The 50,957-nt window shown below is 63.3% G+C and carries 47 protein-coding genes and 1 pseudogene (1 of these 48 cut by a window edge); 17 read left to right on the top strand and 31 right to left on the bottom strand.

The window, feature by feature from the left end; all coding sequences use genetic code 11:
* From ACFPWW_RS18955 to ACFPWW_RS18930, 6 genes are all read right to left on the bottom strand, one after another.
* A partial coding sequence (locus tag ACFPWW_RS18955; protein WP_377312929.1) for an FAD-dependent oxidoreductase occupies positions 1-530 on the bottom strand: 530 nt, incomplete at its 3' end.
* 262 nt (positions 531-792) lie between these two features.
* Positions 793-1,578 (bottom strand): aldo/keto reductase, encoded by a 786-nt coding sequence (locus ACFPWW_RS18950; protein ID WP_377312928.1) that lies wholly within the window; start codon positions 1,576-1,578, stop codon positions 793-795.
* A gap of 158 nt (positions 1,579-1,736) precedes the next feature.
* Positions 1,737-2,636, bottom strand: coding sequence for a carboxylating nicotinate-nucleotide diphosphorylase (gene nadC, locus ACFPWW_RS18945; RefSeq protein WP_377312927.1), 900 nt, complete (start codon positions 2,634-2,636; stop codon positions 1,737-1,739).
* 1 nt (position 2,637) lies between these two features.
* Positions 2,638-4,182, bottom strand: coding sequence for an L-aspartate oxidase (locus tag ACFPWW_RS18940; RefSeq protein ID WP_377313040.1), 1,545 nt, complete (start codon positions 4,180-4,182; stop codon positions 2,638-2,640).
* A gap of 11 nt (positions 4,183-4,193) precedes the next feature.
* Complete coding sequence (gene nadA, locus ACFPWW_RS18935; RefSeq protein WP_377312926.1) at positions 4,194-5,165, bottom strand: quinolinate synthase NadA; 972 nt, start codon at positions 5,163-5,165, stop codon at positions 4,194-4,196.
* Between the two features lie 71 nt (positions 5,166-5,236).
* Positions 5,237-6,133, bottom strand: a complete 897-nt coding sequence (locus tag ACFPWW_RS18930; RefSeq protein ID WP_377312925.1) for an NUDIX hydrolase — start codon at positions 6,131-6,133, stop codon at positions 5,237-5,239.
* 155 nt (positions 6,134-6,288) lie between these two features.
* On the opposite strand from ACFPWW_RS18930, the gene ACFPWW_RS18925 reads away from it, so the two are divergent.
* Together ACFPWW_RS18925 and ACFPWW_RS18920 are read left to right on the top strand one after the other, a co-directional pair.
* Positions 6,289-6,534, top strand: a complete 246-nt coding sequence (locus ACFPWW_RS18925; RefSeq protein WP_377312924.1) for a type II toxin-antitoxin system ParD family antitoxin — start codon at positions 6,289-6,291, stop codon at positions 6,532-6,534.
* On the top strand, positions 6,531-6,842 hold the full coding sequence (locus tag ACFPWW_RS18920; RefSeq protein ID WP_377312923.1) for a type II toxin-antitoxin system RelE/ParE family toxin: 312 nt from the start codon (positions 6,531-6,533) through the stop codon (positions 6,840-6,842). The genes ACFPWW_RS18925 and ACFPWW_RS18920 overlap by 4 nt, the downstream gene beginning before the upstream one ends.
* Positions 6,843-6,851: 9 nt before the next feature.
* Here ACFPWW_RS18920 and ACFPWW_RS18915 read toward each other — a convergent pair whose 3' ends face one another.
* From ACFPWW_RS18915 to ACFPWW_RS18900, 4 genes are read right to left on the bottom strand one after another with little or no spacing between them, the layout of a single operon-like run.
* On the bottom strand, positions 6,852-7,655 hold the full coding sequence (locus tag ACFPWW_RS18915) for a 3-methyl-2-oxobutanoate hydroxymethyltransferase (RefSeq protein WP_377312922.1): 804 nt from the start codon (positions 7,653-7,655) through the stop codon (positions 6,852-6,854).
* A gap of 22 nt (positions 7,656-7,677) precedes the next feature.
* The gene (locus ACFPWW_RS18910; RefSeq protein ID WP_377312921.1) at positions 7,678-8,904 is read right to left on the bottom strand and encodes an NAD(P)/FAD-dependent oxidoreductase; all 1,227 of its coding nucleotides are present in this window, start codon (positions 8,902-8,904) and stop codon (positions 7,678-7,680) included.
* A gap of 8 nt (positions 8,905-8,912) precedes the next feature.
* Positions 8,913-9,227, bottom strand: coding sequence for a MocE family 2Fe-2S type ferredoxin (locus ACFPWW_RS18905; RefSeq protein ID WP_112572043.1), 315 nt, complete (start codon positions 9,225-9,227; stop codon positions 8,913-8,915).
* 22 nt (positions 9,228-9,249) lie between these two features.
* Complete coding sequence (locus tag ACFPWW_RS18900) at positions 9,250-10,338, bottom strand: fatty acid desaturase family protein (RefSeq protein ID WP_377312920.1); 1,089 nt, start codon at positions 10,336-10,338, stop codon at positions 9,250-9,252.
* Positions 10,339-10,472: 134 nt separating this feature from the next.
* On the opposite strand from ACFPWW_RS18900, the gene ACFPWW_RS18895 reads away from it, so the two are divergent.
* Both ACFPWW_RS18895 and ACFPWW_RS18890 read left to right on the top strand, forming a co-directional pair.
* Entirely contained in the window at positions 10,473-11,501 is a 1,029-nt protein-coding gene (locus ACFPWW_RS18895) for a LacI family DNA-binding transcriptional regulator (RefSeq protein WP_112704337.1), read from the top strand.
* A 153-nt stretch (positions 11,502-11,654) separates the two neighbouring features.
* Positions 11,655-12,467, top strand: a complete 813-nt coding sequence (locus ACFPWW_RS18890; protein WP_377312919.1) for a TIM barrel protein — start codon at positions 11,655-11,657, stop codon at positions 12,465-12,467.
* A 6-nt stretch (positions 12,468-12,473) separates the two neighbouring features.
* Here the strand turns inward: ACFPWW_RS18890 and cobM are convergent, their stop codons facing one another.
* Both cobM and cbiE read right to left on the bottom strand, forming a co-directional pair.
* On the bottom strand, positions 12,474-13,232 hold the full coding sequence (gene cobM, locus ACFPWW_RS18885) for a precorrin-4 C(11)-methyltransferase (protein ID WP_377312918.1): 759 nt from the start codon (positions 13,230-13,232) through the stop codon (positions 12,474-12,476).
* Between the two features lie 4 nt (positions 13,233-13,236).
* The gene (gene cbiE, locus ACFPWW_RS18880; protein WP_377312917.1) at positions 13,237-14,466 is read right to left on the bottom strand and encodes a precorrin-6y C5,15-methyltransferase (decarboxylating) subunit CbiE; all 1,230 of its coding nucleotides are present in this window, start codon (positions 14,464-14,466) and stop codon (positions 13,237-13,239) included.
* Between cbiE and ACFPWW_RS18875 the strand changes: the two genes are divergently transcribed.
* The gene (locus tag ACFPWW_RS18875; RefSeq protein ID WP_377312916.1) at positions 14,465-15,235 is read left to right on the top strand and encodes a cobalt-precorrin-6A reductase; all 771 of its coding nucleotides are present in this window, start codon (positions 14,465-14,467) and stop codon (positions 15,233-15,235) included. The two genes, cbiE and ACFPWW_RS18875, sit on opposite strands and share 2 nt — an antisense overlap.
* On the opposite strand, the gene ACFPWW_RS18870 is transcribed toward ACFPWW_RS18875, so the two are convergent.
* From ACFPWW_RS18870 to cobF, 5 genes are all read right to left on the bottom strand, one after another.
* Complete coding sequence (locus ACFPWW_RS18870; protein WP_377312915.1) at positions 15,199-15,963, bottom strand: precorrin-3B C(17)-methyltransferase; 765 nt, start codon at positions 15,961-15,963, stop codon at positions 15,199-15,201. The genes ACFPWW_RS18875 and ACFPWW_RS18870 overlap by 37 nt on opposite strands.
* A complete protein-coding gene (locus tag ACFPWW_RS18865; protein WP_377312914.1) occupies positions 15,960-16,685 on the bottom strand; it encodes a precorrin-2 C(20)-methyltransferase in 726 nt (241 codons plus the stop codon). The genes ACFPWW_RS18870 and ACFPWW_RS18865 overlap by 4 nt, the downstream gene beginning before the upstream one ends.
* On the bottom strand, positions 16,682-17,314 hold the full coding sequence (locus tag ACFPWW_RS18860; protein WP_112704344.1) for a precorrin-8X methylmutase: 633 nt from the start codon (positions 17,312-17,314) through the stop codon (positions 16,682-16,684). Before ACFPWW_RS18860 ends, ACFPWW_RS18865 begins: the two co-directional genes overlap by 4 nt.
* 2 nt (positions 17,315-17,316) lie before the next feature.
* Positions 17,317-18,678 carry a precorrin-3B synthase gene (cobG, locus tag ACFPWW_RS18855; protein WP_377312913.1) on the bottom strand — a complete coding sequence of 454 codons (1,362 nt, stop codon included), beginning with the start codon at positions 18,676-18,678 and terminating at the stop codon, positions 17,317-17,319.
* Positions 18,679-18,753: 75 nt separating this feature from the next.
* Positions 18,754-19,518 carry a precorrin-6A synthase (deacetylating) gene (gene cobF, locus ACFPWW_RS18850; RefSeq protein ID WP_377312912.1) on the bottom strand — a complete coding sequence of 255 codons (765 nt, stop codon included), beginning with the start codon at positions 19,516-19,518 and terminating at the stop codon, positions 18,754-18,756.
* Positions 19,519-19,721: 203 nt separating this feature from the next.
* Here cobF and repA point away from each other — a divergent pair, with 203 nt between their 5' ends.
* From repA to ACFPWW_RS18830, 4 genes and pseudogenes are all read left to right on the top strand, one after another.
* Complete coding sequence (repA, locus tag ACFPWW_RS18845; RefSeq protein ID WP_113413983.1) at positions 19,722-20,918, top strand: plasmid partitioning protein RepA; 1,197 nt, start codon at positions 19,722-19,724, stop codon at positions 20,916-20,918.
* Complete coding sequence (repB, locus tag ACFPWW_RS18840) at positions 20,915-21,898, top strand: plasmid partitioning protein RepB (RefSeq protein ID WP_377312911.1); 984 nt, start codon at positions 20,915-20,917, stop codon at positions 21,896-21,898. Before repA ends, repB begins: the two co-directional genes overlap by 4 nt.
* Positions 21,899-22,155: 257 nt before the next feature.
* Complete coding sequence (locus ACFPWW_RS18835) at positions 22,156-23,286, top strand: RHE_PE00001 family protein (RefSeq protein WP_113413984.1); 1,131 nt, start codon at positions 22,156-22,158, stop codon at positions 23,284-23,286.
* 109 nt (positions 23,287-23,395) lie between these two features.
* Positions 23,396-23,620, top strand: a pseudogene (locus ACFPWW_RS18830) (IS6 family transposase); the annotation flags it as partial.
* 135 nt (positions 23,621-23,755) lie between these two features.
* On the opposite strand, the gene ACFPWW_RS18825 reads toward ACFPWW_RS18830, so the two are convergent.
* Positions 23,756-24,028: an usg protein gene (locus ACFPWW_RS18825; protein WP_377312910.1), complete on the bottom strand. Its 273-nt coding sequence runs from the start codon at positions 24,026-24,028 to the stop codon at positions 23,756-23,758.
* A gap of 280 nt (positions 24,029-24,308) precedes the next feature.
* Between ACFPWW_RS18825 and groES the strand changes: the two genes are divergently transcribed.
* From groES to ACFPWW_RS18800, 5 genes are all read left to right on the top strand, one after another.
* Complete coding sequence (gene groES, locus ACFPWW_RS18820) at positions 24,309-24,623, top strand: co-chaperone GroES (RefSeq protein WP_112572073.1); 315 nt, start codon at positions 24,309-24,311, stop codon at positions 24,621-24,623.
* Between the two features lie 59 nt (positions 24,624-24,682).
* Positions 24,683-26,311: a chaperonin GroEL gene (gene groL, locus ACFPWW_RS18815; RefSeq protein WP_377312909.1), complete on the top strand. Its 1,629-nt coding sequence runs from the start codon at positions 24,683-24,685 to the stop codon at positions 26,309-26,311.
* 90 nt (positions 26,312-26,401) lie between these two features.
* Positions 26,402-26,824, top strand: a complete 423-nt coding sequence (locus ACFPWW_RS18810) for a hypothetical protein (RefSeq protein WP_377312908.1) — start codon at positions 26,402-26,404, stop codon at positions 26,822-26,824.
* A gap of 89 nt (positions 26,825-26,913) precedes the next feature.
* Entirely contained in the window at positions 26,914-28,008 is a 1,095-nt protein-coding gene (locus ACFPWW_RS18805) for a glycosyltransferase family 4 protein (RefSeq protein ID WP_377312907.1), read from the top strand.
* A gap of 16 nt (positions 28,009-28,024) precedes the next feature.
* A complete protein-coding gene (locus tag ACFPWW_RS18800; protein WP_377312906.1) occupies positions 28,025-30,238 on the top strand; it encodes a glycogen debranching N-terminal domain-containing protein in 2,214 nt (737 codons plus the stop codon).
* Between the two features lie 283 nt (positions 30,239-30,521).
* Here the strand turns inward: ACFPWW_RS18800 and ACFPWW_RS18795 are convergent, their stop codons facing one another.
* From ACFPWW_RS18795 to ACFPWW_RS18755, 9 genes are all read right to left on the bottom strand, one after another.
* Positions 30,522-31,238, bottom strand: coding sequence for a Bax inhibitor-1/YccA family protein (locus tag ACFPWW_RS18795; RefSeq protein WP_112572084.1), 717 nt, complete (start codon positions 31,236-31,238; stop codon positions 30,522-30,524).
* A 20-nt stretch (positions 31,239-31,258) separates the two neighbouring features.
* On the bottom strand, positions 31,259-32,026 hold the full coding sequence (locus ACFPWW_RS18790; protein WP_113413987.1) for an anti-sigma factor family protein: 768 nt from the start codon (positions 32,024-32,026) through the stop codon (positions 31,259-31,261).
* Positions 32,013-32,552 (bottom strand): sigma-70 family RNA polymerase sigma factor, encoded by a 540-nt coding sequence (locus tag ACFPWW_RS18785; RefSeq protein ID WP_377312905.1) that lies wholly within the window; start codon positions 32,550-32,552, stop codon positions 32,013-32,015. The genes ACFPWW_RS18790 and ACFPWW_RS18785 overlap by 14 nt, the downstream gene beginning before the upstream one ends.
* Positions 32,553-32,734: 182 nt before the next feature.
* The gene (locus ACFPWW_RS18780) at positions 32,735-33,985 is read right to left on the bottom strand and encodes an oxalate decarboxylase family bicupin (RefSeq protein WP_377312904.1); all 1,251 of its coding nucleotides are present in this window, start codon (positions 33,983-33,985) and stop codon (positions 32,735-32,737) included.
* 27 nt (positions 33,986-34,012) lie between these two features.
* Positions 34,013-37,135 carry an efflux RND transporter permease subunit gene (locus tag ACFPWW_RS18775; protein ID WP_377312903.1) on the bottom strand — a complete coding sequence of 1,041 codons (3,123 nt, stop codon included), beginning with the start codon at positions 37,133-37,135 and terminating at the stop codon, positions 34,013-34,015.
* Positions 37,136-37,138: 3 nt separating this feature from the next.
* Positions 37,139-38,326 (bottom strand): efflux RND transporter periplasmic adaptor subunit, encoded by a 1,188-nt coding sequence (locus ACFPWW_RS18770; RefSeq protein ID WP_377312902.1) that lies wholly within the window; start codon positions 38,324-38,326, stop codon positions 37,139-37,141.
* Positions 38,327-38,588: 262 nt separating this feature from the next.
* Positions 38,589-40,208, bottom strand: coding sequence for an MFS transporter (locus tag ACFPWW_RS18765; protein ID WP_377312901.1), 1,620 nt, complete (start codon positions 40,206-40,208; stop codon positions 38,589-38,591).
* Positions 40,205-41,347, bottom strand: coding sequence for an HlyD family secretion protein (locus tag ACFPWW_RS18760; protein WP_377312900.1), 1,143 nt, complete (start codon positions 41,345-41,347; stop codon positions 40,205-40,207). Before ACFPWW_RS18760 ends, ACFPWW_RS18765 begins: the two co-directional genes overlap by 4 nt.
* Before the next feature lie 7 nt (positions 41,348-41,354).
* Positions 41,355-42,188 (bottom strand): formate/nitrite transporter family protein, encoded by an 834-nt coding sequence (locus ACFPWW_RS18755; RefSeq protein WP_377312899.1) that lies wholly within the window; start codon positions 42,186-42,188, stop codon positions 41,355-41,357.
* Here ACFPWW_RS18755 and ACFPWW_RS18750 point away from each other — a divergent pair.
* The 3 genes from ACFPWW_RS18750 to ACFPWW_RS18740 all read left to right on the top strand — a co-directional run bounded on the left by ACFPWW_RS18750 (position 42,120) and on the right by ACFPWW_RS18740 (position 45,005).
* Positions 42,120-42,287: a hypothetical protein gene (locus ACFPWW_RS18750; RefSeq protein ID WP_377313044.1), complete on the top strand. Its 168-nt coding sequence runs from the start codon at positions 42,120-42,122 to the stop codon at positions 42,285-42,287. The genes ACFPWW_RS18755 and ACFPWW_RS18750 overlap by 69 nt on opposite strands.
* A 676-nt stretch (positions 42,288-42,963) precedes the next feature.
* Positions 42,964-44,454, top strand: coding sequence for a glycosyltransferase family 39 protein (locus tag ACFPWW_RS18745; RefSeq protein WP_377313039.1), 1,491 nt, complete (start codon positions 42,964-42,966; stop codon positions 44,452-44,454).
* A gap of 245 nt (positions 44,455-44,699) precedes the next feature.
* Entirely contained in the window at positions 44,700-45,005 is a 306-nt protein-coding gene (locus tag ACFPWW_RS18740) for a hypothetical protein (protein WP_112704355.1), read from the top strand.
* 26 nt (positions 45,006-45,031) lie between these two features.
* On the opposite strand, the gene cueR is transcribed toward ACFPWW_RS18740, so the two are convergent.
* From cueR to pbpC, 4 genes are all read right to left on the bottom strand, one after another.
* Positions 45,032-45,424, bottom strand: a complete 393-nt coding sequence (gene cueR / locus ACFPWW_RS18735) for a Cu(I)-responsive transcriptional regulator (RefSeq protein WP_112756833.1) — start codon at positions 45,422-45,424, stop codon at positions 45,032-45,034.
* An 11-nt stretch (positions 45,425-45,435) separates the two neighbouring features.
* Positions 45,436-47,955 carry a heavy metal translocating P-type ATPase gene (locus ACFPWW_RS18730; RefSeq protein WP_377312898.1) on the bottom strand — a complete coding sequence of 840 codons (2,520 nt, stop codon included), beginning with the start codon at positions 47,953-47,955 and terminating at the stop codon, positions 45,436-45,438.
* A 106-nt stretch (positions 47,956-48,061) separates the two neighbouring features.
* Positions 48,062-50,671 carry a malto-oligosyltrehalose synthase gene (gene treY, locus ACFPWW_RS18725; RefSeq protein ID WP_377312897.1) on the bottom strand — a complete coding sequence of 870 codons (2,610 nt, stop codon included), beginning with the start codon at positions 50,669-50,671 and terminating at the stop codon, positions 48,062-48,064.
* A gap of 63 nt (positions 50,672-50,734) precedes the next feature.
* A protein-coding gene (gene pbpC / locus ACFPWW_RS18720; RefSeq protein WP_377312896.1) for a penicillin-binding protein 1C crosses the window boundary here: on the bottom strand, positions 50,735-50,957 show its final stretch. Its footprint extends 1,859 nt past the window's final position; the window shows 223 of its 2,082 coding nt (coding positions 1,860-2,082); its start codon lies beyond the right edge, outside the window; the stop codon is at positions 50,735-50,737.

Here is a 50,957-nt window from a genome sequence, read left to right as displayed (position 1 = left end):
TTGGTGCGCGGCATGACCAGCGCCCCCTTGTCGGCGGCGTCGCGGGCGTTCAGCACCACCATGCGGGCATCGTCGACCCAGCCGTCGGAATATTCGAAGGCCTTGGTGAACAGCGCCTTCAGCGGCTTTGCCGCCGCATCGCTGCGCATGTCGAGCACGGCCGTCGGCGGCAGAAGCCTGCGGCCGCCGAGATGGTCGTAGAGGAACAGGCCAAGCCGGATCATCCAGGCCGGGCGGATGCCGCCCTTGTGATAGGGCAGGACGAAGCGCAGCGGCCAGATGATGTGCGGGGCCATGGCCCAGAGGATCTCGCGCTCCATCAGCGATTCGCGCACCAGGCGGAACTCGTAATATTCGAGGTAGCGCAAGCCGCCATGGATCAGCTTGGTGGCGCCGGACGACGTACCCGAAGCGAAATCGTTCATCTCGGCAAGCGCAACCGCATAACCGCGCCCGACCGCATCGCGCGCGATCCCGCAGCCGTTGATCCCTCCGCCGATGACGAAAATATCGTGAATACGATCGCTCACACCCAATCTCCAAACCGTCGCCCACAATCAGGGCATTGCGCGTTCCGGTACCGGGGAGGCACCGGGCGTTCCGTATCGCCCCGAAGCCTCAAGCAACCGCAATTGCGCCGCTGCGGGAGCAGCGGTTCATTACTCTGTCAGACTGACGATCGTGCACGTTACGACGGCAAACTACGACGCGATTGAGACAATGATGTAAAGGGGCGTTCGCAGGCAGAGCGCGCCCTGAAAGTTCGCAAGACATGTCATTCGCGGAGAAACCTCAGTCCCAGTCCGGCCCCCAGTCCGGATCGACGACGCGGTGGTTGCGGTCGATGGTCTCGATGCGGCCGATCTCCTCAGGCGAAAGCGTGATCGCGCTTGCCCTGAAGTTCGAGCGGATGCGCTCCGGCCGGCCCGAAGTCGGGATGGTGCAATAGCCCTTGGCAAGCTCGAAGGCGATCGCCACCTGCTCCGGCGTCGCGTCGTATTTTTCGCCGATCGAGCGCAGGACCGGCTCGTCGGACAACATGCCGCGGGCGATCGGCAGGTAGCAGGTGACGAGGATCCCCTTTTCCTGGCAATGGTTTGCGAGCTTCTTGTTCTGCAGGATCGGGTTCAGCTCGAACTGGTTGTTGGCGATCTTTCCCTTGCCGAGCAGCGCTTCGGTCTGTTCCAGCAGCGCGATCGTGAAGTTCGAGACGCCGATCAGCTTCGTCAGGCCGCGCGCCTGTGCCTCGGCGATCTGGGTGATGTAGACCTCGAGCGGAACGCGGCCGTTGGGTGAGGGCCAGTGGATCAGCGTCAGGTCCACCCGATCGACCTTGAGCGCTTCCAGGCTCTTTTCCAGCGAGGGCACGAGCGCGCCCGGACCGAAATTATCGGTCGAAATCTTCGTCGTCAGGAAGACGTCGTTTCGGTCAAGGCCCGAGCGGCTGAGCGCTTCGCCGACTTCGAATTCGGTATCATAGGTTTGGGCAGTATCGAGATGCCGGTAGCCGGTTTCGAGGGCGCACAGGATCGCATCGATGCCTGTGGTGCCGTTGCGCCCGTAAGTGCCAAACCCCATCAACGGAATAACATCATGTTTTTGCAAATCTATTTCCTCCAATTCGCCTCGCTCCTCAGCGCGCGTCCAGAGATTTGCAATAGCTTGGGGCCGTGTCCAGCGAAAAACGCCTGCGGAACATGACGCGAAACCGGATCGCGGCCGGGTTTGAACGGCGCCTAGAACGCCTGCGCAACCCGGCGCAATGGCGCAGCGCTTGCGGCAGCGGCTTCGACGAAATCGAGGCCGATATCGAGAACCGGGGCGCTGTGCGTCAGCCAGCCGACCGAGATCAGGTCGATGCCGGAGGCTGCGATGGCCGGCGCCGTTGCCGGGGTGACGCGGCCCGACGCCTCCGTGATCGCCCGGCCGGCGACGATGCCGACCGCCTCGCGCAGCTGGTCGGGCGTCATATTGTCGAGGAGAACGGCATCGACCCCCTCCGCCATCGCCTCGTGCAGCTGGTCGAGCGTGTCGACCTCCACTTCGATCTTGACCATATGGCCGACAGAGGCTTTGGCGCGGCGGATGGCTTGCGAAACGCTGCCGGCAATGGCGACGTGATTGTCCTTGATCAGCACGGCATCGTGTAGCGCGAAGCGGTGGTTCATGCCGCCGCCGGCGCGCACGGCATATTTTTCGAGCGCCCGCAGGCCCGGCGTCGTCTTGCGGGTGCAGACGACGGAGGCCTTCGTGCCGCGGATCGCCGCCACGATGCCGGCCGTCACCGTGGCGATGCCGGAAAGATGGCCGAGAAAATTCAGCGCCGTGCGTTCGCCCGTCAAAAGCCCGCGCGACGGGCCTTCGATGGTGGCGATCACGCTGCCCGGCTGAACGGCAGTCCCATCAGGCAGATGTTGCCGCATCGTGATGGCGGGATCGACAAGCTGGAAGGCAAGCTCCGCCGCGTCGAGACCGGCAACCACGCCCGGCTGGCGGGCGGCCATAACGACCGTCGAGCGATGGTCCGGGGGGATGACGGCAGCGGAGGTGATATCGCCGGCAAGGCCGAGATCCTCGGCCAAGGCTGCGCGCACCAGTGGCTCGACAATGACGCGCGGAAGGGAAGCGAGGTTCATCTCAGGCACTCCTTGCAAGGGGATGGGAAGCCGTTGTCCGGGCGATTTCGAAGGCTTCGGCCAGGGTCATCCGCCGCCGCGCGGCTTCCGCACGCTTCAGCGGATAATCGGTACGCGCATGCGCCCCGCGCGATTCCGCCCGAAGGCTGGCGAAGACGGCGATCAGAAGCGCAACGATCGCCGGATCGGCAGCCGGTCCTTCGCCTTCGGCGAGCGGCAGCAGGTTAGCGACGGCGTCGTGGATGGCGCCCGCGTTGCGCAGCACGCCGAGATGGCGTGAAACGATCGGCCGGACAAGCGAAGGATCGGCTGCCGGCGGCAGCGCCCGGATGGACGCGGGCATGGGCGGTTTTGCCGACGGCGCGGCGAGAATGGCGCGCGCGGCGCGCATGCCCATGACGGCGGCCTCCAGCAGGGAATTGCTGGCGAGCCGGTTTGCGCCGTGCAGGCCGGTGGCGGCCGCCTCGCCGGCCACCCAGAGCCCGGCGACGGAGCTGCGGCCGGCGGCATCGGTCGCCACTCCGCCCATGTGGTAGTGGACGGCGGGCCGCACCGGGATCAGCTGGGAGGCGGCATCGATGCCGGCTTCCCGGCAGAGTGCGTCGATGACCGGGAAACGGGTTGCGAAACGATTGCCAAGCGCTGCGCGCGCGTCGAGGAACACCCTGCCCCCACGCGACAGTTCGGCGCTGATGGCGCGGGCGACGACATCGCGCGGCGCCAGTTCGGCTGCAGCCACGCCGGCCATGAAACGCTCGCCATGCTCGTTGACGAGCACCGCACCCTCGCCGCGCACGGCTTCGCTGACGAGCGCCAGCGGCCGGCGGCGGGAATCGAGCGCGGTCGGGTGGAACTGAACGAATTCCATATCGGCAAGCTCGGCTCCGGCCCGCGCCGCGAGCATGATGCCCTGGCCGAAATTGCCGGTCGGGTTGGTGGTTGCCTCATAGAGCCCGCCGATGCCGCCGGTTGCCAGCACGATGCGCCGCGTCGGCAGCATGACGGCGCCGTTCCTGCCGGCGCAGACGAGGCCGGTGACGCCGCTCTCATCCGTCAGGAGGCGGCGGGCCTCCAGCCCTTCGAGCACGGTGATGGAAGGCGTGGCGCCAACCGCTTCGACCAGCGCGCGGATGACAGCCGCTCCCGAACCGTCGCCTTGCGCATGCACGATGCGGCGCCGGCTATGGGCCGCTTCCAGGCCGAGGGCAAAGCGGCCGTCCGCCGTCCTGTCGAAGCGCACCCCTGCCTGCTCCAGCGCGGCAATGGCGGCCGGCGCCTCGGCGACGATGCCGGCGGCGATGACGGGATCGCAAAGCCCGTCGCCGGCAGCAAGCGTGTCGGCCAGATGCAGTTCGGCGCTGTCATCGGCTCCGAGGGCGGCGGCCATGCCGCCCTGCGCCCAGGCGCTCGACGTCTCTGCGCCAAGGCCCGCGCGGGTGACGATGACAACGGGCTCGGGCGCCAGCGTCAGCGTCGTCATCAGTCCGGCAAGGCCGCTGCCGACGATGACGGTGCGGCCGGCAAGCTGGTCGGATATCCCGCTCATGTCGCTCCCGTTCATACCGAAAGCATCCTCTCGACGGCGCGCCGGGCAGCAGCGGCAATCGCGGGATCGACCGTCACTTCATGGCGGTTTTCTTCGAGAGCCGTGCGGATATTGGACAGCGTGATGCGCTTCATATGCGGGCAGAGATTACAGGGGCGGATGAATTCGACGTCCGGGTGATGCACGGCGACATTGTCGCTCATCGAGCATTCCGTCAGCAGCACGACGCGGGCCGGCTTCTTCTGACCGACATAATCGGACATGACGGCCGTGGAGCCGGCAAAATCGGCCTCGGCAACGACATCGGGCGGGCATTCGGGATGGGCAAGGACCGTCACGCCCGGATGGTTTTCGCGCAATTGCCTGATGTCGTCGGCAGTGAAAAGCTCGTGCACCTCGCAATGGCCATGCCAGGCGATGATCTCGACATCGGTTTCCTTGGCGACATTGCGGGCAAGATATTCGTCGGGGATCATCAGCACGCGCGGCACGCCGAGCGATTCGACCACCTGTTTGGCATTGCCCGAGGTGCAGCAGATGTCCGAGGCGGCTTTGACGACCGCCGAGGTGTTGACATAGGTGACGACGGGCACGCCCGGATGGGCCTGGCGCAGCAGCGCGATATCCTCGGGCGTGATCGAATCCGCCAGCGAACAGCCGGCACCCATGTCGGGGATCAGCACGGTCTTTTCCGGGTTGAGGAGCTTTGCCGTCTCGGCCATGAAATGCACGCCGGCAAGCACGATGACATCGGCATCGACCTCGATTGCCTTGCGCGCCAGCGCCAGGCTGTCGCCGACAATATCGGCCACGCCATGGAAGATCTCCGGCGTCTGGTAGTTATGCGCGAGGATGACGGCATTGCGCCTGCGCTTCAGCTCCAGGATCGCATCGACATCGTCCTGGAACATCATCCATTCGGCTTTGGGAATGACGCGGCTGACGCGATCATAGAGGGACGACGCGGATACAAGGTGGTTCATGGCCGGCTCCATCGATTATGCTCGATTTGAGCATATTATGCGCAAAGAGATATTCTCACGATGAGCATATGTCAATTGCGGGAGAGCGGTAATTTCGTTCCGGCGAGCGCGCGCTCTTCGAGAATGGTCTGGCGGAAGCGGAAAAGCTTGGCCGGCCGGCCGCCGGTCTCGCTTGTCGCCTCACCGGTTGCCTCCACCAGTTCCTGCTGTTCGATCAGGCGGCGGAAATTCTGCTTGTGCAGGGTCAGGCCGGCCAGCGCTTCGACGGCGCGCTGCAATTGCAGCAGCGTGAAGCTTTCCGGCATGAGTTCGAAGACGACGGGGCGGTATTTGATCTTGGCGCGCAGCCGCGCAATGCCGGTCGCTAAAATCCGCCGGTGATCGGCAAACATTGCCCGGCCGAGATTGTCGTCCTTGCTGGCGCCGGCTTCGGAGACGAGACCGGCCTCATAGAGCAGCTCATAACGCTGCAGCGTCAGATCCTCGTTCCAGCCGCCGCCATCGAGCCCGAAGGTGAAATCGGCGCGGCGATGACGGTATTCGCGTCTTGCCGGATCGGCATCGGCCCAGAGGCGCAGGCGCGCGATCAGGTCGTCGAGAATGGCCGGCCGCCCGTCGCGATGGTCTTCCCAGGGGAAATATTCGTACCAGCCATGCCAGCCCGGCCGCCCGGCGCCCGACTGTTCGTTGACGAGGCCGAGATAGCTGATCGAGATGGTGCGCCCGCCCTGGATATCGTTGTTCCGGTCGCGGTCGGCAAAGGTGTAGAGCTGCTCGAGAAAACCGACGGGATGGGCGGTCTGCTCCTGGATCCATTCACGCAGGCCCGATTGCAGCGTGCGATGGCCCATTTCGAAAGGGCCTGATGGCAACGCATCGCCATTGCGGATCGTCATGACGCGCGGTTCATCGCCCGTCACTGCGACGAGAACCGCGATCAGTTCCGCATGTGCAAAGCCTATCGTCACCGGCGCCTGAGAATCTGTTTCTGATGGTTCTATTCTCTGGCATAGGGCATGTCCGATGCCAATGACGGGCGCGCGCGCTCCCCAGTAAAGACGCATAGGTCGCGTTGAGAGCTACCAAATTTTGGTATATATTGGTAACAACGCAGGAGGCTTCCTTGTCCAAGAATACATCCATCGCCTTGGGCGATCATTTCGCGGGTTTCATCGAGCGGCAGGTCGTCGAAGGCCGCTACGGCTCGGCAAGCGAGGTCATCCGCGCCGGCCTGCGGCTTCTCGAGGAGCACGAGGCAAAGGTCAAAGCGCTGCGTGATGCGATCAGCGCCGGCATCGATAGTGGCGAGGCTGAAGACTTCGATTTCGACGCCTTCCTCAGGGACAAGCGTCGGACTCGGATGAAATGAAAGCCTATGTCCTTTCCAGGGCAGCTGTCGCCGATCTCGACGCGATCTGGGATTACACATTTGACAACTGGGGTCAGGCACAGGCGGATCGTTATATCGACGATATCCGCCGGGCTTGTGAAGCTATAGGGACGGGCAGTCGGACCGGACGGCCTGTTGACGATATCTGGCCCGGCATCCTCAAGCTCGCCATCAATTCGCACTTCCTGTTCCATCGCAGCCTTGAGGACGGTCGGATTGGTGTTGTCCGTATCCTGCACAAGCGGATGGATGTGGATGCGCGACTTCGAGATATGCCTCTGAATTGAAGCAGACGCCTACCCCTCCGCCTCCAGCCGGTGCAGGAAATTGCGCAATTCGGCCTCTTCGATGCCGACGAGATGACGCTTTTCCGGATAGGCGCCGGAACTGACATCCTCGGCGAATTCGCTGAAGGCGGCGATGCGTTCGCGTTGCAGCCGGTTATGTTCGGCGGCGAAGTTGCGATAGACCTTGGCGTGGCGCGGCGTGTGGTCTCGGGTCGTGCCGAGCACGTCGTCGGCGAAGAGATATTGCGCGTCGCAGCCCCGTCCGGCGCCCATGGAGATCATCAGCATCGAGGTGCGGTTGGAGATCGCCGCCGCGACATCGGCGGGAACGACCTCGATTTCGGCTGCGAAGGCGCCGGCATCCTGGAGCGCCTTCGTCTGGCGCCAGACATCGAAGGCGCTGGCCGCGGTCTTGCCGACGGCGCGAAAGCCGCCGGTCCAGGTCGCTTTGGAGGGGATGAGCCCGACATGGCCGCAGACGGGAAGGCCTTCGTCGCGCATGCGCCTGATGGTCTGCAGGCTTGCCGCGCAATAGACGGCGTCGCCTCCGGCTTTGAGCGCCTTGAAGGCCTCGCGCATATAGTCCTCGGCCGAGACATGGTCGCCATATTCGAGGCCCGGAATGGCGAAGGGCGTGGGAGCCGCCTCGCGAAAGGCCGGGCCGAGCAGGGCCGGCGGCACGGAGACCATGTCGATGCCGGCCTTTTCCGCCGCTTCCGCCTCTTCGAGCGAGGTGACGCGCAGCATGGTGAGCTGCCGTTTCCCCTTGAGTGCCAGCAGGTCGGCGACCGTGGCGCGATTGTGTTTTTTCATCGCAATATCCTTTGGACCGGTATCAGGCGGCGAGAAGCGTCTTCAGCTTGACATTGCTGGCCGTCAGCGCGGCCGGATCGGGATGGGCGCGTGCGGCAATCAGCATTTCCGCCAGCCGGATATCGCGGGCGACCGCATTGCCAAGGCCGATGCCGCTTGCGGCGAGCAGCCGGCCCTCTGCGTCGAGATGGAAGAGGATGAAGGCGCCCTCGGCGAGATCGCGGCGCAGATGCGTGACCGCGCCGTCGGCCAACCCTGATATCTGCAAGGTCATGTCATACTGATCCGACCAGAACCACGGCACGGCGGAGACCGGCTCATCGGCGCCGAGCATGTTGGCAGCGGCAAGCACGCCCTGTTCCTGCGCGTTGCGCCAGGATTCCAGCCGCACGCGCCGGCCGCCATAGAGTGCGAGCGGGAAGGAGCAGCAGTCGCCGGCGGCGAAAATATCGGGGGCGGAGGTGCGCAGCCGGTCGTCGACGGCAATGCCGTTGTCGATGACAATCCCGGCCGCTTCGGCAAGCGCGGTATTCGGCCTGGCGCCGATGCCGACAAGCGCCAGATCGGCCTCGATTACTTCGTCGCAGGAAAGCCGGATCACGGCCTTGCCGTCTTGCTCGGCCAGGGATTCGATGGAGACGCCGCAGCGCAGATCGACGCCCTCTGCGCGGTGGCGTTCGGCGATGTGGCGGGCGATGTCTTCGGGAACGGCGCGTTTCAGCACCCGTTCCAGCCCTTCGACGATGATGACATCGGCACCGAGTTGGCGCGCGGTCGCCGCGACCTCCAGGCCGATGAAGCCGCCGCCGATCACGGCGAGCCGCTTGCCGGGCTGCAGGGCGGCACGCAGCGTCACCGCATCATGATAGGTGCGCAGCGATCGGATACGGCTGCTTGCACCCGCTGCATTGGGAAAGGCGCGCGCACTGGCGCCTGTCGCAAGCAGCAGCCGGTCGTAAGCGAGTTCGCTGCCGTCGGAGAGAGCGACGGTATGGGCCGCGGTATCGAGGCCGCTTGCCGTCATGCCGGTCAGCAGGCGGATCCTGCCGGCCTCGTAGGCATCCTTTGCGGCGACGAATTTCGGATCGGCCTTGCCGGCAAGGCCTGCCTTGGAGAGCGGCGGGCGCTCATAGGGCGCATGCGGCTCGGATCCGACAAGCGTGATGTCGCCGTCAAAGCCCTTTTGCCGGAGCGCGAAGACGGCACGCGCTCCGCATTCCCCTGCCCCGATGATGACGAAATGGGCCATGGCGCGCCTCAGATGGCGATGAAGACGGCGCCGTCTTCGATCTTGACGGGATAGGTCTTCAGGTTGACGCAGACCGGAGCCCCCTTGGCTTCGCCTGTCCTGTAGTTGAAGCGGCCGTTATGCTTGGGACATTCGATGATCTCGTCCATGACGAGCCCGTCGGCGAGATGGACCTGCTCGTGCGTGCAGAGCCCGTCGGTGGCGAAGAATTCGTCGTCCGGGCTGCGATAGACGGCAAAGGTGCGCCCGCCATGGTCGAAGCGAATGACATCCTCCTCGTCGATCTCGTCCCTGCCGCAAACCTCGATCCAGTTTCCGCTCATGTCTTTTCCTCCCTCGATCTTGTTATTGAGCTGCGGGCGCCAGTTCGGCGTGGAATTCCTCGCGATAGGGCCGCGCCGTTGCCGGCAGTTCCCGCTTGAGGAAATAGTCTTCGTTGCGAAGCTGGCGCAGGAAGGCCGGGATCATTTCCCTGTAGCCGGACCAGATCGACGGATTGGGGGCCGGCAGGTCGTGTTTGATCATCGCATGCAGTTTCGGCAGCGCATGGTAGGGCACCATCGGGAACATGTGGTGTTCGACGTGGTAGTTCATGTTCCAGTAGATGAAGCGGCTGATCGGGTTCATGTACACCGTGCGGCTGTTCAGCCGGTGGTCGATGACATTGTCGGCAAGCCCGCCATGCTGCAGCAGGCCGGTCAGCACATGGTGCCAGGCGCCATAGAGGCGCGGCAGGCCGATCAGCATCAGCGGCAGGACAGAGCCCATATAGACGGCGAGTGCGATGGTGACGACGTAGATCGCAAGCCAGATACGGGCAATGCGGATCGCCTTCGGCTGCTCCATCTCGGGAATGAAGGTCTTTTCCTCGGGGCTGATGACGCCGGCCGAATTTCTGACCATGTCGATGATCGCATGCCAGGCATCGAGAATGCCGAAGACGTTGAGCACCAGACGGAAGAGGTCCGGCGGGCGCATGACGGCGATCTCGGGGTCGCGGCCGACGATGACGGTGTCGGTATGGTGGCGCGCATGGCTCCAGCGCCATGTCACCGGATTTCGCATGATCATGAAGCAGGCAATCTGGTAGACGACATCGTTCATCCAGCGCGTCTTGAAGGCTGTGCCGTGGCCGCATTCGTGCCAGCGGCTGTCGGAGGCCGAGCCGTAGAGAACGCCATAGGCCAGAAAGAAGGGTACGGCGATCCAGGAGCCCCAGAAAGAGATGCCAAGTGCTGCGGATATCGCCATGCCGCCGAGCCAGAGTGCCGTGTCGCGGATCGCCGGCGTGTCGGAGCGCTGCATCAACGCCTTCATCTCCTTGCGCGGAATATCCGTGTGATACCATTCCGCAGCCGCCAGCCCGGTTTCGACCGCCGTGCGCCCGCTCTCTCCCAAGAGGCTGTAATCGCGCTTGCCCGCCTCGCCTGCCATGCCTTCCTCCCTCGTCAGCTCCTGGCCCGGAGAATAGGTTGACTTCGAAAGGCGCTCAATGCAGGCTTGATATATTCTATCAAAAGCCATCAAAATTGGCTTTCATTTATGATTGAAAACTATCAGGAACAACCATGCGCCGCCCCACCATCTCCGATCTCGCCCAGGCTTCCGGTGTCAGCGTCGCCACCGTCGATCGCGTGTTGAACGGCCGCCATCGGGTGCGGGAGGAAACGGCGCGGCGCGTCTACGATGCGGCCCAGTCGATCGGCTATCATGCCGTCGGCCTGATCCGGCAGCGCGTCTTCGAGGATCTGCCGCAATATCGGCTGGCCTTCCTCCTGCAGAAGCCGGCACAACCTTTCTATCAGGCCTTTGCCCGGGAGATCGAAACGGCAGCCCGCAATGTTACCAGCGCGCGCATCCAGACGCAGGTGGAATATCCGTCAACCGCAACGCCGGCGGCAATCGTCGAGAAGATCAGGCTGCTTGGCGCCAGAAACCAGGCCGTCGCCCTTGTCGGGCCGGATTATCCGGCGGTGACGGCAGCGGTCGAGGAGCTGAAGGAGCGCGGCATCCCCGTCTTCTCGCTGCTATCGGATCTGGCGACCGGCGTCAGGGACGCCTATGTCGGCGTCAACAACCGCAAGGCCGGCCGCACCGCCGCCTGGATGATCGCGAAAGCTGCGCGCCGGCCCGGCAAGGTCGCCTGCTTCGTCGGCAGCCACCGCTTTCACGGTCATGAGCTGCGGGAAATGGGCTTCCGCTCCTATTTCCGTGAGGAGGCACCCGATTTCGAGGTGGTCGAAACGCTGATCAATCTCGAAACGCCCGAGATCACCCATGAGGCGACGCTGACGCTCCTGCAGAAACATCCCGATCTCGCCGGCCTCTATGTCTGCGGCGGCGGTATGGAAGGGGCGATCTCGGCATTCCGCGAGGAGGGGATCGGCGGCCGCACCATACTTATCGTCAATGAGTTGACGTCGGACAGCAAGGCCGGCCTTGCCGACGGCATCGTCACCATGGCGATCGGCACGCCGCTGCCGGCGCTTTGCCAGGAGGTGATGTCGCTGATGATGGGGGCGCTGGAACAGGGCGAGATTGCCGTCCCCGGTCAATCCTTCCTGCCCTTCGAGATTTTTCTGCCGGAGAATATCTAAAAATGATGGAATTCCATCATCCATCTGGAAAGTCTAGCAGCAATGATAGAGTTTGATGCGGTACGGCGGATGGATCGGCCGGGAAATTCCAGTAGAGATCGGCCGAACATTCACAATGCTTCTCACGCATGAGGGGCGAGGAGGAGATTTCGCATGGCATCCATCCGTTTCGCGCTGAACCATATGGCCGCACCGTCGCTGCCGGTCGAGGATTTCTTTGCCCTTGCCGCCTCGCTCGGCATCGATGCGGTGGAGATCCGCAACGATCTCGCCGGCAATGCCATTCTCGATGGCACGGGGGCAGAGGTCATCAAGCAAGCGGCGGCCCGCCACGGCGTCGCGATCATTTCCATCAACGCCTTGCAGCGCTTCAACGAATGGAACGCGACGCGCGCAAGAGAAGCCCGCGAACTGATCGATTATGCCAAGGCGGTCGGCTCGCAGGCGCTGGTGCTGGTTCCGAAGAATGACGGCACGGGCTGCGCCGACGGCGAACGCCAGGCAAATCTCCGCCGCTCGCTCAAGGAACTCCGTCCGATGCTGGATGCCGCCGGCATTGTCGGGCTCGTGGAGCCGCTCGGCTTTGCAATCTCTTCGCTGCGCTCCAAGGCGGAGGCAGCCGACGCGATCGAGACGCTGAATGCGCAGCCGACCTTCCGGCTGGTGCACGATACGTTTCACCATCACCTTGCCGGCGAAACGCCCTTCTTCCCGCATCTGACGGGGCTGGTGCATATTTCCGGCGTCAGCGATCCCGCCGTTTCGGTCTCCGACATGCGCGATCCGCACCGCGTCCTCGTCGATGCCAACGACAGGCTCGGTAACGCCGCCCAGATCAGCGCGTTGCTGCAGGCAAGCTACAAGGGGCCGTTTTCTTTCGAGCCCTTCGCATCCGAAGTCCATGCCTTGAAGGACCCCGGCGCGGCCTTGAAGGCGAGCATGGATTATATCCTCGCGAAGGTCTGAGAAGCCCTATTCCCGACCGCGGAAGCGGCGCTGGTAGGCAGGGTCGTAAAGAGAGCTTTCGCGGAAATCCTCCGTCGAAAGCGAGCGGCCGACGAAGATGATGGCCGTGCGCTCGATCGGCTCGGCCGCCACTTTCTTTTCGATATCGGCGAGCGTGCCGCGCAGGATGCGCTCGTCGGGCCAGCTGGCCTTGACGACGATGGCGACGGGGCAATCGGCACCGTAAAGCGGGGTCAGTTGCGTCACGACGTCAGTCAGCGCATGGATGGCGAGATGGATTGCGAGCGTCGCGCCGGTTGCGCCGAATTTTTCGAGCGTCTCCTCGTTCGGCATCGGCGAGGCGCGGCCCGATACGCGGGTGAGCACGAGGCTTTGCGCCACGGCCGGGATCGTCAGTTCGCGTCCGAGCGCGGAAGCTGCGGCCGCGAAGGCCGGAACGCCCGGCGTCATCGTATAGGCGATGCCGTGTTTTTCCAGCCGGCGGATCTGCTCGGCGACAGCGCTCCAGACGGAGAGATCGCCCGAATGCAGCCGCGCCACATCCTGGCCGGCATTGGCGGCCTTCAGATATTCGGCCTCGATCTCGTCAAGCGACATGGGCGCGGTATCGATGACGCGTGCGTCCGGCGGGCAATATTGCAGGAGTTCGGGCGAGACGATGGAGCCGGCATAGAGGCAGACCGGGCATTTGCCGATCAGGTCGCGTCCGCGCACCGTGATGAGATCCGCCGCGCCCGGTCCGGCGCCGATGAAATGAACCACCATTCGTCTATTCCTTGATCCAGCGCCATTGCGTGACGGGCATGGCCGGCCGCCAGCCGCTCATGCCGCCGACGGGGGCGGGGCGGGCGATTTCGATTTTGGTGAGCAGGCCGCCGCGTGCGGCATATTCGGCCAGGAGCAGCGCTTCCATCTCCAAGGTCACGGCATTGGCGACGAGCCGCCCTCCCCGCTTCAGAGCCGCGGTCGCGGCCTGCATGACACCGGCCTCGCTGCCGCCGCCGCCGATGAAGATAGCGTCCGGTGCCGGCAGGCCGGCAAGCGCTGCGGGTGCCGTTCCCTCGACAAGCGCCAGATCCGGCACGCCGAAGGCCGCGGCATTGCGGGCAATGCGGGCCGCCCGTTCCGGCGCCTGTTCGATGGCGATTGCTCTGAGCGACGGATCGGCCAGCATCCATTCGATACCGACAGAACCGGATCCGGCGCCGATATCCCAGAGGAGTTCGCCATGACGCGGCGAAAGCGCCGAAAGGGTCATGGCGCGGACTTCCCGCTTGGTGATCTGTCCGTCATGTTCGAAGAGCGCGTCGTCGAGGCCCGGAGCATAGGGCAGGGCGCGCGCCGCCCTGCCCGCCACGACCTCGAGAGCGCAGACATTCAGCGGATCGATCGCGTCGAAATCGAAACGAGCCGCCGTCGTGCTGCGGACGCGCTCCCGCCCGCCGCCAAGCGCTTCCAGAACCGTCAGCCGTGTCTCGGCAAAGCCGTTGGCCACGAGCAGGTCGGCAAGCGCCTGCGGCCCCGTCTCGTCCGAGGTCAGCGCCAGAATGTGCCTGCCGGCATGGAGATGCGGGCGGATGAGGTCGAGCGGGCGTCCATGCAGGGATATGCAGGCCGTCTCCTGCAGCGGCCAGCCGAGCCGCGCCGCCGCAAGGCTGAACGCGGAAGGTGCCGGGATCGTGCGCATCTCGTGCGCCGCGATCCGGCGCGACAGCGTCGCGCCGACGCCGTAGAGGAACGGATCGCCCGAGGCCAGAACGACGACGGGCGTGCCGCGGCGAGCCACGATCGCCTCCACCGATTTCTCGAAGGGGCTCTGCCATGCAAGGCGTTCGCCCGTTATCAACGTATCGGCAAGTTCAAGATGGCGCGCGCCGCCGAAGACGGCAGGTGCCGCAGCGATCAGGCGCCTTGCCTCTGCGCCGAGCCCGTCTGGACCATCTTCGCCGATGCCGATAAGAGTGAGCCAGCGCGGGCCGGAAGGGGAGGTATCAGACATGGAGAAGACCCGTATCCTGATCCTCGGCGGCACCGGCGAGGCGCGCAGGCTGGCCGCGGAACTTGCCGCGCGCGAAGAGTTCGACATCCTGTTGTCGCTTGCCGGCCGCACGGAGACCCCTGCCCGACAACCGGTTCCCGTCCGTATCGGCGGTTTCGGCGGGGCCGCCGGCCTGGCGACTTTCCTGACGGAAGGCGGCTATGGCCTGCTGATCGATGCCACCCATCCCTTCGCCGAACGCATTTCTGCCAATGCCGCCATGGCCGCCGGACGCACGGGTATCCCGGCCCTTGCGCTCGTCCGCCCCGAATGGCTGCCGGAACCTGGCGACCACTGGCATATCGTGGCCGATATTCCGGCGGCGATTGCATCGCTTGGGCCGGCTCCGCGCCGCGTGTTCCTGGCGACCGGCCGGCAGGGCGCCCATCATGCCGAGGTTGCGCCGCAGCATTTCTACCTTGTGCGCAGCGTCGATCCCGTCGATCCGCCGCTCGCCCTTGCCGATGTCGAATATATTCTCGACCGTGGCCCCTTCACGCTCGAGGGCGAAATCGAACTGATGCGGCAGTACCGCATCGACGCCGTCGTCACCAAGAACAGCGGCGGCACGGCGGCCTACGCCAAGATCGAGGCAGCGCGCCTGCTTGGGCTCAAGGTCGTGGTGATCGCCCGCGTGCCCGCTGCCGGCCTGACGTCGGTCGAAACGGTGGAAGCGGCGCTCGAAGCGATCGGTCATCTCATCTCTCCGGTCATGAAGCGCGGCGTATAGATCAGGTCCGGCTGGCCCTCGCGGGCAATCACCCGCGTCTGCGGCGAACCGATGATCACGCAGGTCGCCATATCGGCAATGGAGGCATCGGCCGTGTCCAGCGGCTGCACCGTGATCCGCTCGTCCGGCCGGCCGGCCGCGCGGCCGAAGATGACGGGGGTCGCGCCCGGCAGATGCCGCCGCAGCAGTTCGAAGGCGGTGCCGAGCTGCCAGGGGCGGGCCTTGCTGATCGGATTGTAGAGGGCGATGACGAAGCCGGCTTGTGCGGCAAGCGCCAGGCGGTTTTCGATGACGGGCCAGGGTTTCAGATTGTCCGACAGCGAGAGCGCGCAGAAATCATGGCCGAGCGGTGCGCCGACACGGGCGGCGACCGCCAGCATCGCGGTGATACCGGGCAGAACGGTGAGATGGATATCTCGCCATTCCGACGGTCCCTTGTCGATCGCTTCGCAGACGGCGGCAGCCATGGCAAAGACGCCCGGATCGCCGCCCGAGACGACGCAGACATCGCCACCCTCGGCGGCAAGCGCCAGGGCGGCCCCTGCCCGGTCTAGTTCCTCCCTGTTGTCGGAGGCATGGCGGCGCTGGTCGGCGCGCAGCCTCAGGCGATCGAGATAGGGACCGTAGCCGAAGAAATCGCTCGCGGCTTCAACGGCGGCCAGCGCTTCCGGCGTCATCTGCTCCGGATTGCCGGGACCGGTGCCGATTACGAACAGCCGCCCGCTCATCGGCGGGCCTCCCAGCCGGGCACCAGCACCAGCGAGAAATAGGGCGCGTCACCCTCGCCCCGTTCGGCAAGCTTCACCATCGCCGCATTCGCCATCGTGCCGCGCTCGACATAAAGCGCATCTTCGAGCCGGCCTGCCGCCTTGAGCGCACGGCGGATCTTCGGCAGGTTGCGGCCGACCTTCATGATGACGGCGGCCTCCGTATCGGCGAGACGACGGGTAAGCTCCTGTTCGCCCATCGTGCCCGGCAGGACGGAGAGCACGTCGTCGCCCTGAACGATCGGGATGCCTGCCAGCGACCAGCAGCCCGACATGGCGCTGATACCGGGAATGACCTCGGTCGGGTAGCGCTGCGACAGCCGCACATGCAGATGCATGTAGGAGCCGTAGAAGAGCGGGTCGCCTTCGCTCAGCACCGCAACCGTGCGTCCCGCTTCGAGCTGGCTGGCAACGGCATCGGCCGAGGCATTGTAGAAATCGGTGATGCGGCTCTGGTAGAGCGGATCGTCCTTGTCGAGTTCGGTCGTGACGGGATAGTAGAGCGGCAGCAGGGTCGTGCCGGGTTTCAGCAGATGCTCGACAATCGCCTTGCCGTTGCCGCCCCTGCCCTGCTTGGCGAAATAGGCAATGACGTCGGCGCCTTCGATGGCGCGGACGGCCTTGACGGTGAGAAGCTCGGGATCGCCGGGTCCGGTGCCGACGCCGATCAGACGGGCGCTCATAGGCCGGCCCTCGAAAGCGCATTGATGGCGGCCGCCGTCATGGCGCTGCCGCCGAGCCGGCCACGCACGATCGCATAGGGAACGCCGTAGGAATTTTCGGCAAGCGCGTCCTTGGATTCGGCAGCCCCGACGAAGCCGACCGGCATGCCGATGATCGCTGCCGGCTTCGGCGCGCCGTCGCGCAGCAGTTCGAGAAGATGGAAAAGCGCCGTCGGTGCATTGCCGATCGCAACCACGCTGCCGGCGAGCCGGTCGAGCCAGAGATGCAGGGCGGCGGCCGAGCGGGTGTTTCCGGTCTCACGCGCAAGCTCGTGGGTGCGGGGATCGTGCAGGGTGCAGATCACCTCGTTGCCGGCAGGCAGGCGGGCGCGCGTCACGCCATGCGAGACCATTTCCGCATCGCAGAGGATCGGTGCCCCATCCTGCAGGGCAATGCGCGCCGCATGGACGAAATCGGGCGAGAAGACGAAATTCTGAGCCGCCTCGACCAGCCCGCAGGCGTGGATCATGCGCACGGCGATATCGGCCTCCTCGGGCGAAAAACGCGACAGATCGGCTTCGCTGCGAATGATCGCGAAGGAGCGTTCGTAGATCGCGTCTCCGCTGCGGATATAATCGTAGTCTGGCATTGCTATTCCTGTTGCAGCGCTTCGGCGAGACCGGAGGCTCCAAGCCTTTGCAGGCAATCGGCACTCGACTCGCCGGCACCTCTATTGTCTTCGATCAGCCGGGCGAGCCTCTCTATAGCGAAATCGATCCGTTCGCCAGCAATCCTTGCAGCCGGCGGGTCGGCCGCAAGCCCGCCGACGATAAAGCCGTACCCTTCGGCTGACCCCACGATCGCCAGATCGGCGCGCCGATGCGCGCAGCCTTTTGCGCAGCCGGAAAGGTGAAGCTTCATCGAGCCGTCGAAGAGCGCGGGAGCGCGATCCATCAGCCGACCGGCCAGGACCCGCGTTTCGTAAAAGCCCGAAGCGCAGGCGCTAGCCCCGGCGCAGGCGGCGACCTGCTCGGCCGGCTCGTTTGCCCGCACACTGAAGCCGTGATCGACGGCCGCCTTCCGGATCGCCGGCATTGCCGTTTCGGGCAGACCGATCACGAAGAAGCCACGATCCGGAGCCAGCCGGATTTCTTCCGCGCCGGCGCTCTCGGCCGAAGTCAGGAAGGAGATCAGATCGGCGGTTCTTGCCTGACCGAATGTCAGGCGCACGCCAAGTGCGGCGCGGCCATTGCCCAAGGCCGTGATGCCGACGAAGGAGGATTTTTTCGGAACGGGACGGGTCGATCGAATGCTATCGATATCCGGAAAACGGGCCGTCAGCGCTGCCGCATCGATATCGCGGGCGCGCGCACTCCTGCCATGGGCGGCCAGCATCTGCAGCAGATCGCTCGCCGCATCGGCAGCGGCATCGGCGTTTCCAAGGGCAAGCGGCGTCGCGCCCTCTTCATCGCCTGCTATCGAAACCAGCCATTGTCCCGATGGCTGCGCGACGATGCGGATATCGGCCGTGAGAGCGGAAAGCGAAAAGCGGCCGCCTCCGTCGATCAGGATGGAGAGTTTGGGAGCAAGATGTGCGGAGTTCAGGACGTCGCCGAGCTTGTGGCGCAGCACGGCCTCCATCTCTGCCGCATCGGCGATCTCTTCGGCGTCGATACCGTGCAGCGGCGAAATCTCGATCGCCACGCCACCGGGCACAATGATCCCTGCATTGTCGACCGCCGCCGTCAGCGGCCCGACGGTATCGCTACGGAGCCCCCGGATCTGTAGATTGCCGCGCGCGGTGATCTCGAGAATGCCGTTGCCATGCAGCGCTGCCGCGCGGGCCAGGCGTTGGAACTGGGAAACCGTGAGTGCGCCGCCCGCAGGCCGCAGCCGCACCAACAGGCCGTCGCCGGTTTGCATGGGTGCGGCAAGCGCCGGGCAGGCACCACGCTGCATGCCCGCGATATCGGGTCTCCCCGCGTTCAAGATCTTGCCGGCAGCGCTGCGCATTCACCCATCCTTTGGTCCATCTCTTACATGATCGCGCCGGATGCAGCAAAGTAAGATCGGTCCGGTGATCGGCGTTCAGTCCTCGAAATCCCGTCCCTTTCGCAGGAGATAGATGTCCATGATCCAGCCGTGCCGCGCGCGTTCCTCGACGCGCAGACGGGCTATATCCCCGGCAATATCGCCAAGGCGGCCGGAGCGGATGACCTCGTCTTTGGTGCCGAGATAGGCACCCCAGAATATCTCGGCATCGGGATCATCGATCTTCGAAAAGGCCTGTTCGCCATCCAGCATCACGACCGTCGTCTCGTGCGTCAGCCCCGTTTGCGCCAGCCGCCGGCCGGTGGTGATCTCGACCGGCTTGCCGACGAGGTTGACCGGGATGCGATGGCTTGCCGCCAGCGCCTGGATGCTGGTAATGCCCGGCACGACGCTGTAGGCAAAAGCGCATGTCCCGGCATCGCGCACCCGTTCAATGATGCGGATCGTGCTGTCATAGAGGCTCGGATCGCCCCAGACGAGGAAGGCGCCGCTTCCTGCTTCCGGCAGGCCTCCGATCAGGCCCTCGTAGATGCGGGCGATTGCCGCGTGCCAGTCGTTCACGCTCTCCATGTAGCTGCGGTTCTGGTCCGCCCGTTTCGGTACCTCGAATTCGACGATGCGGACGTCTTTGCGGCTCAAATATTGCTCGCAGATGTCCCGCCTGATGTCGGCCAGGTTCGCCTTGTCGGCGCCCTTGGTCGGGATGAAGATGACGTCAGCACCGTTCATGGCATTGATCGCCTGCACGGTCAGATGCTCGGGATTGCCCGTGCCGATGCCGATGATATGGATATACCGCACGCTTCCTGCCTCGCAATTTATGGGCGGTTTGTGCCGCTAAAGCCGGCCCTTGGCAAGAGCGGACCCAGAAGTTGGCCGCGGCCAACTTTCTATCTGTGTGGTTAGCGGAGCGTTGATTGTCGCCATCCCCCGAATCATGTCATCTACGATACGCTTTTTGAAGCTATGTTGACGGAAAAGCGCTTTGAGAAAGGGCAAGTGTTTTGGACAACATTAGCGTATCGACGACAGACATTCGCATCGAGCGGCACGCCACGCAGCTCTCGCGCCAGCTGAAGCTGCTGCGCGAAAGGCTTTTTCCGCCGCTTTCGCAAAAGACGCTGCGCACCTTCAGCTCGGGTGAAGCGGCGCAGATGATCGGCGTTTCCGATGGTTATCTGCGCCAGCTCTCCCTGGACGGCAAGGGGCCGCAGCCGGACGTCTCGCAGAATGGCCGCCGCTCCTACACGCTCGGCCAGATCAACGAGTTGCGCCAGCATATGGCGAAGATCAAGCCCAAGGATGCGCTCTCCTACCTTCCCTGGCGGCGCGACGGCGAAAAGCTGCAGACGATCGCGATCACCAATTTCAAGGGCGGTTCGGCCAAGACGACGACCACGCTCTATCTGGCGCAGCATCTGGCGCTGGAAGGCTATCGTGTCCTGGCGATCGATCTCGATCCGCAGGCCTCGCTTTCCTCCCTGCTTGGCGTCCAGCCGGAATTCGACCTTTTGGATGGCGATACGCTCTATGGTGCGATCCGCTACGATGCACATCGGCGCCCGTTGAAGGATATTGTCCGCAAGACCTATTTCGACGGTCTCGATCTGGTCCCCGGCAATCTCGAGCTGATGGAGTTCGAGCACGAGACGCCGCGAGCGCTCAGTGATCGCCAGAGGCCGGAAGAGCTGTTCTTCCGTCGTGTCGGCAATGCGATTGCCGAAGTCGAGGCCGACTACGATATCGTCGTCATCGACTGCCCGCCGCAACTCGGTTATCTCACCCTCGGTGCCGTCTGCGCCGCCACGTCGCTTCTCATCACCATTCATCCGCAGATGGTCGATGTCGCCTCCATGTCGCAGTTCCTGCTGATGACGTCGGATCTTCTGTCTGTCGTGCGCAAGGCCGGCGGCGACCTGCAGCATGATTTCATCAAATATGTCGTCACCCGGCATGAGCCCTTCGATGCTCCGCAGTCGCAGATCGTGGCGCTCCTGCGCGGCCTCTTCGGCGATGACGTGCTGACGGCAACCATCCTGAAATCGACGGCAATCGCCGATGCGGGCCTCACCAAGCAGACCCTCTACGAGATTGAAAAGGGGCAGGTTCGCCGCTCCACCTATGACCGGGCTCTGGAATCGGTGAACGCCGCCAATGGCGAAATTCTTGCCAGCATCCATAAAGCATGGGGCCGCACATGAGCAGACGCGATCGACTGAAGGGACTGTTTACCGATACGGCGCAGGAGTTGGCCGCGGCCAACTTCGAGGGTGCATCCGCGCGCGGCGCGGCCGGCCCGGTGCGCACCATGGCGCTGACGCTCGGACGCATGGAGGAAGAGAGCAGGGCGATGGAGGAAGCCCTGCTGTCCGGCGAACATGTCGTCGAACTCGATCCGGAGTTGATCGATTCCTCTTTCATTCGCGATCGTCTCGGCGACGAGCCGCTCGACATGGAAGACGAACTCGTGCAGTCGATTGCGCAGAACGGCCAGGAGGTGCCGATCCTCGTGCGACGCAACCCGCATCATGACGGGCGCTATCAGGTCGCCTATGGCCATCGCCGCCTCCAGGCGGTGAAACTGCTCGGCCGCAAGGTGCAGGCGGTCATCCGCAAGCTCGACGATACCGATCTCGTCATCGCGCAGGGCATCGAAAACTCGGCACGGCGGAATCTGTCCTATATCGAACGGGCCGTCTTCGCGCTCAATCTCGAACTGAAGAAGTTCGACCGACCCGTCATCATGAAGGCACTTTCGACCGACAAGACGGAATTGTCGAAGCTCATTTCCGTGGCGAAAGCCATTCCCGCCGACATTATCCAGGCGGTGGGTGCCGCGCCCGGCATCGGTCGCAGACGCTGGATGGCACTTGCCCAGGATTGGACGGATGCTGCCGCCTCGCGGCTGACGAAGCTGATCGGATCGTCCACCTTCAATGCGGTGGAGAGCGACCGTCGCTTCGAGCTTCTCGTCGCCGAGCTTTCCAGGAAGGAAGAGGCGAAGCCCGAAACGGTCGAGTATGACTGGAAACCTGCGAGCGGCGGCAAGATCGCCGGCCGTATCAAGAGTTCCGGCACCTCCTTCACGATTGCCCTGAAGACCGGCGACGCGCCGGAATTCGGCGCCTATCTTTCGAGCCGCCTCGACGAACTCTACGAAGCCTACAAGGCCGGGAAGTAGACAGCGGGGCAGGGACGGCAAACCGCGGCGGGATTGCTGCCGCGCGCTGGTCGATAGTGTAACTCCGGAGAGGCGGAGCGATTGCGATCGCTCTGCTCGTGACGCTCGGCGAGGCAGGCAAACATTCCCGTCTGAAAACCGGGTGATAACCTCGATCTCGCCGGCCGCGACGTTGTTTGCATGTTTTTGCCATGCGATAACTGACGGAAGCAAATACGGCTTTCCCTTCCCTTTGTGAGAATCCGTTAAACCTAACAATGCGCTACGATATAGATGCCGCAACGCTCCAGACGCTGCTTCCGGCCATTGCCGGGGCCGAGGACGCGCTGGCGCGGCTCGACGAGCGGACGGCACGGTCGCCGGTGGGGCAGGGCTTTGCCGCGCGCGGCCATTTCTTCGATGCGGCCGGTGCGCTGTGGGTGGCGGGCGAGCTCGTGCATCTCGAAGACCTGGTCCTTCACGATGCGCATATGGACAGCCGCGCGCCGAGCCACGAGCTGACCATCGCCCACTCCGTCCTGCGCACGCGGCGGCGGATCGAGACGGCCGATCCGGCCTGGGCGCTCAGCCCGGCGGGCCTTGGCGTGCTGACCGCCAGCATGCTGGAAGGGGAGGAGAGGGCGCCCGAAGTACCCGAGGCCGCGCCTGTCGGGCATGAGCCTGACGAAGAGGACGACGGGGCGCCGCTTGCCGCCGAAATCGCCGAACTCGATGCCCTGCTCGCCCGTTCGCAGAGACTTCTCGACCGGCATGCCGGAAAACCTGTGGCGGAAGAGCTGGCAGAGGCTGCATCGACGCAACGCAACGACGATCCGCTTGGCCTGTTCGGCGACGACGAATGGAACGAGGAAGAGCGGCTTCAGCAATGGCGCGGGCTGATACCGCTCGTCGAGGAGCTGCCGCACAGCCTGGCGGCCGCCGTTCTCTTCGATGCCTGGGAGCGGATCGAACCTCTGCGCCGGCAGCATTGGCTGGGCGGACTGCTGATTGCAAGCAGCCTGCGGGCGCGCGGCAAGGTCGCCTCGCATCTCTTTTCTTTTCACACCGGGCTGAAGCAGATCCGCCACGAACGCCGCCGCTCGCGTGATCGCGTCACACGCCTGCAGGCCTTTCTCGATGCGATGCGGGAAAGCGCCACCGTCGGTCTGAAGGAGATCGATCGTCTGTCGCTCGCCCGCACGCAGATGGAGCTGCGCTTCCGCGGTCGCCGCTCGAACAGCAGCCTGCCGCAGCTTGCCGATTTCATCCTGTCGCGGCCGATGGTGTCGGCCGCCATGGTTGCGCGCGAGCTTGGGGTGACGCAGCGCGGCGCTCTGAACCTCATCAACGAGATCGGCATCCGCGAAATCACCGGCCGTGGCCGCTACCGGGCCTGGGGCATTCTCTGAAGCCGCTACCGGATACGTCTTTTCGACCGCAGCAAGGGTGTATCCGCAAAGACTTTGAGTGGCATCGTAAACTTAACGAAGTAGCGATCAAGATGTGGGATCTGGCGGCATGACCCGCTTTGCCCGTGATCCGCTTTATCGCCGCCATCGCTTTCCAACCGAAATCATCGCCCACGCCGTGTGGCTCTATTTCCGCTTCCCACTGAGCTTGCGAATGGTCGAGGCCATCCTGGCCGCACGCGGTATCATCGTCTCGCATCAGACGGTCCGGCTGTGGGCTGAGAAGTTTGGCGGTGCCTTCGCCAACGACATCCGCAGACGCACGGCCGGCCGGCTCGGCGAGCGAATTGCGCGCCGCGGCAATGGACCAATGGGCCAAGATCGCCCGGATATGACCTCTTGCTGAAACTCGGCATCTCCGCTTGTTTCGTGACCGTTAAGTTTACGATGCCAATCCGGTCTCAAGACTTCAGTGAAGCCTCAATTCACCTTCGACACGGCGCCATTCGTTGGGTCCAATCAGGCGCTGATGGGTGTAACGGACGGAATGCAGCGGCCCATCGAGGTTCGCCTGCCAGAAGTCCAGGAACTTGTGCATTTCGGGAAAGTCGGGAGCGAGATCGTAGTCCTGCCAGACATAGGTCTGCAGCACGGATTCAAAATCAGGAATGCGGTAGAGGATATGCGCGGTTGTCAGTCCATAGCCATTAAGCTGACGCTCCAGATCCGATGAGAATTGCATGCTTCGTCTCCGTTTCATGACAATCCAAAGGTGGCGCAAAATTTTGCGGCCATCAACGAATTTCCGAACGCGACAGCTCAGTTTGTTGTTCCTTTACAGCATGTTAGCAGCCGCTGACGGTAATTGCTAATTTTTCGTTCTGACCTCTTGAAATCGAAAATCCGCAAAACCAGATCATTTCGCGCAAAACGCTCGAACGAGGTTTTGCACCCGCCCGGACTGGTCATCCGGTCCGGCCCAGGGGGAACAACGTCATCTTTTTTGCTCAACGGAGGAAAACATGTCGTTCCGACCGCTTCATGATCGCATTCTCGTTCGCCGGGTCGAATCCGAAGAAAAGACCAAAGGCGGCATCATCATTCCCGACACCGCCAAGGAAAAACCGCAGGAGGGCGAAGTCATCGCCGTCGGCCCCGGCGCGCGCAACGAGGCCGGCCAGATCCAGGCGCTCGACGTTAAGGCCGGCGACCGCATCCTGTTCGGCAAGTGGTCCGGCACCGAGATCAAGATCAACGGCGAAGACCTGCTGATCATGAAGGAAAGCGATGTCCTGGGCATCATCGAAGCTCAGGCCGAGCAGAGACAAGCGGCCTGAGGCGATACCCGTCAATCCAACCCATCAGTCAGATAGCTGCCTATTGAGGAGTTAAAGAAGTGGCTGCGAAAAAAGTCAAGTTTCACACCGATGCCCGTGAACGCATGCTGCGTGGCGTCGACGTGCTCGCCAATGCGGTCAAGGTCACCCTCGGACCGAAGGGTCGTAACGTCGTGATCGACAAGTCCTTCGGCGCCCCGCGCGTTACCAAGGACGGCGTTTCCGTCGCCAAGGAAATCGAACTCGAAGACAAGTTCGAGAACATGGGCGCCCAGATGCTGCGCGAAGTGGCATCGAAGACCAACGATCTCGCCGGCGACGGCACCACCACCGCGACCGTTCTCGCTCAGGCAATCGTCAAGGAAGGCGCCAAGGCCGTTGCCTCCGGCATGAACCCGATGGACCTGAAGCGTGGTATAGACCTTGCCGTCGACGCTGTCGTCAAGGAGCTGAAGACCAACGCCCGCAAGATCACCAGCAACTCCGAAATCGCCCAGGTCGGCACCATCTCCGCCAATGGCGATTCCGAGATCGGCCGCTATCTCGCTGAGGCGATGGAGAAGGTCGGCAACGAAGGTGTCATTACCGTCGAGGAAGCCAAGACCGCCGAGACCGAACTCGAAGTCGTCGAAGGCATGCAGTTCGACCGCGGCTACCTCAGCCCCTACTTCGTCACCAACCAGGACAAGATGCGGGTCGAGCTGGAAGATCCCTATATCCTGATCCACGAGAAGAAGCTTTCGAACCTGCAGTCCATGCTCCCGGTTCTCGAAGCCGTCGTCCAGTCCGGCAAGCCGCTCCTGATCATCGCTGAAGACGTCGAAGGCGAAGCGCTTGCCACCCTCGTCGTCAACAAGCTGCGTGGCGGCCTCAAGATCGCCGCCGTCAAGGCTCCGGGCTTCGGCGACCGCCGCAAGGCCATGCTGGAAGACATCGCCATCCTGACGGGCGGCACCGTCATTTCCGAAGACCTCGGCATCAAGCTCGAGAATGTCACCCTCAACATGCTCGGCCGCGCCAAGAAGGTTGCGATCGAGAAGGAGAATACCACCATCATCGATGGCGTTGGCTCCAAGACCGAGATCGACGGTCGCGTTGCCCAGATCCGCGCCCAGATTGAGGAAACCACTTCCGATTACGACCGCGAAAAGCTGCAGGAACGTCTTGCCAAGCTCGCCGGCGGTGTTGCCGTGATCCGCGTCGGCGGCTCGACGGAAGTCGAAGTAAAGGAGAAGAAGGACCGCGTCGACGATGCGCTGCACGCTACTCGCGCAGCTGTCGAAGAAGGCATCCTGCCTGGCGGTGGCGTTGCCCTGCTGCGCGCCGTCAAGGCGCTCGATAATCTCGACGCTGCCAACCAGGACCAGAAGGTCGGCATCGAGATCGTTCGCCGGGCGATCGAAGCGCCCGTTCGCCAGATTGCCGAGAATGCCGGCGCCGAAGGTTCCATCATCGTCGGCAAGCTGCGCGAGAAGGCCGACTTCTCCTACGGCTGGAACGCCCAGACCGGCGAATATGGCGACCTCTATGCCCAGGGCGTCATCGATCCGGCCAAGGTCGTGCGTACCGCACTCCAGGATGCCGCCTCTGTTGCCGGTCTGCTGGTAACCACCGAGGCGATGATCGCCGAGAAGCCTAAGAAAGAAGCTGGACCGGCGATCCCCGCCGGCGCCGGCATGGACTTCTAAGGCAATCGAAGGAGGCTCGCGCCGTCCGCCAGGTGCGGGCCTCACAAGCACGAACCAAGTTCCATCGGTCAAGATCAATGGAGCCAAGCCATGAGAAAGGAAAGCATCAGCAATTCGATACCGGAGGAAGCTACAGCCGCGATCAGCGCCGGACATCTTCTTCATCCAGCCAAGCATTTTGGTCATCCCTGTGACGTTCTTGCCGCCGACGATATCGGCGATGACGAGAAACGGGCCATTCTTGCGTCGTGGGCATCCGACATCTTTGCCATCGAGTCCATTCCGGCCCTTCGCCTTTATCCCGGCACGGATAAAGCCGTCTCCTATGACGAGATCATTGAAGCGCTGAAGACGTTGGACCAGCGTGATGCGCAGGCCGGAGAGCAAGACTCGTCCAGTTCCTTCGACTTCCCCAGGACTCATCGCCGCAGATCACGAGTACGCCGGTTCGGCGGCCTTGGCTTGTGCAGCTACCGGAAAGGAGACCACCGCCGACAGCCGTTCGAGATGTAGACACCGCTTCTAGCCTGCAGCGTGCCTCTTCGAGGACGCGGGCATGATTTTTACCGACGACTCTTTGCTCAATTGAGGAGGTTTTGCCGATGAAGATCGCTCAGATCGCACCCCTCGCCGAAAGTGTTCCGCCGAAGCTCTATGGGGGAACCGAGCGCATTGTTTCCTATCTCACCGAAGAACTTGTCGCCCAGGGCCATGACGTGACCCTCTTTGCCAGCGGCGACTCCGTCACCAACGCCCGGCTGGTGGCGTGCTCGGATGTCGCGCTCAGGCTCAATCAGGCTGTCAGAGACCACTTGCCGCACCAGGTCGTGATGCTGGAGGAGATCCGTCGGCGGGCGCACGAATTCGATGTGCTGCACTTCCACATCGATCTCCTGCATTTTCCGCTGATCCGGGCTTTCGCAGACCGCACGGTCACGACGCTGCATGGGCGCCTCGACCTGCCGGACCTCAAGCCCTTCTACAAGGCATTCCCCGATGTTCCGCTGGTTTCGATTTCCAACGACCAGCGCCGCCCGATGCCGCCCGTCAACTGGTCCGGAACGGTCTACCATGGGCTGCCGGTCGACCTGCTGCCTTTCATCGAAAAGCCCCAGGGCAATTATCTTGCCTTCCTCGGACGGATCTCGCCGGAGAAGCGGCCGGATCGTGCCATCGAGATCGCAGCGAAGGTCGGCATGCCCCTGAAGATCGCAGCCAAGATTGACAATGCCGACAAGGCCTATTGGGAGACGGTGGTCGAGCCGATGGTCAAGAGCCATTCGAATGTCGAATTCGTCGGCGAGATCAACGAGCGTCAGAAGGCCGACTTTCTTGGCAATGCCGGTGCCCTGCTGTTCCCGATCGACTGGCCTGAGCCGTTCGGACTGGTCATGATCGAAGCCATGGCCTGCGGCACGCCTGTCATCGCCTTCCGATGCGGCTCGGTTCCCGAGGTGATCGACGAGGACGTTTCCGGCGTGCTGGTGGACAGCGTTCAGGAAGCTGTGGAAAATATCGAATGGGCGTTGCGGCTCGATCGTCGCAAGGTCCGGGCCGCTTTCGAAAAGCGCTTCACAGCCGAACGCATGGCGCGCGACTATGTCGACATCTATCGGCAGCTGCCCGGCACCCGGACAAAGGCCGCGCCGCTTCGTCGCGCCAACAGCCAGTCCCTCGATCTCCAAGTGGTAGCTTAGGAAACCGGAGGCCGTCATGCCGATCGCTTCTGCAGGCAGCAATTCAGTCCCCGAGCCGGCAGGCCAAGGGACGCCGATAGCGCAGTTCTTCATTCCCGCTGCCGCGTCGCTGCAGGAGCGACGGCCGCGTACCCTGAAGCACGGCGATACCTTCGCCGTCTTCGACCACAATGGCGATGCGCTTTCCGGGCCCGGCAGCCCGGAAGGCCTCTTTCACCGTGATACGCGTTACCTCTCGCATCTCTATCTGACGATCAACGGCAAGCGGCCGATGCTCTTGTCATCGACGCTGCGCGATGACAACGCGATGCTTACCTGCGATCTCACCAATCCTGATATCTTCGACAAGAAGGGGAAGCTCGTTCTGGAGCATGACCTGATCCATCTGCGCAGATCCCGCTTTCTCTGGAATGCGCATTGTTACGAGCGATTGAGCGTGAGGAACTATGACGACCAGCCGCGCCACGTGCCCATCGGGATCGAGTTCGCGTCAGATTTTGCAGATCTTTTCGAAGTGAGGGGGACCGCAAGAGCGCGAAAGGGGCGCTATCTTCCTGCGGTCATGGAGCAGGATTCGATCCTGCTTTCCTATATCGGGCTCGATGACCGCAGACGGTCGACGCATCTTTCCTTCTCTCCACAGCCGGACGAGATTCGCAGCGATCTCGTCATCTATGATCTCCATCTTGAGCCGCACGAGACGCGGTCGCTCTTCATCGAGATCGCTTGCGACCAGAGCGCTATCGAACGACCAAGTCACTTTTCCTTTTTCGCGGGCCTGCGGGATGCCCGCCGTGCGTTGCGCTCTTCTTCCTCGCGTGCGGCGTCAATTGCAACGTCCAACGAGATCTTCAATGAGGTTGCGCGCCGCAGCATCTCCGATCTCTACATGCTGATGACCGACAAGCCGGAAGGGCCGTATCCCTATGCCGGCATTCCCTGGTTCAGCACCGTCTTCGGCCGCGATGCGCTGATAACAGCGCTGGAGACGCTCTGGCTCGATCCGCAGATCGCCCGCGGCGTGCTCGGACATCTGGCGGCAAACCAGGCCACAGAGATCAATCCTGCCTCCGATGCCGAGCCCGGAAAGATCTTGCATGAGGTGCGCTATGGCGAAATGGCCGAACTCGGCGAGGTTCCCTTCCGCCGTTATTACGGCAGTATCGACTCAACCCCGCTCTTCGTGATGCTGGCCGGCGAGTATCTCAAACGGACCGGAGATCTTGCGACCATTGATCGCCTTCTGCCGCATATCGAGGCGGCGCTCACTTGGATCGACGAGCATGGCGACCGCGACGGCGACGGTTTCGTCGAATATGGACCCATGACGGACGAAGGGCTGATCAACCAGGCCTGGAAGGACAGCCATGACTCGGTCTTCCATGCTGACGGCACATTGGCGAAGGGGCCGATCGCGATCGTCGAGGTTCAAGCTTATGTCTACGGCGCCTGGCAGGCGGCCGCAGAGATCTTCCGGCGGCTTGGCCGGCCGGAACGGGCGGCAAAGTTTCTTGCACGAGCGGAGGGTCTGCGCCACACCTTCGATACGAGCTTCTTTGACGAGGACCTCGGCACGTATGTCCTGGCTCTGGACGGGGACAAGCGCCCCTGTCGCGTCTGCTCGTCCAACGCCGGCCATGCACTGTTTACCGGCATCGCTTATCCTGAACGAGCCGCGCAGGTTACCCGCACGCTGATGAGTGCCTCGTCCTTCTGCGGCTGGGGCATCCGCACCATTCCTTCCGCCGAGGCTCGCTATAATCCGATGAGCTACCACAACGGCTCGATCTGGCCGCACGACAATGCCCTGATCGCCAGCGGACTTGCCCGCTATGGCTATCGCGCTGAAGCGGCTCGGATCTTCGAGGGCCTGTTTGCGGCCTCAACGTATATCGACCTGCGCCGGCTTCCGGAACTCTTCTGCGGTCTGCCACGCCAGCGCGCGCAGGGGCCGACCTTCTATCCTGTTGCATGCTCTCCACAAGCATGGGCAGCCGCAGCGCCACTTCTCCTACTGCAATCCTGCCTGGGCCTCGACTTCGATCCGAACGCCCTGCACATCAGCTTCGATGAACCGCAATTGCCTTCCTTCCTCGACGAAGTGACCCTGCGGCGCCTGCAGATCGGCAATGGCTCGGCCGACGTCGCTATCCGCCGATCCGGCCGGCAGGTCGTGGTTGACGTTATCGATCGCCGAGGGAACGTCCGAGTGCTGACAATGGCATCGTAAACTTAAAGAAGCAGCGATCAAAACGTGGGATCTGGCGGCATGACCCGCTTTGCCCGTGATCCGCTTTATCGCCGCCATCGCTTTCCAACCGCAGCGCATCGTTTGCGCGCTTTGCCAAAGCGTAAGAGGACCCGCTCAAGCCTAAGAATAGCAGACATGGCAAACGAAAACGGCCGGGCGTCGCGCCCGGCCGTTTCTTTAGGGTGAGCACCCGATCCGTCATCCTGTCACAGATTTCGAACCGGGCGCTCTTGCGCTTCCATTGCCCCCAGAAGCGCGGTCCTTATTCCCGCTCGCCCGTGAAGTTGAGCAGAAGCTGGAAGATGTTGACGAAGTTCAGGTAGAGCGACAGAGCGCCGAAGACGGCGAGCTTCTGGTTCGATTCCTGATCGTAGTTTTCCGAATACTGTTCCTTGATGTTCTGCGTGTCGTAGGCGGTGAGGCCGACGAAGACGACGATGCCGATCACGGAGATCGCGAACTGCAGCGCAGACGAACCGAGGAAGATGTTGACGATGCCGGCGATGATGATGCCGAACAGGCCCATCATCAGGAACGAACCCATCTTCGAGAGGTCACGCTTCGTCGTATAGCCGTAGAGGCTGATCGCGCCGAACATGGCGGCGGTGATGAAGAAGGTCTGTGCGATGCTCGTCCGGGTGAAGACCAGGAAGATGGAGGCGAGCGACAGGCCCATCACGGCGCAGAAGGCCCAGAAGGTTATCTGCGCGGTGCTTGCCGACATGGACTGGATACGGAACGAGAAGAAGAAGACGAAGGCAAGCGGCGCCAGCATCACGACCCACTTGAGCGGCGTCTGGAAGATCGGCACGAAGAGCGCCGGCGTGGTGCCGACAATGAAGGCGACGATGCCGGTGATGACGAGGCCGAGGGCCATGTAGTTGTAGACGCGCAGCATGTGCTGGCGCAGACCCTCGTCGAAAAGGGCCTGCGTGTTGGCGGCGGAGCCGTAACCATAGCGGGGATTGATCGGGTTCATGACTGATCTCCTCGGTTGAACTAGTAGAGCGACCGGGCCAGCCGTTCGGCGGCCTGATCGAGATTGGTGCCGCTATTGTCGGCGATCAGCGCGTAGGCAACGTCACCGATCTGCCAATAGGCGGCCTCTGTCTTTTCAAGGGCGACATGGCTGACCGGCTTCACCTCGAAGGCACCCGGCCGGACGGCGAAGAGCGACAGGCGCTTGCCGTCCGCCTCCTCGATTGCCATTTCGACGCTCGGGCCAAAATCCGACGGGAAGATCTGCACATCGGCAACCTTCCAATCCTTGGGTAGGTCCGGCATCACGATTGCGGTCGCGGCGCGGATATCCTCGGCGCTATAGGCCGGCGCGGTCTGCGACGGGATGGTTTCGCGCAGCGCTGCCGTGCGATAGGCGCGTACCGCGTCCTCGACATAGGCCGGAGCTGGAACCGACGCATTGACTTCCGTTGCCGTGAAGGCGCCGAAGGAATTGTGCGCCACCCAGCCGGCGGCAAGCAGAATACCGACGGCAGCAATACGCTGCATCGAATGCAGGATGCGGCCATAGGAGAGGCCACGTTCCAGCCTGCGGGCGGCATCGCGCGTTTCGGCGCGGCCGAAGGCGCGTTCGCCGGCGAGCGCCAGCCGCAGCTCGCCCTTCATGCTCAGATCGGCCATGACCTTTGCGGCGATCGCCGGATTTTCGGAGAGATAGGACTCCACCTGGATGCGCCGTGCGACATCGAGCTCGCCGTCCACATAGGCGTCGAGATCGGCATCGATGATTGGATCAATCGCCTTCATTGCCGTCCCCTCCAACGAGTTTCAGATGCGCGATGCGCGGCGTCTTTTCCTCGAACTCGCGCAACTGGGCGCGGGCGCGGGAGATCCGCGACATCAGCGTACCGACAGGAATGCCGAGCGCATTGGCCGCTTCCTGATAAGACAGGTCCTCGATCGCCACGAGATGCAGCGCTTCGCGCTGCTCTTCCGGCAGGTCGAAGAAGGCGTCGCGCACCTGCTGCAGGCGCACGGCATGTTCCTGGCCTGCCGGCAGCGACTGTTCCGCCTCGACCGCCGCCTCATCGTGGCGGCGCGTCAGCGAGCGGGTCTGCCGCACGCGGTCGATATGGGCATTGTGCAGGATGGAAAGCAGCCAGGTACGCAGGTTTCCGCCGCTGCGGAAGCTCTTGCGCTTCTCGAAGGCTCGCAGCAGCGCATCATGCACCAGATCCTCCGCCTCGTCCGAATTGCGCACCAGCGAGCGCGCATAGCGGCGAAGCGCTGCGAGCTGACCGATGACATCGAAGGGGCGTTCTTTCCGTTCCATGATTGAGTATACGTAAGCATCGCGGATTTTATTCCGCACCCGTGCAGATTTTTTTCTTCGGCCGCGGCAGAAGGAAAGGTCGCTCGCCGGACAGCGCGAAAAACCTCCGCCGTCTGCGACAGCGGAGGCGGTGGCTTCGGTTATTGCTGTAGGATCAGCCCCTGCTGGGCATGATCCCGGGGTCAACCTTTTGGCATGATCCCCGGCTGGTCGGCCGGAAATTTGGCGATGTCCTGCACGCTGATATTGAGATGCTGGGCAACAAGGGCTGGCGGCGTATGGGTGAGCCACGAGGAGAGGCCGACTTCCTGATAGTCGGCCACCTTGAAGACGGCGACGAATTGAAGGTCCGTCTTGCCCGTATTTTCGATGATGTGGCCCTGGCTCCTTTTGACATAGCCGATATCGCCGGGCCGGAAATCGGCGGTCTGGCTGCGCGGGCCGGCATCGAAGACCGTCATGCGGCCTTCGCCCTTGATCCAGTACTGCCACTCGTCGGCATTCGGATGCCAGTGCATTTCCCGCACGGCGCCCGGCTTGATCGTCTCTATCGCTGCGGCAATCGTTTTGGAGACCTTGAAGATGCTGCTGTCGGCCAGCTGGATCGTGCCCGATGCATTCTGCTTGAGCGGCGCCGACGCTGCCAGCCGATAGGTGAAAGGATAGGGCGGCAGGCCGCCGGACGCGACCGCCTTCTGGTCGGCGGAAAGCGGACCCGGTTCCTTGCCCTGGAAGATCCAGAGGTCCTGCAGCGGGATGTTCCTGAACGTGTCCTGCGAGACGCCGAAATTCTTGGCGAGCAGGTCCGGCGAGGTATGCGCCAGCCAGTCGGTCAATAGCAGGGTGCCATATTCGGACTGGTCGCCCTCGTCGAAGACGATGACGAATTCGCAGCCCTCCGGTCCGAGCCCCTGCAGAGAATGCGGGAAACCGGCCGGAAAATACCAGAGATCGCCGGCCTCGACGTCCTGCACATAGGCGCGGCCCTGCGGATCGAGCACCGTTACCCGGCAGCGACCATTGGTCATGATCGCCCATTCGGCTGCCCGGTGCCAGTGCATCTCGCGGATGCCGCCGGGGCCAAGGCGCATGTTGACGCCCGAAACCGCCTCGGAAATGGCAAAGTCGGCCTTCGTCACCTGTCGCGCCCAGCCGCCGTTCTGGATGCGCTTGGCGGCATTGTTGAACGATCCCCAGAAGAGCTGCATGTCGCCGACATCGGTCGCCGGCGGGCTGTCGAAGGAGGGAAACTGGTCGCTGATGGCAGGGTTCTTCGGCCCAGGATCGGAAAGCCCTGCGGGATTGGCGTTGATGGCGCCTTCAGCCGGCTGGTCGGGATTGCCGAAGCTCGCCGCACGGGCGCCGCCCGCCGCAAGGGCGGTTCCCCCCATCGCTCCGAGCGCAAGGACCGTGCGTCTTGAGAGAGGTTCCATGGTTTTACTCCTTTCACGTCGATTGGGCTATTCCGCCGGCACCTGGTCTTGGGGCCGGGCGCCGGCAGGGGCACGTCGCCTGCCGCTGACGAACTGGCTCAGCCGTTCGAGGTAGAGGTAGACGACCGGGGTCGTGTAGAGCGTCATCAGCTGGCTGATGAGCAGGCCGCCGACCATGGCGTAGCCGAGCGGCTGGCGCAGTTCCGAGCCGGTGCCGTGGCCGAGCATCAGCGGCAGGCCGGCCAGAAGTGCGGCCGCTGTCGTCATGATGATCGGGCGGAAGCGCAGGAGACAGGCCTGGCGGATCGCGTCCTCCGGCGACAATCCCTGCTCGCGCTGGGCGGCAATGGCGAAGTCGACGATCATGATGCCGTTCTTCTTGACGATGCCGATCAGCAGGATGACGCCGATCAGCGCGATGACGGTGAAGTCGAAGCCGAAGGCCCAGAGCATGGCGAGCGCGCCGAGACCGGCCGACGGCAGCGTCGACAGGATCGTCAGCGGATGGAAATAGCTCTCGTAGAGCACGCCGAGGATCAGATAGATCACGGCAATCGCGGCAAGCACCAGCAGCGGCTCACTGGCAAGCGAACTCTGATAGGCCTGCGCATTGCCCTGGAAGGTGCCGATGACGGTCGCCGGCTTGCCGAGATCCGCCTCGGCCTTGCCGATGGCGGCGACCGCCTGGCTGAGGGCCGCGCCCTTCGCCAGGTTGAACGAGAGGGTAACGGCCGGGAACTGGCTCTGATGGTTGACGGCAAGTACGGCCGTCGGTTCCGTCGTCTGTGTGACGAGCTGGTTCAGCGGGACCTGTTCGCCGGTCAGCGGCGACTTGATGTAGAGGCCGTTGATCGCCAGCGGCGAATTCTGGAACTGCGGCGCCACTTCGAGAACCACATGGTAGCTGTTCAGGTCGGTGAAATACTGTGTGACCTGGCGCTGGCCGAAGGCATCGTAGAGCGTGTTGTCGATCGTCTGCGGCGCAATGCCGAAGCGCGATGCCTGGTCGCGGTCGATCGCCAGCGTCACCGTGGCACCGCCATTCTGCTGGTCGGTGGCGACATCGGTCAGTTCCGGCAGCGTCTTGAACTTGGCAAGCAGCCTGGCCGCCCAGTCGTCGAGTTCTCCCGCATCGCCGTCCTGCAGCGTATACTGGAACTGCGTTGCCGAGCTGCGCCCGCCGACATTGATATCCTGCGCCGGCTGCAGGAAAAGCTCCGCACCCTGCATCCCGGCAAGTTTCGGGCGAAGCCTGTTGATGATCTCGCTGGCCGAGGCATCACGCTCGCCTTCCGGCTTCAGGGTGATGAACATGCGGCCGGTATTGACCGTCAGCCCGGCTCCGCCGCCGACCGCCATGCCGACGCTGGCGACAGCCGGGTCGCTCGCCACGATATTGCCGGCCTCGATCTGATGGCGCGACATTTCGGCGAAGGAAATATCCTGCGACGCTTCGAGTATGCCGGTGATGAGGCCGGTATCCTGTATCGGGAAGAAGCCTTTGGGAATGTTGACGAACAGGAAGCCGGTCGCCGCCAGCGAGGCGAGGAAGGCCGCCATCGTCAGCCGGTGATGGCGAAGTGCCACGTCGAGCGTGCGGCGATAGCCAGAAAGAAGCCCGTCGAATATCCTTTCGCTGAGATTGTAGAGCCTGGCGTGGCGGGCGTCTTCTTCCGGCTTCAGGAAGCGGGAGCTCATCATCGGCGTGATGGTGAGCGACACGAGAGCCGAGACGACGATCGTCATCGTCACCGTGATCGCGAATTCCCGGAACAGCCGGCCGACGATGCCGCCCATCAGGAGCAGCGGAATGAAGACGGCGACGAGCGAGATGCTGATCGAAATGATGGTGAAGCCGATTTCCCGTGCGCCGTCGATGGCCGCCTCCTTCGGCGTCTTGCCCATTTCCATGTGGCGATGGATGTTCTCGACCATGACGATCGCGTCGTCGACGACGAAGCCGACGGCGATGCTCAATCCCATCAGCGAGAGATTGTCGAGGCTGAAGCCCGCGGCATACATCAGCGCCAGTGTGGCAAGAAGCGCAAGCGGCACGGTGACGCTCGGGATCACGGTGACCCAGACATTGCGCAGGAAGATGAAGATCACCATGACGACGAGGGCGATGGTGATGACAAGCGTCGTCTCGACATCCGCCACCGAGGCGCGGATCGTCGTCGTCCGGTCGCTGAGGACGGAAAGGTGGATCGCGGCCGGTGCGATCGCCTGGAGCTGTGGCAAGGCGGCGTGGATCGCATCGACGGTGTCGATGATATTGGCGCCGGGCAGCTTGAAGATCGGCAGCAGGATGGCCCGCTTGCCGTCGGCCCAGGCGGCCAGCTGATCGTTTTCCGGCCCGTCGATTGCCTGGCCGATATCGCCGATGCGCACCGGCGCGCCGTCGCGATAGGCGACGATCGCATCGTTCCACGGGGCGGCCTTCAGGAGCTGGTCATTGTCGTAGATCGTATAAGTATGTTCAGCACCCTGCACGCTGCCCTTCGGCGCGTTGCTGGTGATCCCGGTCACGGCGCTGCGGATATCCTCGAGCGAAAGCCCCATTTCGGCGATCTTGCCGGGATCGATCTGCAGGCGGACAGCGGGCTTCTGCTGGCCGAAGATCAGAACCTGGGAAACGCCGTCGAGCTGGCTGATATGCTGGGCAAGCACGCTCTCGGCAAAGTCGTCGACCTGCGTGAGCGGCAGCGTGTCCGATGTCAGGGCGAGAACCATGACGGGCGGATCGGCGGGATTGACCTTGCGATAGGTCGGCGGCGAGGGCAGGTCCGTCGGCAATTGTCCGCCGGCCGCGTTGATCGCGGTCTGCACGTCCTGGGCGGCGCTGTCGACGTCGCGCGACAGGTCGAACTGCAGGGTAATCGCGCTGCTGCCGAGCGTGCTCGTCGAGGTCATCTGGGTGACGCCGGGGATCTGGCCGAACTGCCGTTCCAGCGGCTGGGTGACTGTGGAAGCCATGGTTTTCGGATCGGCGCCCGGCAATTGCGTCGATACCTGAATGGTCGGAAAATCGACTTGCGGCAAAGGCGCGACCGGCAGGAGAGGGTAGGCGACGATACCGATGCCGAAGAGGCCGGCCATCAGCAGCGAGGCGGCAATCGGTCGCTCGATGAACCAGGAGGAGATCGACATCGCCTACTCCCTGCTGGCCGCTTGCGAGGCGGCCGGCTGTTGAACGGTGACGTGGGTTCCGGCATCCAGGCGATACTGGCCCGACGTGACGACCTGCTCGCCGCCATCAAGGCCCTTTTCGATGACGGCGCGGCCATTCTCGATCGGACCGGGACTGACCTTGCGGACCTGGGCAGCGCCGCCCGCATCGACAATGTAGACGAAGAAGCCGCCTTCTCCCCGCTGCAATGCAGCCGAAGGAACGGTGACGGCCTTGCGGATCGTCTGCTGCTTGACCCGCAGCATCACGAACTGACCCGGCCACAAGGCATCGTCCTTGTTGTCAAAGGTCGATTTGATGCGGATCGTGCCGCTTGCCTGGTCGATGACATTGTCGATCAGCGACAACGTGCCCGAGGCAAGCTGCTGCGACTGGTCCATCGACATGGCCGTCACTTCGACCGGGCCGGCCCTCAATGCGCCGCGCACGGCATCGAGATCATCCTCGCGCAGCGTGGAGATGACGGTGATCGGCTGCGTCTGGGTGATGGTGACGATCGGTGTCGTATCGGTCGTGTGGACCTCGTTGCCGGCGTCGATCCGCCGGATGCCCGTACGGCCGTCGATCGGCGAGCGGATCTCGGTATAGGAGAGCGAGACGTCAGCCGCTTCCTTGGCGGCCTGATCCTGCGCAAGCTCAGCCTCGGCGCTTGCCACCTGGGCCTGCTGCTCTTCCAGGGTTTCCTGCGTAACGATCTGCTGCTGCGAAAGCTTCTGATCCTTGACCAGCAGATACTGGGCATTGGCGAGATCGGCCTGGTCCTGCTTGATCTTGGCCGCGGCCTGGTCGACGGCTGCCTGGAAGGGGCGCGGATCGATGACGGCGAGAAGATCCCCTTTCCTGACGGCCTGGCCCTCGTCGAACATCACGCTCTGCAGCTCGCCGTCGACGCGTGTCGTGATGTTGACCGTATAGTTGGCCTGCACGGTGCCGAGACCGTCGAGATAGACAGGCACGTCGGCAACGGCCGGGGTGGCGACCTCGACCGGCACCGCCGGCGTGCGGGGCTCGGGCGCGGCAGCGGTTGGCTCCGTCCCCGCAAACCAGAAGGCGGCCGCCGACCCGCCGGCAATGGCGAGGATGGCGATGGCAGCCAGAGCGGCCGGGCGCCGGCGCTTGCGAGGCTCGATCACGGTGCGGATGGACGTCACGGCTGGCTCCATGGCTATGGGGTTGAAACACACCGATCTCGCCGCCGGGATCGGACGGCCTCGGGCGGGCTCTGCCGGGTTGAGGGGCTATGAAGCGGGGAGCGTGAAACCGCTGTCTTCTGCCGATCAATTCCGATGGAAAGAGGCTACGACCGGGCAGGGCTGCGCGCATCTATACGCAGGTCTAGTTGCCGTTCCCAAAAGGTATAAGCCCCGGCAGACGGAGAAAAGCAGCGGCGACGGCCGGAGGCGATCCGCCTGTTCAGCGCGCCGCCTGCACGGCTTGCGGCAGTGCCGCCGGCGGCCGCCTGTGAAAGTCGGGATGCAATGGCCCGAAGGGCATCGCGCCCAAGCCGGCGACAAGGGCAATGCCGGTGATCGCAAAGCAGAAGGACAGAATGAAGAGGTCGGCATAGGCAAGCACGCTTGCCTGCGCATGGACCGCCGTCGCGACCGTGGAGAGAGCCTCCAGCTCTGCACGCTGGCTGGTGCCGAACAGCGTCCCCAGCTTCGCCAGCGCTGTGTGGAGACTGTCCGACGATCCGGAAATCGGTCCGGTCAGGATATTGGAATGATACTGCTCACGCTGGCGCAGCCAGGTGTTCAACAGGCTTTGCGCCAGCTCGACGCTGCCGAGCCGGATCACCTGAATATAGGCGGAGACCGCGGTTGAGCGTTTCGGGTCGGAATTGGCGATCAGGTAGACGACCGTCGCGAAGAAGGCGAAGGATTGACCGGCCGTATGCAGAAGCACGACCGGCAGGAAGCTGAAGGGCGCCCATGAAACGGTCAGGTGCGATCCGAAGAGGGAGCCGAGCGACATGGAGGCCAGGCCCAGCATGATGCAGAGCCGCGCATCGATCCGCCGCAGCAGGAAGATCGCCAATGCGATGAGGAAGAAGACCGGGATGACCGCACCGAAAATATAAAGCTCCGAGATGGCGATCGGCCGCAGGCCGACGACCGACTGCAGAAAGCCGGGGATCGAAATCGAGGCGCCGGAACTCGAAAAGGTAAAGGCGATGATGATCGCATAGCCGATGCCGATATTGCGCGACAGGATCACGCTCGCATGCGCCCAGGGATTGGCGACGACACTTTCGTTGACGAGGAAGCCGACGAAGAGGATGGCGCCCCCCGCCAGCAGCGAGGTGACGATGCCGGAATTGAACCAGTCGAGCCGGTTGCCCTGATCGAGACCGACATAAAGCATGGTCATCGAGCATCCGAGCAGCATCATGCCGCCCCAGTCCGCTCCTTCAAGCAGGCTGAAATTGATCCCTTCCTTCGGGGCGCCGGCGACAAGGAGAAGGGCAATGATCGGCGTGACGATCACATCCTGCCAATAAAGCCATTGCCAGCCGAGATAGTCGTCGTAGAGGCCGACCAGCACGAAGCCCAGATTCTGCGACAGCGGTACGCGCAGGGCGTAGATCGAAAGGCCGATCAGCCAATACTTCATGTCGAGATTGCGGAAGATCACCATGATCGTGGCGGGTATGAAGACGCCGAGCAGAAGGGCTCTTGCCGCATGCAGCGCAAAGAGCAGGCTTGCGTCATGGACCATGGGAATGGCCAGCGAAATGCAGGCATAGACCAGCGTCGTCGGGATCATTACCCGTCGCACCCCGAAGACCGTCGCAAGCCAGGCCACCGCCGAGGAAATGAGGATCTGCGGAGCATTGGCAACAGTGCTGAGCCAGGAGGCTTCGTCGAAGCCCAGCGAATAGGCGCCGCGGATATCCGGCAGGCCGACGGTGAAAACGCGCGTGTCGAAGCCGACCACGAAAGAGGCGAGCAGCAGGGCCGCGACGATGAACAGCGGATGGCTGGCCGTCGTGCCACGGGTCAGCGGGCCAAAGGCGCGTGGGGCCGTGCTCATCGATCGGGGTCCGGCCGGGTATCGACGGTCACGACCGCAGACATTCCGGGCCTCAGCCGATCAACCAGCGGCTGGCCCGGATCGAAGACGATCTTGACCGGGATGCGCTGGACGACCTTGGTGTAGTTTCCGGTCGCATTGTCGGGCGGCAAGAGGGCGAAGATCGAGCCGCTGGCCGGCGACAGGCCGATAACCTTGCCATGCAGCGTCTGGCCGGGAAAGGTGTCGATGGTAACGTCCGCGGATCGGCCGGGCGTGATCCGGGAGAGCTGCGTCTCCTTGAAATTCGCGGTGATATAGACGCTCGGAAGCGGAACTTCCGAGACGAGGCCGGTGCCGGCCGCGACGAAATCGCCTTCATGGACAAGCCTGCGGCCGATCACGCCGTCGAAAGGTGCATATATCCGGGAATAGCCCTGGTGGATCAGGGCCGTGTCCAGCGCAGCCTGGGCGGCATCCACCTGCGCCTGCAGCAGCGGCGATTGACCGTTCAGCACGTTCAGCTGCGCCTTCTGCTGCTCGATTGCGGCGGCAGTCGATTTGACCGAGGCTTCGGCCTGCAGATAGGCCGCCTGCGCCTGCTGCAGCAATTGCAGGGAGGTTGCGCCGCCCAGGCTCTCCTGGCGGTGGAACTCCTGCTCGGTCTGGGTCTGCTGCGCCTCGGCCGACGCGTTTTGCGCCTCGGCAACCTCTATGACGGCCTTTTGCAATGCGATCTGGTTTGCGAGGTTGGCAAGCGATGCATTCGCGGCGGCCAGATTGGCCCTGGAGGCGGCGACTGCCGCATCATATTCGCGCGGGTCGATCTCGGCGAGCAGCTGGCCCTTCGTGACCCGCTGATAGTCGGCGACCGGAGCGCTTCGGACGATGCCGCTGATCTGGGCGCTCAGCGTCGAGGCATCGGTGCCGACCATGGCGTCGTCGGTCGATTGATGTGATGCACCTGCCACCCAGCGGTTCCAGTCTGCGGTGGCGACCGCCACTCCGCCGCTGACGAGCGTGACGGCAAGAAGGGGAACGGCAAGCCGTCTCAACGACACGACGCTTGCCGGGGAGGGAGCGGCCGGCGCTTCCGGCAGCTGGGGTGAACGGGCAGGCTCGGACGGGCTCAGGCTGGTGATCGCAATCTGGCTGACCATGGGAACCTCACTTTTCGCCGCGGTTTGCAGATGGTTTCGTGCGGAGACGGACCGGGGCCGGTGCGAAGGAAATGTGGCCGGTGCCATCTGCCTGCAGCCAGTAGCCAAGCGCCATGAAGACGGCACCGCCGATGAGGTTGCCGAGCGTGACCCAGACGAGATTGTGGACGGCGGCAAAGAGCGTGATATTGGCCGGATGGTCGCCCATCAGCGCCATCGAGAAGGTGAACATATTGGCGACGCTATGTTCGTAGCCGGCGGCAACGAAGATGGTGATCGGCCAGAAGATCAGCATGATCTTGGCCGCGGCGTTTTCGGTGCGTCCCGCCATCCAGATGGCGAGGCAGACAAGCCAGTTGCAGAGAATGCCGCGGGCAAGAAGCTCCAGCGAACCGGCCGACATCTTGGCCGAGACGATGGAGAAGAACGCCTGGCTTCCGTCACCCAGAAGCACGCCGCCGCCGGCCAGATGGAACAGGCCGGCAAGCACCATGGCGCCGATCAGATTGCCGATCCAGGCCGTTGCCCAGACAAGCAGCATATCGGCAATATTGCTGCGCCGCGTCAGCACGGAAAGCGGCATATACATGGCCGTTCCGGTAAAAAGCTCGCTGCCGGCAAAGACGACGATCGTCAGGGCAGAGGAAAAGACCACGCCCATGACAAGGTGCGCCCAGGCGGGATCGGCATGTGCGCCGGCGGTGAACATGATGATATCGCCGAAACCGATATAGGCTCCTGCCATGGCTGCCCCGATAAGGAAGGCAGCAAAGTGGTGACGGACGGTATCGGCTTTTTCTTCACCGGACTGGGCGAAGTGATCAATCAAATCCTGATACATGACGGCAGCTCGCGTGTTGTGACGATCGAACCGGGCTTCGTCCGGAACGACCAAACGTTAATCACGCGGGCTGCAGAGCTGAATCATACCTACGTTTAGACCGCCTGCCGATAGGTTCAGGTGCGCCCCGCCGTTGCGGGCCTGCCTCTTCGCATTAGATCCGCCAAGCGAAAAGAAAAATGGCCGCCTCCGATATGCGGAAGGCGGCCACTTGCGGATCCTCGGGCAATCCGTGGCTTCGGGCGGAGGGGAGGGACACCGGGAAGCTCAACCGAGATTTCTATCGCCCGTCAGGAGGAGGCTTCGGGCGATGGGCAGGACGTTACGCCGATCCGCGAGCCTGCGGAACTAAACTTACGTATTGGTCCGCCTGGACAAGCAGGCGATGTCATGCCGCTTCGTCTTCGCGCCGCATGAAAGTCCAAACAACTCGGCTCGCACTGCTCCTGGCGGAAACCCGAATAGCCATAAGAGTATCTTGCCTGATGTCTGTGGCTTTTATGTAGCCGGCTCAAATAATCGGACCGAGGCGGCCGGGCAGGTCTCCATATTTCCGCTATTCGCGGTCATTTGCACTTCCCCGGGATGGATCGGCCTGCTAACTAGGACTGCATTTACTGGGGGATATATGCATGCCTCGAAGAGGATACGCTCAGCTTGGGCAAGCTGTTTGTAAGACCGTAAATCCTGCTGTCGTGAGATCGGTCAGCAGATAGTGAGCTCCGAAAGTATCCTCCTTCCACCGCTTGAGGAAAGCCAGGCGGGCCGGCGATCACTGCTCGCGCGGATCAGCAGCAGCCTCACCGCTGCGAGCCTGTTCCTGGCATTCTATTTTGTCGTCAATATCGTGTTTCGGATCGCGCTTCCCGACACGCTTGGTCTCGACGAATCCGAGCAGGCCTTCTTCTCGCAATATCTCTTCCTGGGCTATGGTCCCCAGCCGCCCTTCTACAACTGGCTGCAATATGCGGTCGTCTCGGTTGCCGGCCTGTCGATCTGGACGCTCGCAATCCCGAAGAACATCCTGCTTTTTCTCTGTTATGTGCTCTATGGGCTCGCCGCGCGGGAGGCACTGAAGGACAAGGTGCTTGCGTCGGTCGCGATGCTGAGCCTCATCACCCTGCCGCAGGTTGGCTTTCTGGCACAGCGCGAGCTGACCCATACCGTGGCGCTGCTTGTCGCAACCGGGCTCTTTCTCTACAGCCTGTTCAGAACCCTGCAAAGGCCGACGCTCGCCTCCTATCTCCTGGTCGGCATTGCTGCCGGCATCGGCGTGATCTCGAAGTATAATTTTGCCATTCTGCCGGCCGCCGCCTTGCTCGCGGTCCTGGCCGATAAGGAATGGCGGCGCCGTCTGTTCGATTGGCGCATGCTTGCGGCGATTGCCGTCGGCCTCCTGATCGTCCTTCCGCACGCCTTCTGGCTGCTGGACAATATCGACAGCGCGTCGTCCGCCACCCTGCAGCGGATGACGGCCCGGCACGAGGCGTCAAGCACGATCCTGCGTATCGGCCAGGGGCTTGTCTCCCTCGTCGTTGCGGTCATCGGCTTCTCGGCCCTGCCGACCGTCCTTTTCGCCGCCGCTTTCCGCCGCGATTTCTTCCGGGCGCTCACGGCAACCAGCCCGATGATACGCCTGATCGAACGGATGATGGCGGCAAGCCTGCTTGCCGTCGCCCTCGTCGTCGTTGGCGGTGCAAGCCATATTCATGAGCGCTGGCTCGATCCCTTCCTGCTGATCCTGCCCGTTTATCTGTTGCTGAAAATGCAGGCCGCGGGCTTTGATCTGTCTGCCGGGATACGCCGTTTCCTGCCTGTTGTGCCGGTGGCGATGGTTATCATCATTACGGTGCTGACGCTGCGGATCGTGGGGGCTCAACATGTGGGGAGCTATCCGATCCTGAACGCGCCGATGGTCCGGTTCGCCTCGGAACTGACTGCCGCCCGCCAGCCCGTCCTGATCATCGCGTCCAGCAAATATCTTGCCGGCAATTTCCGTCTGCAATTGCCCGACGTGCCGACCGTGCTGCCGGACTTTCCCGATCCGGCATTGCCCGACTATGCCAATGCGAAAGGACCTGTTCTCGTCCTCTGGCGCGGGCGCAGCGAAACGGACGCAACGATACCGGCGGATTTTGCAGCGCGGCTTCAGGCGGCAGGCATCGAGCTGCCGCAGACAAACACGCTTGCTCTGCCCTATCTCTTCGGACATCCGAACCACAAGTTCGCCATCGGCTATGCCTGGATCGAGGGCGGAGCGACATAGCCGGGCTGCAATCCCAAGTTTTGCCAGGACGACATCAGCGATTTTTCAAAACTGCGCAGCCTGAAAGCGTGAGTTGCGAGCGCTGGTGCAGGCTTGCCGGGAGTATATCGCGACAGGCCGCAAGAAAATCTGTCGCTTTCCACTGTTGCACAGCTGTTCAACTGTCGACACAGCGGTCCGGGCGATTGTTTGTGACAGTTACATGACAGAGTATGGCCCCGCTGATTTGCAGGGGAATACACACAATGAAAGAAAAAAAGCGGGTCTACGAGGCTCTCGTGGACGGCGCCATGGAAGGTCTGGTGGGCGATGCGCTTTATGATTTTGTCCGCAAACGCTGCCCCAAAGCCTCCAGTAAGAAGATCGTTCGTGCCTCGCTGCTGGCGCTGACCGATCCGCATCTGAGGGACCGAAATATCCTCGACGTCATCTACGCGCTGGCAATCAAGCACCGGCTGGACGACACGACGGTCGAGGACGAACATGATGAGGAGGCCGAGGAGAGGGAAACCTCCGACACGGCCGGCAAGGACCAGCCGCCGCTTTCCTGAGCAGACAGGGCGGGAGATGACGGGGCTCAGGGGGCGCTGTCGGAGAGCTCTTCGAGGATCGGGCAGTCCGGACGATCATTGCCGTGGCAGGCATGAACGAGATGTTCGAGCGTGCGCCGCAATTCCGTCAGCTCGCGGATCTTCCGGTCGATTTCCGAAAGCTTCGCTTCGGCAATCCCCTTGACGTCGGCGCTTGCCCGGCTCTTGTCCTCGTATAGCGCCAAGAGCTGACGGCACTCCTCCACCGAGAAGCCGAGGCCACGCGAGCGCTGCAGGAAACGCAGCTTGTGCACGTCCGAGGCCGCATAGTCGCGATAGCCGTTTCCGCCCCGGTCGGGGCGGATCAGGCCGATATCCTCGTAATAGCGGATGGTCTTTGAAGGCAGGCCGGACTGTTCAGAGGCTTCGCCGATGTTCATCGTCTGGTTTCCTACAGTTTTTCCACTCTCAGCCTCAGCGCATTGCCGATGACGGAGACCGAGGAGAGGCTCATGGCGGCCGCCGCGATCATCGGCGAGAGCAGCAGGCCGAAGATCGGGTAGAGCACGCCCGCCGCGACGGGGATGCCGAGCGCATTATAGCCGAAGGCAAAGCCGAGATTCTGGCGGATGTTGCGCATCGTCGCTTCGGCGAGCCGCCTGGCGCGGACGATTCCGTTGAGATCGCCCTTCACCAATGTAATGCCGGCACTTTCCATCGCAACATCGGCACCCGTGCCCATGGCGATGCCGACATCGGCGGCGGCCAGCGCCGGCGCATCGTTGACCCCATCACCGGCCATGGCGATGACAGCACCTCTTGCGCGGAGTTCATCGACCAGCGCCTTCTTGTCCTCGGGCAGAACATCGGCGCGGACCTCGTCGATCCCGAGGCTTTTGGCCACGGCGCGTGCCGTGCGTTCATTGTCGCCGGTCGCCATGATGATCTTCAGGCCGCTGTCATGCAGTGCCCTGATGGCCGCAGCCGTCGTTGGCTTGATGCGGTCGGCGACGGCGACAAGGCCCGCCAGACGACCGTCGAGGGCGACGAACATGACGGTCTTGCCGTCCCCGCGCAGCGCCTCGGCCCGGTCTGAAAGCGCTGCCGGATCGATGCCGAGATCGGCGAGCATGGCGGCGTTGCCAAGCGCGACCGATGCGCTGCCGACCGTGCCTTCTACACCCTTGCCGGTCCTTGCCTGAAAACCTGTGACGTCGCTGAGGGTGAGCCCGCGTTTTTTCGCGCCCGAGACGATTGCCTCGGCGAGCGGATGTTCGGAGCCGCGTTCCAGGCTTGCGGCAAGCGCCAGCAGATGTTTTTCGTCAGTTCCGCCCGAGGGGACGACGTCCGTCAGTCTGGGCTTGCCTTCGGTCAGCGTGCCCGTCTTGTCGACGATCAACGTATCGACCTTTGAGAAACGCTCCAGCGCTTCCGCATCCTTGATCAGCACGCCTTCCTGCGCGCCGCGCCCGGTGGCGATCATGATCGACATCGGCGTTGCGAGGCCGAGCGCGCAGGGGCAGGCGATGATGAGCACGGCGACGGCGGCGAGCAGCGCGTTGGCCAGCCGCGGCTCCGGCCCGACAAAAGACCAGACGAGGAAGGCTGCGACGGCGGCTGCAACGACAGCCGGAACGAAGATCGCCGAAACGCGGTCGACGGCACCCTGGATCGGGGCGCGCGAGCGCTGCGCCTTCGCCACCATATCGACAATGCGGGACAGCGTCGTATCGGCACCGACCTTTTCGGCAGTCATGATGAGCGCGCCGTTCCCGTTCATGGTGCCGCCCGTCAGTGCGTCGCCCTTCGCCTTCTCGACCGGCAAGGGCTCACCGGTGATCATCGATTCATCGACGGTCGATTGCCCCTCGATGACGGAACCGTCGGCGGGTACGCGTTCACCGGGGCGTACGCGCAACCGGTCGCCGGTCACGATCTCGTCAACAGGCACGTCGCTTTCGCTGCCGTCGGCATTGACGCGGCGGGCAGTCTTGGGTGCGAGATCGAGCAGGGCGCGGATGGCAGAGCCGGTGCGCTCGCGTGCCTTCAATTCCAGTACCTGCCCGACGAAGACAAGCGCGACGATGACGGCAGCCGCCTCGAAATAGACAGGCACGGAGCCGCCGTGGCCGCGGAAACTGTGCGGAAAGAGATCGGGCGCCAGCGTCGCCACGACGCTGTAGAGATAGGCGGTGCCGACGCCGAGGCCGATCAGCGTCCACATGTTCGGGCTGCGGTTGACGAGCGATGCCCGGGCACGGCGGAAGAAGGGAAGGGCTGCCCACAGCACGACCGGCGTCGCCAGGAGCATTTCGACATAGCTCGCCAGCGGCTCACCGAGTGCCTCGCGCGGGAAGGCGAGCTCGATCATCGGCCCCATGGTGAGGATGAGGAGCGGGGCGGCCAGAAGAGCGCTGATCCACAGCCGGCGCGTGAAATCGACGAGTTCCGGGTTCGGCCCCTCATCCTCGGGCGGAATGCCCATCGGCTCCAGCGCCATGCCGCATTTCGGGCAGTCGCCGGGATGGTCGCTGACGACCTCGGGATGCATGGGGCAGGTATAGAGCGAACCCTTCGGCACGGCCGCTGCCGCAGGCTTCCTTCCGTCGCGGTAGTTTTCGGGGGCGGCTTCGAATTTCGCCTTGCAGCCGGCCGAGCAGAAGTAGAATTTCTCGCCCTCGTGTTTCAGGAAATGCCTGGCGCTGGCGCGGTCGACGCTCATGCCGCAGACCGGGTCCGTCGCGGTGAGGTAATCCTGCGGCGTTGCCTCGAATTTCCTCCGGCAGCCATCGCAGCAGAAATGGTAGGTGTGTCCTTCATAGTCGAGGGACGGTTTGCCGGCATCGGGATCGACCGTCATGCCGCAGACGGGATCGCGCACGACGGTCTCTGCGGGTTTTCCTGCGGGTACTCCCGCGTCATGGTGGTGATGGTCGTGACCGTGATGACGATGATCGTGCTTGTTATCCATTATGCTGCGCCTTTCATGCCTTTCTGGCATCCGGACAGCTTTATGAACCTTCCAGCAACTGGAAGGTCAACAGTTTTTTTGCCAGTGCGGATTTTTTCGCCTGCGCTCAGGCCGGAACGATCAGCGCCGCCGGCTGGTCCCCGAGCAGCGCGGCAAGCAAGATCCTGCTCCCCGGCTCCAGCATCTTGCCGGTCAGCAGGTCGGCCTTGAGGCCGTGAAGGGGGGAGGGCACGGCAATGGCCGTATCGGCCCAGAATTCCGGGCCGGCGAAGAGCACACCGGGGTCGAGCCAGCCGAACATCAGCCGCGGCGCGACCGTGATGGCGAAGTTCTCGTGATGCAGGCGGGCAAAGGCGACGACATGATCGCTTCTGGCCCCATCGACGGCAAGCGGCAGGTAATCCCCGTCCGTGAAAAGCCGGCTGCGTTCCAGGCGAAGCCCGAGGCCGATCTGGATGATGCGCTGTTTCAGTGCCGCGGCCTGCAGCCTTGCCAGCGGCCCGCCCTCGGCAAGCCAGCCGCTCAAGGTCTCGAAATCCGGCGGGCGCCTGTTATCGGGATCGACGAAACTGAAATCGAAGCCCTCTGCCCCCTGATAGATATCGGGGATGCCCGGCGCCGTCAGCTTGATTAGCGTCTGGGACAGGCTGTTGACATAACCGGCCTCGATAAAGGGCTGCAGAACGCGAGCGAAATCGTCGATGAATGCGTCGTTATCGGGTGAGACAAGGGCAGCGGCATAGGCGAGGACCGCTTCTTCATAGGCACTGTCCGGCGCCGTCCAGGCGGTGCGCAGCTTGGTTTCGCGAACGGCCTTTTGCGCATAGGCGGTGAAGCGTTCGTGCAGCGCGGCAAATTGGCGGCGGTCGAAATCCTCGGGCCAGGCGCCGGCAAACGCCTGATAGAGCATCCATTCCAGATTGGGCTCCGGCGCCGCGCCATCCGGCAGCTCGACGCGGTTGTTTTCATTCAGTCGGCGCCAATGTCCGACGGCGTCGGCAAAGACGCCGGCGCCTTCGCTGACAGCATAAAGCCGCGCCCGCGCATCCTCCCCGCGTTTGGTGTCGTGCGTCGACGTTGACAGAAGGCCCGAAGGCTGGGAGCGTGCGCGGTCCTGCATGAACTGGTGAAATGCCTCGATGCCGCCGGTCACGTGATCCGGCTCGCCGCCGACCTCGTTTACCGCCAGCAGCCGGTTGTAGCGGTAAAACAGCGTATCCTCCATTGCCTTTGCCATGACGGGACCGGAGAGCTGCTGAAACCGGATGCGGAACTCGCGGGCCGTCTCGTTGTCATGCCTGCCTTCGAGAATGGCAGCGACGCTCTGCAATGGCTGCGCGTGGTCCAGATAGCCCGCCGCCGCCATCTCGGCTTTCTTCAGGATATCCCTATCCCGCGCGTCGAGCGGGCCGTCGGCTCCATAGGTGCGATAGACGGAGAAGGCGATCAGAAGCTCTGAGATCGCGCCGGCAATTTCCTCTTTCGACAGTTCGGGAAGGAGGCCGGCTGCGATGCGGACGAGGCGGGCCGTCTCGCCGGCGAAGTTCCGTTCGACCATCAGCCGCTTCGCCGCCCTCCGGGCGGCCGCGAAATCGCCGTTGCCATCCGCCAGCCGGCGATAGGCTTCATCGAGTTTGCGTAAGCCATTGCCCTCCACGAAGAGCCCGCTCAAGGCCGTAATGAACTCGTAGCCCGTCGTTCCCTGTACCGGCCAGTCGGCGGGCAAGGCCTCACCTGGGCCGAGGATCTTCTCGACCACGATAAAGGTGTCCGCGCCGACAGCCTCCCGCAGGCGATCGAGATAGGCTCGCGGTTCTGCCAGACCGTCGATATGGTCGATGCGCAGGCCCTGCACCTGGCCCTGACGCACGAGATCGAGAACCAGCCGGTGGCTCGCCTCGAAGACTCCGGCATCCTCGACCCGCAGGCCGACCAGTCCCGTCACCTCGAAGAACCGGCGGTAGCTCAGACGTTCCGAAGCCTCCTGCCAGCGCAGAAGCTGCCAGTGCTGCAGTCCGTGCAATCGCGTCATGAAGGCCTGGTCTTTTGAGATCTCCGCGAGCCTTTCGCTCAGCCTTGCAAGATCACCGGCCTCGAAGATCCTGTCGCGCAGGCGGCGATGCGGCTCTTTGCCGTCACCGGAAGCCGTCAGTTCCGCCATCCCGGCAAGGACCGGGTCATCCGCTTCCGCAGAGAGCAGAGGATAGCTTTCCATGCTCAGTGGAAAGAGCGTGTCGCAATAGCCGATCGCCAGATTACCATGCGCCTCGTCGATGGTGATCGCCAGTTCGCCGGCAGCAAGGCAATCGGCGAAACTCCCGCCAAGCTGCGGCAAGGTCAGCCGCTCGCTCCAGTCTATGTCGAAATAGCCTGCAAACGGGCTATGCCTGCCGAACTCCAGGACGCTGCGCCACCAGGCATTCTCCAGTGAAGCGGCCATATGGTTCGGTACAATGTCGAGGATCAGGCCCATGCCCGCTTCCGACAGTGTCTGCGTCAGGCGGTCGAAGCCTGCTCTTCCGCCAAGCCCCGGGTCGATCTCGTTGGGATCGGTTACGTCGTAACCATGCGTCGATCCGCTGGCCGCCGTGAAGACCGGCGAGGCATAGAGGTGGCTGATGCCGAGCGACTTCAGATAGGGTACGAGGGCGCAGGCGCGATCGAAGGTCATGCCGTTGCGAAACTGGACCCGATAGGTCGCGGAGGGGAGCGTCATGGGGTCATTTTGCCGTTTGGAGGAGACATCTTCCAACGGTTGTGAGGCGCTTTTGTTCCTCCCTCAGTCGACGAAGATGCCGACGCTTGCCGCTCGTCCCATGGAATCGATCACCGTCAGCTTGGAATAACCGCCACCATCCGGCATCCAGCTTTGCGTGCGCCGGCGGGAGAGATCGGGCAGCGGCTTGCCGTTGGCAAGCCAGCGGAACGGCGCGCGCCCGCCCTGAAGCTTGAGCATCAGCGGCGTCAGATCGCCCGCCTTTGCCCCAAGGTCGACATGGGCG

Source organism: Rhizobium sp. GCM10022189, from assembly GCF_042656325.1.
In the GTDB taxonomy this organism is placed as follows: domain Bacteria; phylum Pseudomonadota; class Alphaproteobacteria; order Rhizobiales; family Rhizobiaceae; genus Rhizobium.
This window is presented reverse-complemented; position numbering and strand designations above follow the sequence as displayed.

What these genes read in the sequence shown, in the direction of transcription:
- ACFPWW_RS18940 (WP_377313040.1), bottom strand. Translation starts at nt 4,182, where the DNA reads ATGAGCGGGATATCCGACCAGCTTGCCGGCCGCACCGTCATCGTCGGC.
- ACFPWW_RS18800 (WP_377312906.1), top strand. Translation starts at nt 28,025, where the DNA reads ATGCCGATCGCTTCTGCAGGCAGCAATTCAGTCCCCGAGCCGGCAGGC.
- ACFPWW_RS18775 (WP_377312903.1), bottom strand. Translation starts at nt 37,135, where the DNA reads ATGTCGATCTCCTCCTGGTTCATCGAGCGACCGATTGCCGCCTCGCTG.
- nadC (WP_377312927.1), bottom strand. Translation starts at nt 2,636, where the DNA reads ATGAACCTCGCTTCCCTTCCGCGCGTCATTGTCGAGCCACTGGTGCGC.
- ACFPWW_RS18805 (WP_377312907.1), top strand. Translation starts at nt 26,914, where the DNA reads ATGAAGATCGCTCAGATCGCACCCCTCGCCGAAAGTGTTCCGCCGAAG.
- cueR (WP_112756833.1), bottom strand. Translation starts at nt 45,424, where the DNA reads ATGAACATCGGCGAAGCCTCTGAACAGTCCGGCCTGCCTTCAAAGACC.
- ACFPWW_RS18905 (WP_112572043.1), bottom strand. Translation starts at nt 9,227, where the DNA reads ATGAGCGGAAACTGGATCGAGGTTTGCGGCAGGGACGAGATCGACGAG.
- groES (WP_112572073.1), top strand. Translation starts at nt 24,309, where the DNA reads ATGTCGTTCCGACCGCTTCATGATCGCATTCTCGTTCGCCGGGTCGAA.
- ACFPWW_RS18910 (WP_377312921.1), bottom strand. Translation starts at nt 8,904, where the DNA reads ATGGCCCATTTCGTCATCATCGGGGCAGGGGAATGCGGAGCGCGTGCC.
- ACFPWW_RS18890 (WP_377312919.1), top strand. Translation starts at nt 11,655, where the DNA reads ATGGCATCCATCCGTTTCGCGCTGAACCATATGGCCGCACCGTCGCTG.
- ACFPWW_RS18730 (WP_377312898.1), bottom strand. Translation starts at nt 47,955, where the DNA reads ATGGATAACAAGCACGATCATCGTCATCACGGTCACGACCATCACCAC.
- ACFPWW_RS18790 (WP_113413987.1), bottom strand. Translation starts at nt 32,026, where the DNA reads ATGAAGGCGATTGATCCAATCATCGATGCCGATCTCGACGCCTATGTG.
- ACFPWW_RS18755 (WP_377312899.1), bottom strand. Translation starts at nt 42,188, where the DNA reads ATGTATCAGGATTTGATTGATCACTTCGCCCAGTCCGGTGAAGAAAAA.
- ACFPWW_RS18825 (WP_377312910.1), bottom strand. Translation starts at nt 24,028, where the DNA reads ATGCAATTCTCATCGGATCTGGAGCGTCAGCTTAATGGCTATGGACTG.
- ACFPWW_RS18900 (WP_377312920.1), bottom strand. Translation starts at nt 10,338, where the DNA reads ATGGCAGGCGAGGCGGGCAAGCGCGATTACAGCCTCTTGGGAGAGAGC.
- ACFPWW_RS18875 (WP_377312916.1), top strand. Translation starts at nt 14,465, where the DNA reads ATGGAGAAGACCCGTATCCTGATCCTCGGCGGCACCGGCGAGGCGCGC.
- ACFPWW_RS18835 (WP_113413984.1), top strand. Translation starts at nt 22,156, where the DNA reads ATGCGCTACGATATAGATGCCGCAACGCTCCAGACGCTGCTTCCGGCC.
- ACFPWW_RS18915 (WP_377312922.1), bottom strand. Translation starts at nt 7,655, where the DNA reads ATGAAAAAACACAATCGCGCCACGGTCGCCGACCTGCTGGCACTCAAG.
- repB (WP_377312911.1), top strand. Translation starts at nt 20,915, where the DNA reads ATGAGCAGACGCGATCGACTGAAGGGACTGTTTACCGATACGGCGCAG.
- ACFPWW_RS18760 (WP_377312900.1), bottom strand. Translation starts at nt 41,347, where the DNA reads ATGGTCAGCCAGATTGCGATCACCAGCCTGAGCCCGTCCGAGCCTGCC.
- ACFPWW_RS18860 (WP_112704344.1), bottom strand. Translation starts at nt 17,314, where the DNA reads ATGCCAGACTACGATTATATCCGCAGCGGAGACGCGATCTACGAACGC.
- ACFPWW_RS18895 (WP_112704337.1), top strand. Translation starts at nt 10,473, where the DNA reads ATGCGCCGCCCCACCATCTCCGATCTCGCCCAGGCTTCCGGTGTCAGC.
- nadA (WP_377312926.1), bottom strand. Translation starts at nt 5,165, where the DNA reads ATGAACCACCTTGTATCCGCGTCGTCCCTCTATGATCGCGTCAGCCGC.
- cobG (WP_377312913.1), bottom strand. Translation starts at nt 18,678, where the DNA reads ATGCGCAGCGCTGCCGGCAAGATCTTGAACGCGGGGAGACCCGATATC.
- cobM (WP_377312918.1), bottom strand. Translation starts at nt 13,232, where the DNA reads ATGGTGGTTCATTTCATCGGCGCCGGACCGGGCGCGGCGGATCTCATC.
- ACFPWW_RS18810 (WP_377312908.1), top strand. Translation starts at nt 26,402, where the DNA reads ATGAGAAAGGAAAGCATCAGCAATTCGATACCGGAGGAAGCTACAGCC.
- ACFPWW_RS18920 (WP_377312923.1), top strand. Translation starts at nt 6,531, where the DNA reads ATGAAAGCCTATGTCCTTTCCAGGGCAGCTGTCGCCGATCTCGACGCG.
- ACFPWW_RS18740 (WP_112704355.1), top strand. Translation starts at nt 44,700, where the DNA reads ATGAAAGAAAAAAAGCGGGTCTACGAGGCTCTCGTGGACGGCGCCATG.
- ACFPWW_RS18865 (WP_377312914.1), bottom strand. Translation starts at nt 16,685, where the DNA reads ATGAGCGCCCGTCTGATCGGCGTCGGCACCGGACCCGGCGATCCCGAG.
- ACFPWW_RS18870 (WP_377312915.1), bottom strand. Translation starts at nt 15,963, where the DNA reads ATGAGCGGGCGGCTGTTCGTAATCGGCACCGGTCCCGGCAATCCGGAG.
- ACFPWW_RS18765 (WP_377312901.1), bottom strand. Translation starts at nt 40,208, where the DNA reads ATGAGCACGGCCCCACGCGCCTTTGGCCCGCTGACCCGTGGCACGACG.
- ACFPWW_RS18780 (WP_377312904.1), bottom strand. Translation starts at nt 33,985, where the DNA reads ATGGAACCTCTCTCAAGACGCACGGTCCTTGCGCTCGGAGCGATGGGG.
- ACFPWW_RS18785 (WP_377312905.1), bottom strand. Translation starts at nt 32,552, where the DNA reads ATGGAACGGAAAGAACGCCCCTTCGATGTCATCGGTCAGCTCGCAGCG.
- cbiE (WP_377312917.1), bottom strand. Translation starts at nt 14,466, where the DNA reads ATGTCTGATACCTCCCCTTCCGGCCCGCGCTGGCTCACTCTTATCGGC.
- treY (WP_377312897.1), bottom strand. Translation starts at nt 50,671, where the DNA reads ATGACGCTCCCCTCCGCGACCTATCGGGTCCAGTTTCGCAACGGCATG.
- ACFPWW_RS18795 (WP_112572084.1), bottom strand. Translation starts at nt 31,238, where the DNA reads ATGAACCCGATCAATCCCCGCTATGGTTACGGCTCCGCCGCCAACACG.
- ACFPWW_RS18950 (WP_377312928.1), bottom strand. Translation starts at nt 1,578, where the DNA reads ATGGGGTTTGGCACTTACGGGCGCAACGGCACCACAGGCATCGATGCG.